Raw genomic sequence first — 57,671 nt, 5'->3', positions numbered from 1 at the left:
AGCCTTCTTTCTCTGGCCGTGGCCTTGGCGATAGCCATTGTCGTTGCGCGGAGTATCCATCTGCAACTGCAAGGAACGTTGAAAACGATTGGTGAAATGGAGGGTGATTTGACCCAACGCCTCAGCGTGCCGGGTAGTGATGAGTTGTCAGCACTGAATCATGCCTATAATCAATCCATTGAAAATATTCAGCATATTGTTAAAGAGATTAAATCCGGCTCAGAGATCCTTCACCATGCAAGCAGTGATATCGCCGCTGGTAATCAGGATTTGGCGCAACGTACTGATGAACAGGCGGCATCTATCGTTGAAACTGCGGCAAGTATGGAACAAATGTCCACGGCGATCTCCCAGACCGCAGATAACGCCCGCGAAGCGGAACAACTCACACTGGCAATGGAGCGCGATGTCATGCAGGCGAATCACGTGGCGAATGAAGCCAGCCAGAGCATGACGGAGATCCGTAATTCTAGCGAGCAGATTGCACGTATCGTGGCCTCTATTGACGACATTTCTTTTCAGACTAATTTATTGGCGCTCAATGCTGCGGTAGAAGCCGCTCGAGCTGGCGAGTCTGGAAGGGGATTTGCGGTGGTAGCGAGTGAGGTGCGTAACTTATCTCAACGTTGTGCTAAAGAGGCGAGCCAGATCCGGGAGCTGGTTAATCAAAATATGGAAAAAATTGCGGAAGGCGTCGCCCGGGTTTCGGCTTCTGGGGTCGCACTAAAGGCGGCAGCAGATAATTCAGGACTGATGAAACAATATGTTAGCGATATCGCTCAGGCCGCCAACGAACAATCATTAGGGGTGGGGCAGGTTCATCTGGCTTTGAATCAACTTGAACAAGTCACACAGCAAAATGCGGCTTTGGTTTCCCAAGCGGCCAGTGCCAGTCAGGTACTGGATAACCAAGCGGCAGCGATGACCAAATTAGTGAATCGGTTCATCGTATAATATTCTTGTTGCAAGGACGGTGGGAGTAATCCCGCCTCTTGCTCGATCATTCGTTTCGTAGCGTATTTTTATTATTCTTGATACGTCTCCGCTTTCCTGCATGCTGTTTACCGTATATTCCCTGATGTTTTTTCGTGTAAGCGGTATGTCGTTTTGTGCTGTGAGGGTGCATACTATCGCCCCTCCCAAAGGCGGTGGGCAAGGCTTTGGCGTTATCTGACAATAAAAAGGAACGGTGATGGAAAGGCGTAATTTTCTCAAGGGTGCTGCTGCGTTATCTTCTTTTGGGCTGATAAGCCCGGTCTGGTCTGAGTCGCGGAAAACGGATATCCCTGCGTCAACCTGCGTGGATAGCAGAAGGCGTTTTGTGATGACTCAAACGTATCAACTGAAAGCGCCAGCAGGCTCGGAAGGTAAGGCCAATCTGTGGATCCCGGTCCCCGTGGACACCGCCTTTCAGCAACTGAAGCACATTTCTTTTTCTGGCAACTATCAGCAGGCCTACCTCACGGCAAATAATACTTACGCAGCCAAAACGTTGTTTGCTTCCTGGCCGGACTCCAAAGGCCCGATGGAACTCAAGGTGGAAATGCTGATTGAAACCTTGGACTGGGAACCGCTGAAGAGCAACCAACTGGCCGAATGGCACCTCCCGCAAACCGATCTGGTGTTTCCCGCAGAGATACAACCTTATCTGAATGCGACCCCGCATATCCCGGTAGACGGTGTGGTGAAAGAAACGGCGTTGAAGATCGTCGGCGACGAGAAATCGCCTTTACAGCAGGCGCGGCTCATTCATGAATGGGTAAGAACCCATATGCATCGAGACGATGCGGTGATTGGCTGCGGGACCGGTGATGTGGGGCAAATCCTTAAGGCCGGTAAGCTGGGCGGCAAATGTACCGATATCAACTCCGTGTTCGTCGCGTTGTGCCGTGCCAGCGGGATCCCCGCGCGTGAGATGTTTGGTATTCGCCTCGGCGCATCCCGCAAGCTGGGGAACTATTCGAAGAAGGCATTTGGCAGCGCTGATCAACAAGGCGTGGCAATAGTCAGCGGTGGGCAGCATTGCCGGGCGATGTTCTGGCTGGCAGGTTTCGGCTGGTTGCCAGCCGATCCGGCCGACGTCACTAAAATGCGTCTGACCGAGAAAAAAGAAAACGGCGATGCCGCCGTTGAAGCCGTCAATGATTACCTGTTCGGCAACTGGGAAATGAACTGGGTTGGTTTCAACTACGCCCGTGATTTCGCGCTTTCGCCAGAGGCAGAGCAGGGTGACCTCAATAACTTTGGTTACCCCTATGCTGAAGTGGATGGCGACCCGTTAAACTTCTACGATCCGGCCGAATTCAGCTATGACTATGTCTCTGTCGAACAGCGTTAAGGGCAGCGTAGTGACGCTGCTGGCGGCTTTGCTTGCCGCCGCAGCATCGACACTCTGTTGTCTCGGGCCGTTGTTGTATCTGGTGTTTGGTATCTCGGCTGCCGGGCTGACGGGGATCCCGGCGCTATCCTGGCTACAGTGGCCCATGATTATTGTGGCTATCGGATTGATGCTGCGAGGATTTTGGCGGCTTTATCTGTCGCCACGCCCGGTCTGCGTGAACGTCGTCAGCCGTCGGGTACTGATTTGGCTTTACTGGCTGTCGGTACCGTTGCTGTTGGCGTTGATGAGCTACCCCTATGTATTACCTTGGATTTGGGAAATGATGGAATGAAAAAGCGCATTTTGCTGCTGCTGGCTCTGGTGTTGATTGCGCCGCGGTTATGGGCGGAGAACCAGAAAGTCACGATTGATATCAAAGCCATGACCTGCTCACTGTGCGTCATCTCCATCAATAAAGCGTTGCGCTCTACTGATGGGGTGATTAAGGCCAAAGCCTCACTGAAAACGCACCAGGCAGAAGTGATTGTGCCCGAGGGGTTTGATAATCAGCTATTGCTGACGGCGATTTCCCGTACCGGCTATAGCGGCGAAATCCAGGGCGTGGTGCCAGCTCCGTAGTTCACTCTGTGCTGATTTTTGTACTGTGTTGTTGCGGGGAAACTTGAGGTGCCAAGAAATTACGTTTGCTACTCCCAAAGTAACGTGCAATTTCAGGCGTGCATGCGCTCGACGGAGAACTTGGTCCAGTCGCTGAGCTGAAGACCTTTTTTTCATCGTGACAAAGCTGGGTATCATAGGCACCGTTCACAGCGACTGACCTGACTTTCCGGAGAGCTGCCTGATTATCCCAGGGAACGCCTCTGAGTCTGTGACGTTATTCAGTGACAGCTAAGCACAAGATAACCTCGTGAGTATCGGCGTCCACGTCGAGGTATAGTTTTCACCAGACGCGGCGCTTTACCTGGCGCTATTCGATGACGGTTCTACATTTTTTTCATACTTTCGTTACCCTGCATAAGACGTAAATAATAACGAATTATTTGGACTTTATTTTTTGTTTGAGATTTGTTTAAATTTCACACAAAAAAAACAAGTTTTTCATGCTTTACAATCCTACGAAACAGAGTTATATCATTAAATTCATTGTAATTAATCATTTAAATGAATTTAAAAACTTAACAATTGCCATTTGGTAGTTAATGATTCTTTTTTTAGATGCATAGGGTAAGCTTTTCTAGTCGACGGGTTGGTTGAGAATTTTCTAGCACGAATGGCCAATGACGTTATCCCTGGGGGCAATAGCGCCACTGACCAACAGGGAATGGATAAGCATCACAGGATGACTAGCAGCAAACCGATGACCGCAAACATCTCTGATGCCCCTTTCAGTAATGTGCTTAGTGAAAGGCATTTCTTACTATTGAATTGGAATCATTATGAAATTTTACAACACCAAAACTACCCTGCTGGCCGCCGTTATCGGTATGACTTTTGCCGGTTCTTCAATGGCCGCTGACGGCACTATTTCGATCTATGGAACCATTACCGACAATACTTGCGATATTTCAGTTGAAAACCAAGGCAAGAATGCGGTCGTAGTGTTGCCTACAATTTCCGCTGACTCACTATCGTCTGTTGGTGCTACGGCAGGTATAACACCGTTCTCGATTGCTCTTACTAACTGTACTTACAGTACACTATACAGTGCCGGTACTTTCTTTGAAGCAGGCGCTCTTGTTGAACAAAGTTCGGGCCGTCTTAACAATGCGAGTTATGGTACGGCAACTGGGGTACAGATTGAGTTGCTCAATGACGATATGAGCATTATCAAAGCTGGTAGCTCCTATTTGACTCAAAATTTAAACTACTCCGGAATTTATGACGGCGCAGTATTAAACTACTTTGCTCGTTACTATGCCAACGGAGCCGTCACGCCGGGGACGGTAAACACCCAGGTGGATTACACTATCATCTACCTGTAAGACAGCAATCCTAAAAAAATTTTGCCAAAACAGGTAGCTGAGATTATCGACCCCGAAGTGGAAGTCGTTATCTGCTGTGAAGCCGATGAACAGTGGTCTTACGTATGGTGTAATGGCAATGTGGCATTGGGTGTCGGTGAGCATAACGTATCCTTATATATTTCTTATACCGTTATCGTACTCACCTATGTACTCATTTTTTTCTGCGCTCCCATGAAATCACGTGAGACGCTATAAAAAGAAAAATCCACGCAACTGCGTGGATTTTATGGGGTTTGTCAGTCGTCATGAGGCTCACTGAAACCTCATGAGAAAACAGATTTTATTTAGACGTTAAACAAGAAGTTCATCACATCGCCATCTTTAACGACGTAGTCTTTCCCTTCGGAACGCATCTTGCCGGCCTCTTTGGCACCTTGCTCACCCTTATAGGTGATAAAGTCTTCAAAGGCGATGGTCTGGGCGCGGATAAAGCCTTTTTCAAAGTCGGTATGGATTTTACCGGCCGCTTGCGGTGCAGTAGCGCCAACCGGGATGGTCCAGGCACGCACTTCTTTTACGCCAGCGGTAAAGTAGGTTTGCAGATTGAGCAATTCGTAACCTGCGCGGATCACGCGGTTCAGACCGGGTTCTTCCAGCCCCAACTCTGCCATAAATTCGGCGCGGTCTTCATCTTCCAGCTCTGCGATGTCGGATTCAACAGCAGCGCAAACCGCAACCACCACGGAACCTTCTTCGGCAGCAATCTTGCGCACAACATCCAGATACGGGTTGTTCTCAAAACCGTCTTCGTTGACGTTGGCAATGTACATGGTCGGCTTCAGGGTCAGGAAGCTCAAGTAGCGGATCGCGGCTTTATCTTCAGCAGTCAGATCCAGTGCACGCAGCATACCGGCGTTTTCCAACTGTGGCAGGCATTTTTCCAGTGCGGCCAATTCGGCTTTTGCGTCTTTATCGCCGCCTTTGGCTTTCTTCTGCACACGGTGAATGGCGCGTTCGCAGGTATCAAGATCGGACAGCGCCAACTCGGTGTTGATGACGTCGATATCGTCAGCCGGATCCACTTTGTTATTCACGTGAATGATGTTGTCGTTCTCAAAGCAACGTACCACGTGGCCGATGGCTTCGGTTTCACGGATGTTGGTCAGGAACTGGTTACCCAGGCCTTCGCCTTTGGAAGCCCCTTTTACCAGGCCTGCGATATCAACGAATTCCATGGTGGTGGGCAGAATGCGTTGCGGCTTGACGATCTCGGCCAGTTGATCCAGACGTGCATCGGGCATCGGTACCACGCCGGTATTGGGTTCAATGGTGCAGAACGGGAAGTTAGCCGCTTCAATACCCGCTTTGGTCAACGCATTGAACAGGGTGGATTTGCCAACGTTAGGCAGACCGACGATACCGCATTTGAATCCCATGTTTATATCACCTTAAATATCTTGACTATCAACAGGTTAACATTAGCCTGCTGCATAAAGGACGAAATTATCCCCCTATTATACACGTAATGGGCAGTTATCTCGATCTGCCCGTTGCTGGCGCTATCACCCAAGGTGTTCCTTAACGGCTGCTAACGCCCGGGCCGGGTCAATTTAACGTCGATAGAGGTGTTCTGCAGGCAAGGTACAGATCTAACTTGAACACCTCTGGCAATAGGACATGGAACGCTAATATCGAAGATTATTCCGGGTATTTGTTATCAGATATTTAGTAATAAAAGTGAGTTAATATTTCATTTTAAATGTATGTTTTATCATAAAGGCACTTTTTGCATAGGGTTATTCTTGGGCTTTCCTCACCCAATGAAACAACATGGCAACATATCATAATAAAATCTGGCGGATTTCAGCGGATAAAGAGTTACCGAACGTTAAACCGTAAGATGTTACTTATCTTATGTTGGGCTATCTAGCCAGGCTAGGAAAAAATCATTAATTTTAAGCTGGTTTTTGCTTTAAATATGATGATTATTTAATCATGATTTCGTTTTTTAGGCATGACTATCAATGAGGTTTGTTTTCATTTATTTGTTTTTATTGATTTTTTTTTATTTAATGGGATTATTCTTTGCATTGAGTCTAAATGGTTAATTTATTTAATAAGTGATTGTGATTGCTTTTTGCTTTATAAGAATTATCTGTTATTCATTAATGGAAACATCCTGCAAATGGCATAGGATGTTTCTATGTAAATGTAAGTAATTTCTTAATTATATTGAGGTAGTTTAAGGAAGATAAAGATAAATTTATCTGCAAGTATTGTTGGGCGTATTTTTTTAAGATATTATCCGCGTCTTATTGGTTGTGCCATTTTAATTCAAGGAGGAATTTATTCCATGAATGGGATTGATGTGCTTTCTGCACCGATTTTATTATTACTTTCGGTTATTTCTTTTATTATTCATTTCCGCAACGAGCGGAGGAAGAGCCTGATTGAGCGGCCTTTTTTTGCTGCAAGTGTGGATTTGAAAAAGAAAAAGAAAACCACGTCAGAGGTCGTTGATGTTGTTGCGCAAAACAGCGTGCAGCCAAACTGTACTCGTAAACTGTGCCGCTATTGCCCGATAAGTAGCAGGCCAAGCAAGTGAAAATCACATCACTTGGCCTAACCGCTTAGCTAGTCGCTTTAAACGCATGCAAACGATTCATGGCTTTTGTCATACCTTCCTTCAGCAAGATCTCTGTGCAACGTAACGACTCATCGATGGCATCATCAATCAGCGTTTGCTCTGATGCTGGCGGCTTACCCAGCACAAAGCCTACCACCTTGTTTTTATCACCTGGGTGGCCGATGCCAATGCGCAAGCGATAAAAGTTCGGGTTATTGCCCAGCCTGCTCTGGATATCCTTCAGGCCATTGTGGCCACCGTTGCTGCCGCCTAATTTGAGTTTCGCCACTCCCGGTGGCAGATCCAACTCATCGTGGGCTACCAGGATCTCTTCCGGCAGAATGCGGTAGAAGGTAGCCAAAGCGCCAACGGCTTTACCACTCAGGTTCATAAAGGTGGTAGGAACCAGCAGCCGAACGTCGTTACCGGCCAGATTCAGGCGTGCGGTGTAACCGAAGAACTTACTCTCTTCCTTCAGCGGTTGGTTGTGGCGTTGCGCCAGTAGGTCAACATACCATGCGCCGGCATTGTGCCGTGTCTGGGCATACTCTGCGCCCGGGTTGGCGAGGCCAACAATCAGTTTGATACTGCTCACAAGAGATTCACTATGCTAGAAAAATGGAAAGGGCGTGCCCGTTGCCTTCCAGGTTGCGATCGCCTGAGGTTTCACAGCGGCACAGCTCGAAATTTATAGGCCGTTAGTGTACCTGCCTGAGTGCAGAATGACAAAAATCTGGTGTCCCCCGTTAATAGCTGAAAAATGAATAATACATTAGTAAAATAATTCAGTTATCTCGCTAACTTTTAACATAAAGTAAAGAATTGTCAGCCTTTAGTTGCCATTTGTGATCGGTCACGCAATACCCATGCTGAAATAATGACTATACTTAACTAATCAAAGTGGGATAACGAGTTAGGGTTTTCCCTCTATTGGCACATGGCACTCTGGAGGTGGCATATGAAACGTAAAAACGCTGAAGTCATTGGCAACGTTTTAATGGGAATGGGTATGGTGGTAATGGTTGGCGGGGTGGGATACTCTATCCTGGCTGAAGTATCACAGTTCAATTTGCCGCAGTTCTTTGCCCACGGCGCCATCATGAGTATCTTTATCGGCGCCTTGTTGTGGCTGGCCGGTGCACGTATTGGTGGGCGCGAGCGGGTAGCAGATCGTTATTGGTGGGCAAAACACTTTGATAAACGCTGCCAAAACAACCCGCGCCGCCCGTCACATTGATTAACCACAACCAAGGATTTGGCGAACAAAGGCAAGGGAGTCTGGCCGTATAAGGTTTAAGGTTATGTCCCACATCCCGTAAAAAACCCGTTGTTGCTCACGCTTCAACGGGTTTTTTATTTTCAGGGATGTTCACCCGAACAACCTGGCGCAGTGGAGATAAACCGCGCCAGAGAAGAGATTAATGTTCGAACATCGCGGAAATTGACTCTTCATTGCTGATACGGCGGATAGCTTCAGCCAACATACCGGACAAGGTCAGAGTACGCACGTTTTTCAACGCCTTGATTTCTGCTGACAGCGGAATAGTGTCACAAACGATCACTTCATCAATCACCGAGTTCCTGATGTTATCCACGGCGTTACCGGAGAAGATCGGGTGCGTGGCGTAGGCAAATACGCGCTTGGCACCGCGTTCTTTCAACGCTTCGGCTGCTTTACACAAGGTACCACCGGTATCGATCATGTCATCGACCAGTACGCAGTCACGGCCTGCCACGTCCCCGATAATATGCATCACCTGAGAAACGTTTGCGCGAGGGCGACGTTTATCAATGATGGCCATGTCGGTATCGTTAAGCAGTTTGGCGATCGCGCGGGCGCGCACGACACCACCGATATCTGGGGAAACCACGATCGGGTTTTCCAGGTTCTGTTGCAACATGTCTTCCAACAGGATCGGGCTACCGAATACGTTATCTACCGGGACATCGAAGAAACCTTGGATCTGCTCGGCATGCAGATCGACTGTCAATACGCGGTCAACCCCTACGCTGGAGAGGAAGTCGGCAACAACTTTGGCAGTGATTGGCACACGCGCAGAACGCACGCGGCGATCCTGGCGGGCATAGCCGAAGTAAGGAATTACAGCAGTAATACGACCTGCGGAGGCGCGACGCAGGGCATCAACCATAACAACCAGTTCCATCAGGTTGTCGTTGGTGGGTGCACAGGTGGACTGGATGATGAAAATATCACCGCCGCGTACATTTTCGTTGATTTGCACGCTCACTTCGCCGTCGCTAAAACGACCTACAGCGGCGTCACCAAGGCTGGTGTACAAACGGTTGGCAATACGTTGTGCTAGTTCCGGGGTGGCGTTACCAGCAAAAAGCTTCATATCAGGCACGAGAAGAACCTCAGCATGCGTCCAGAGAAGATATTGTCATACGGTCTTCGCCAAGGGGCAGTTGGCGACGCCGACGCAATATACATACGGGTGTGTAAAACTAACTTGAACTGCAGAGCAGCGCAGAGATGACAGGGCCAGGTAGACGACCCTGCGCAACGACACGTTGAGCTACGGCTCAAACTGCCCAGAACGGATGCGATGTAGTGGTGAGACGTTAACGCCACGCGCTACAAATCCACGCAACCAGGCCGGGGCTTGATTTAACACCTGAAGAGCGGCGGGCTCGGAGTCGAATTCTGCAAACACACAAGCACCTGTGCCAGTCAGGCGTGACGGCGCGTATTGTAACAGCCATGAAAGAAGCTGTTCAACCTCGCGAAAACGTTTTCTTGCGATCGGTTCGCAATCATTTGCGTAAGGTGCCTGTAATAGGGCGTTCAGCGGGCGAACCGGGGTGTCTCTTTTTAATTCGGCATCGGCAAAAATCACCGGTGTGGGGATGCTGACACCGGGATGAGCGACCAAATACCACTTTTCTGCCGGATTTGCCGGCTGTAGCTGCTCACCGATCCCTTCGGCAAATGCCGCATGGCCGCGCACAAATACCGGGACATCGGCACCGAGGGTTAGCCCCATATCTGCCAACTGGTCGTCGCTCAGGCCACATTGCCAAAGTTCATTCAGTGCGACCAGGACCGTCGCCGCGTTGGAAGATCCGCCGCCAAGGCCGCCACCCATCGGCAAACGCTTGTCGATGCTGATGTCTGCCCCACGGGGAGGGGTGGCAATGGAATGGGTAGTGCAATGTTGCTGTAACAGACGAGCGGCCCGGACAATCAGGTTCTGCTCATCTGGCACCCCTTCTACGGGCGTTAGCAGCTGGATCTGGTCATCCTGGCGGGGAACGATGGTGAGCGTATCGCCGTAATCCAGGAACTGGAACAGCGTTTGCAACTGATGGTAGCCGTCTGCACGACGGCCGGTGATATAGAGAAACAGGTTCAGCTTTGCCGGAGAGGGCCATTGGTGGATCATCACTTGAGCGTCCAGTTATCCATTTTCAGCTTGATGCGTTGATCGCCCTGTTGCAGTTCAAGGCGGCTCGGTAACGGGATTTTGAGATCGGTGTTGTAGTCCTGATAGGTGACGACCCAGGTCAGATCGCCCTGCTTGTAGGTCAGCTTGTTCAGGCGGTACTGGGAGTCCAGGCTGAAGTCGGTGGCTTGCCCTGGCAGGCCAAGCATCCACTGGCGCAGGTTATCCAGTGGGATCTGCATGCCGGTCAGCTTGCGGATCATCTCTTCCGGGTTGTCGCTGACATAGCGTTTGCCCTGGTTATCCGTGAGCTGCACCACGCTTTTTTGCACGTTCAGCTCCAGCTCGGTGCTGCCAAGCGGGTTGGTCAGCAGCAGGCGGTAGCGGTCGGGTGTGTATTGCTGCCAGAAGAAGCGAGCGTAGACTTTCTTCTGATCGGTCAGATAAGCAAAAGCGCCCCGGGTCTGATACTGCTCAAGCTGTTGCACCGCTTGCTCATGAGCGAGCCACTGCGGAGACGTCGGGCTGGTAGCCGGGCCAGGTTTGGTGAGGGTACAGGCCGTCAGCACCAGGCTGGCTAATGGGATCAGGCGAAGCAAACTAATTTTGCGGATAGGCATAACGTTTTGTTGTCCTTTTGTCCTTGCGGGGCAGTGCGGGTTAGCATTTCTGCCACCACGCTAACGGGCGAGTGGCGTAACGTCAATAATACAATGGCGCAAAAGCCTTGCAGCAAGGGTGGCGTCTGGCGTGGGGAGGATTGTAAACGATGGCGGAGCTTTTGGGGTCGGAAATCTGTGGGCACAGCCTTCAGAACGAGTCTGCCGTCTGAGCGCGCCGTATAAGGGCGCGCTTTGGTGGATCAGAAATCGTAACGCAAACGAACAACCGTCATATCGCCCAGATTATCGGTGCTGGACGTCAGCACGTGCTCAACGTCGGTGCGGAAACCGTAGTCGAACTGGAAGGAGACGCCCAAGCCATTATCAATACGCTGATAGTCGCGGCCTGTGGTGTACTGCAGGCGGTCGCCCATAAAGTAAGGCATGATGGATTTCACCGCGTATTCGCCTATCGGGAAGCTATAACCAGCGAAATATTCAATCCCCCAGGCATCCCCAGCGAAGTAGTCATTCACCTGCTTTTTCTTGGTAGTCAGGAAGTTCTCATACCAGCCGCCGCCAAAGCTGAGTGTCCAGTTGTCCGGTTTCCAGCTCAGTGCGGTACCTAAAATGTTTTGATTGTAGTCTTTACTGTCGTCGCTATTGGGGTTGCGCATCTCGGCGCTGGTGTAGTTCCAGGCGGTGCCCCAGGTCAGATCTTTACTCAGATGATAATCCACACCGAGTGAACCGCCGCCTTTACGTTTGTAGCGCAGGCCGTTACCAGGCAGGTATTCGTCATCGTTGAACAGGTAAGCGGCGTAGATATCGGCGTCGCCCACGGTTGTTTTATATTTCAGCATGCTGCGTGAACGGTAGGAGCCGTCATAGTCGCCGTTAATGCCGTTGCCTGGTGCCTGGGCCAGCATGTCGTAATCCCAGATGTCGGTTTTGGCCCCGACCACGTCGTAGTAAACGCTGTTTTGCTTACCGAAGGTCAGTTGACCCCAGGTTTTGCTTTTCAGGCCGGTATACAGCATACGGCGTGAGGTGTTGTTGGCCCCCTCGGCGTAGTGGTTATCCCAACTGAACAGCGCCGGGATGTTGACGCCTAACTCGTAATAGTTGATCCAGCTGATGTCATCGAACAGGTAGTAATCGGTGGCGAAGCGAAAACGCGTACCGCCGTCAAAACCGTTGCGTTTATAAGAACCTTTATCGCCATCGCCAGTCATCATGTTGAACTGCGGGCGAATACTGCCACCAACGGTAAAAGTGAGGCGGCTGAGGGGATCGCCCGCTTGCGGATCCTGCTTTAATAAGGTGATTTCACCGTGTGCGGCAAATGCGCTACAACCCGCTATCAGCCCTGCGGTAACCGCTTGGCTTAATCTACGTAATTTCATGGAACGTCCCTTTTTACGTGCTGCTCAAGATACGAAAACCCATCCATCGGCCAACCACGCCTGGGGCTTTCTGGTTTGCTCACTTTCCGGTGACAGAAAGTGAAATCCTGTAACGGTTTTTATGTAAATAATTCGCTAGCTAATTATTTGACCAAATTATGGGAACATGCCGAAAAAATTGCAATTAAAACAATGGAAACCGTAACTCATCGCGATTATCAGTCATGTGTAATGTTAAGCCGTGGGAATACGAAGGATGCCGCCAAACAGGCTGAAAGGGGGAGTTTGCAAGGGGTGACATTACATTTCAGCGTTTTTCCCTAGAGGTTTCTGATGAGTTTGAAACATACCTGGTTTTGTCGTGTTGACTGATTTGTCCCGCCAATACCAGCGATTGGCCGGAAGATGCGGTTGTCACTTTAATTGATGTCGCGCATCAAGTAGAATGCCGGACAACGAGAACCCGTACCAAGAGAAGTATTACTCGAAGCAATGACCCTTCTGGCGTTAGGTATTAATCACAAAACCGCTCCGGTTTCTCTGCGAGAACGGGTGACCTTCTCCCCAGAGTCGATCGACAAGGCGCTGAATAGCTTGCTGCAACAGCCATTGGTGCAGGGCGGCGTTGTGCTGTCTACCTGTAACCGTACCGAGCTGTACCTCAGCGTGGAGCAGCAGGATCATCTGCATGAACAACTGGTAGCCTGGTTATGTGATTATCACCATCTGCGTCCGGAAGACGTACGCAAGAGCCTGTATTGGCACCACGGCGACGAGGCCGTCAGCCACCTGATGCGCGTTGCCAGCGGGCTAGACTCTTTGGTACTGGGTGAACCCCAGATCCTCGGGCAGGTAAAGAAAGCCTTTGCCGAATCCCAGCGTGGCCAGTCACTTTCCGGTGAGCTGGAGCGCCTGTTCCAGAAATCCTTCTCCGTTGCCAAACGTGTACGTACTGAAACCGAAATCGGTGCCAGCGCGGTATCCGTTGCCTTCGCCGCCTGTGCGCTGGCGCGTCAAATCTTCGAATCCCTTGCCGAACTGAATGTGCTGTTGGTCGGTGCAGGGGAAACGATCGAGCTGGTTGCCCGCCATCTGCGTGAGCATAAAGTGCAGCATATGATCATCGCTAACCGCACCCGTGAACGCGCTCAGGTACTGGCGCAAGAGGTGGGGGCAGAGGTGATCTCATTGCCGGAGATTGACGCACGCCTGGCCGATGCCGATATCATTATCAGCTCCACCGCCAGCCCGTTGCCCATCATCGGCAAGGGCATGGTTGAGCGGGCACTGAAAGCGCGCCGCAATCAGCCGATGTTGCTGGTGGATATTGCCGTTCCGCGCGATATCGAGCCGGAAGTGGGCAAACTGGCGAACGCCTATCTCTACACCGTGGACGACCTGCAGGCCATTATTCAGAGCAATATGGCGCAACGGCAGGCGGCGGCCGTACAGGCCGAGACCATTGTGCAGCAGGAAAGCAGCAATTTCATGACCTGGCTGCGCTCACAGGGCGCGACAGATACCATCAGAGACTACCGTTCGCAGGCCGATCAAATCCGTGCGGAAATGGAGTCAAAAGCGCTGGCAGCGATTGCTCAAGGCGCTAACGTGGAGCAGGTGATCCATGAGCTGGCCCACAGATTAACCAATCGTCTTATTCATGCCCCTACCAAATCCCTCCAGCAGGCCGCCGGTGACGGCGACATGGAGCGGTTGCACATTTTACGCGACAGCCTCGGGCTGGATCAGCATTAGTTCTCTTTTATTAACAGGGTTTAAAACCACGCATGAAGCCTTCTATTGTTGCCAAACTGGAAGCGTTACAAGAGCGCCATGAAGAAGTTCAGGCGCTGCTCGGCGATGCCGGTGTCATTGCCGATCAAGATCGGTTCCGTGGCCTGTCGCGCGAATATGCGCAGTTGACCGACGTCAGCCGTTGTTTTCTGGAATGGCGTCAGGTGCAGGACGACCTCGCCACGGCAGAAATGATGCTGGACGATCCGGAAATGCGTGAAATGGCGCAGGAAGAGCTGAAACAGGCCAAAGCGGCGACGGAAGAGCTGGAGCAGCAGCTGCAGGTGTTACTGCTGCCGAAGGATCCTGACGATGAGCGCGACTGCTTCCTGGAAGTGCGCGCCGGAACCGGCGGCGACGAAGCGGCTATCTTTGCTGGCGATCTGTTCCGTATGTATAGCCGTTACGCTGAAACTCGCCGCTGGCGGGTTGAGATCATGAGCGAAAACGTCGGTGAGCACGGCGGTTACAAAGAGGTGATTGCCAAAGTGTCTGGCGACGGCGTTTACGGTCAACTGAAGTTTGAATCTGGCGGTCACCGCGTTCAGCGCGTGCCGGAAACCGAATCCCAAGGCCGTATCCATACCTCTGCCTGCACGGTGGCGGTGATGCCAGCGGTGCCAGAGGCGGAACTGCCAGAAATCAACGCGGGCGATCTGAAAATCGATACCTTCCGCTCTTCCGGGGCCGGTGGTCAGCACGTTAACACCACCGATTCGGCGATCCGTATTACCCACTTGCCGACCGGTATTGTGGTTGAATGCCAGGACGAACGTTCACAGCACAAGAACAAAGCCAAGGCGATGTCGGTGCTTGGGGCTCGTATCCGTGCGGCAGAGATGGCGAAACGCCAGTTGGCAGAGGCTTCTACCCGCCGCAACCTGTTGGGCACCGGCGATCGTTCCGATCGTAACCGCACCTATAACTTCCCGCAGGGGCGCGTGACCGACCACCGCATCAACCTGACACTGTATCGTTTGGATGAGGTGATGGAAGGCAAGCTGGATATGCTAATCCAGCCGATCGTGCAGGAATACCAGGCCGATCAGTTGGCCGCACTCTCTGCCGAGCCTGAGTAATGGATTATCAAACCTGGCTGAAAACCGCGACTTTACGCCTGACGCACAGTGACAGCGCCAAACGCGATGCGGAGATCCTGTTGGGTTTCGTGACCGGTCGGGCCAGAACCTACCTGTTGGCATTTGGCGAAACTCCGCTGACGGCGGAGCAGGCTCAGCAGTTAACGGTGCTGCTGGCTCGCCGTGAACGCGGGGAACCGGTGGCGTATCTGGTTGGCGAGCGTGAGTTCTGGTCGCTTCCGCTGTCGGTTTCGCCCGCTACGCTAATCCCACGCCCGGATACCGAATGTTTGGTGGAGTTGGCCCTGGAGCGTCTGCCCGCAGCGCCGTGCGCCATTCTGGATCTTGGCACTGGCACCGGCGCGATTGCCCTGGCGTTAGCCAGCGAACGGCCAGACTGCCAGCTCACCGGCATCGATCTGCAACCGGAAGCCGTGGCGCTGGCGCAGCATAACGCGCAAAAACTGGCGATTAACAATGCGAGCTTTTTGCAAGGGAGCTGGTTTACGCCGGTCGCCGGGCAAAAGTTTGCGCTGATCGCCAGTAATCCTCCCTATATTGATCAAGCCGATCCTCACCTTGGACAGGGCGATGTCCGTTTTGAACCCGGTACTGCGCTGGTGGCCGCCGATCAGGGGCTGGCCGATCTGGCAACGATCGTGCAGCAGGCCGCAGATTATTTAGAGCCGCAGGGTTGGCTGTTGCTTGAGCACGGTTGGCAACAGGGTGAAAGTGTACGTACCCTTTTGAATACTGAGGGATTTATCGCGGTGGCAACGCATCGCGACTATGGCGGCAACGATCGCGTGACTCTGGGCCAAAAACCACTATAAGAAACCAAGGAAACCACTATGGCCGCTTACATGGCGCTAAAACATCTGCATTTATTAACGGTAGCCATCAGCATTACGTTGTTTGTACTGCGTTTCTTCTGGAAGTGGCGTGCATCGCCGATGATCAACAAGCGCTGGGTAAAGATCACGCCGCATATCAATGATACGGTGCTGTTTGCCACCGGTATTGCCCTGGTGGTGATGTTTAAGCTTTACCCGCTGCTTGGCATGGACTCGTGGCTGACCGAGAAGTTGTTTGGCGTTATTATCTATATCCTGTTGGGTTATGTCGCATTGGGCAAGAAGACGCAAAGCTGGAATATCCGCACCTTGGCATTCGTTCTGGCACTGGGCTGTCTGTATCTGATCGTTAAACTAGCCACGACAAAAATACCGTTCTTGATGGGATACCTATGAGTAGCATTGCCGATTTCGAATTTAACACTTCCTCATTGAGTGAGGGAGTGATCCTGGTGTCGAAGGTTATCCGGCGGGACTTCCCGGTGGCGGAGGTAGAGCGCAAGTTACAGCAGTTGACTGAAGAAGCGCGCGCAATCATCCCGGACGATCTCAACCAGGATCAGCAGTTGGAAGCGCTCATCGAATTATTCTTTAAAACCTGGGGATTCGGCGGTGCCAGCGGTGTTTATCGGCTTTCTGACGCCATCTGGCTGGATAAGGTGTTGGAAGCTCGCCAAGGTACGCCAGTCTCTCTGGGAACCATTTTCCTGCATATTGCCCACCAGTTGGATCTGCCGCTGATGCCGGTGATTTTCCCCACTCAGTTGATCATGCGTGCTGACTGGCTGGATGAGGAGATGTGGCTGGTTAACCCGTTGAACGGAGAAACGCTTAACGAACATCAGTTGCAGGTTTGGCTCAAGGGTAATCTGGGGCTGGGGGCTGAACTGGAAGATGACGATCTGGACGAATCGGAAAACATTCTGGTGGTGCGTAAGATGCTCGATACGCTGAAAGCCGCGCTGATGGAAGAAAAACAGATGGAAATTGCGTTGCGGGCCAGCGAGGTGGTACTGAGTTTTGACCCGGACGATCCCTACGAGATCCGCGACCGTGGTTTGATTTATGCCCAGCTGGAATGCAACCATATCGCCATTTCCGATCTCAACTATTTTGTCGAGCAGTGCCCTGAAGACCCGGTGAGTGAAGTGATAAAAATTCAAATCCACTCTATCGAGCTCAAGCAGGTCACGCTGCATTAATTCACTGATTCCGATTTATTAATCAATAAGGTGCAAGCATGGAACAGAAAGTAGTCAGCATTGGCGACATCAAGGTAGCGAACGATCTACCGTTTGTACTGTTCGGCGGTATGAACGTACTGGAATCTCGCGATTTGGCGATGCGCATCTGCGAACACTACGTCACCGTGACGCAAAAACTGGGCATCCCTTACGTTTTCAAAGCCTCTTTTGATAAAGCCAACCGTTCATCTATCCATTCTTACCGTGGCCCAGGCCTGGAAGAAGGGATGAAGATTTTCCAGGAAATCAAAAGCACCTTCGGCGTGAAAATTATCACCGATGTGCATGAAGCCGCACAGGCGCAGCCAGTTTCCGAAGTGGTTGATGTGATCCAGTTGCCAGCCTTCCTGGCACGCCAGACCGACCTGGTTGAAGCCATGGCGAAAACCGGCGCGGTGATCAACGTCAAGAAACCGCAGTTCGTCAGCCCGGGCCAGATGGGCAATATCGTCGATAAGTTCAAAGAAGGTGGCAACGATCAGGTTATTCTGTGCGATCGCGGCAGCAACTTTGGCTATGACAACCTGGTGGTCGACATGTTGGGTATCAACGTGATGAAGAATGTGACCGGTGGCCATCCGGTGATCTTTGACGTGACCCACGCCCTGCAAACTCGCGATCCGTTTGGTGCGGCTTCTGGTGGCCGTCGCGCGCAGGTTGCAGAGCTGGCTCGTGCCGGTATGGCTGTAGGTTTGGCTGGCCTGTTTATCGAGGCGCACCCAGATCCAAGCAATGCTAAATGCGATGGTCCTTCGGCGTTGCCGTTGGATAAGCTGGAACCGTTCCTGGTACAGATGAAAGCCATCGACGATCTGGTGAAAAGCTTCGCTGAGCTGGATACCAGCAACTAACGGCTGCTGACAAATAGCGCTGTGGGGGCGCCGCATGCTGCGCTCGCCAATCTGAAGGCCCGACATGAATCTGTCGGGCCTTTTGCTTTATTGGGCGTTTAGCGCGGTCAGCGCTTCTGGCAGGGTGGGGTAGAAATGCAGCTTGCCATCGATTGGCTTCATGCGCGCACGAGCCAGGGTTTTTAGCGGCTGGAACGGAATATCGGTGATCACCAGCTGTTTTTCGGCGGGCAGGGCGTCGATATAACGTTGCAACGCGTTGAGTCCCCCGGCATCCAGCACCGGCACGGCATCCCATTGAAGAACGATGGTGTGGTAGTTTTCACCGCGTACCAGCAGATCGTTGAACACGCGTTCGGCAGCGGCGAAGAACAGCGGTCCGTTGACGCGCAGCACCAGTCGGCCATCCTCGGCGCTCAACTCGCTCAGGCGGGTCATGCGTGCGATTCGGCGCATAAACAGCAGTGAGGCCAGCACGATGCCAACGGTAATGGCAATCACCATATCAAACAGCACCGTCAACGACATACACAGCAGCATCACCAAAATGTCGTCTTTCGGCGCCCGGCGCAGCAGATAAACCACTTTATGCGCCTCGCTCATGTTCCAGGCAACCAACAGCAGCAGCGAGGCCATCGCCGCCAGCGGTAAGTAGGACAGCCATGGTGCCAGTACCAGTAAGGACAGCAGTACCATTAACGAGTGGATGATGGCTGAAACAGGTGAGGTTGCCCCTGCCCGCACGTTGGCTGCCGAGCGGGCAATAGCGGCCGTCGCGGTGATGCCGCCGAAGAACGGAGCGATGATGTTACCTGCGCCCTGGCCAATCAGTTCGGCGTTGGAGTGATGCTTTTTGCCCGTCATACCGTCCAACACTACCGCGCACAGCAGCGATTCGATCGCCCCAAGCATCGCCATGGAAAAGGCTGCCGGTAATAGGGCGGAAAGCAGGTGCCAGCTCAGTTCCGTCGGTTTACCATCGCCAGCAGGCAGATGCCAAGGCAATAGCCACTGTGGCAGGATCGGCGGGATACCTTGGCCCTGGCTGCCGTCGGCCAGTTCGAAACTGAAGCGGGAGCCAATGGTCGCAACCTGATGATCGAACTGAGCCAGGATAGCCATCACCGCGGTGCCAGCCAACAGGGCGGGCAGGTGGCCGGGAATACGCAGCCCCAGCTTCGGCCACAGCAGCAGAACCACCAAAGTGACCGCGCCAATCAGCGTATCGCCATAGTCCAGAGTGGGTAAAGCATGCAACAGCGCGTTGACCTTGCCGATGTAGTTTTCCGGCACTTCCGCCAGCCGTAAGCCAAAGAAATCCTTCACCTGCATGGTGGCGATGGTGATGGCGATCCCGGAGGTAAACCCAAGCGTGACTGAAAGTGGAATATATTCGATCAGGCGGCCAAGCCGCGCTAACCCCATAATCAGCAGGAATACGCCAGACAGCATGGTGGCAATCAATAAGCCAGAGAGCCCAAACTGCTGTGAAACGGGGAACAGGATCACCACAAACGCTGCAGTGGGGCCGGAAACGCTGTAGCGTGAACCGCCGCTGACGGCGATCACGATGCCAGCAATGGCGGCGGTATACAACCCATACTGGGGGGGAACGCCGCTGGCAATGGCCAGCGCCATCGCCAGAGGTATGGCAATGATGCCGACGGTGACCCCGGCAATGGCATCTTTCAGCAGACGTTGAAGGGAATAGGGTTCACGCCAGCAGGCATCTATCAGGGCGCTAAAAGGGCGGATACCGTTGATTTCGTGCGTTTTCATCTAAGTTGCAAACCAAGTCTATAAAAGAGAACGGAATGGCGGGCCATGGAGGTCCGTCTCGGAATAGCTGGTAGATACCATACCCCTTTCTGCCCGCCGATACCTAGATTTGTATCAAAGCATCAGGATTGTGATTAATTTATATTTGTTCAGCGGATCATTTGCGCCAAGCGCCAGCCTGTGCAGATCGTCCGCTGTTGATTGGGGGAAAAGCGCAGCTTTTATCGCTTAGTGTACTGAGGGCAAGGGTAAGCCTAGAAACTGAGCAAGAGTGCTGACCAGTAGATGATGGTCTTCGAGCTGAGGGGAGCCAGAAAGAGAGATGGAACCGACGCAACCCACATTGAGCAGGTTGATGGGGAATGCGCCGCCGTGGGCGGCATAGTCACGTACGCTGAGGCCATATCTCTCTTCCAGCGTGACTTGCCGTTGTTGCAGGCGTAATCCCACGGCATAAGAGCTTTTATGGAAATGGTTGACCACGTTACGCTTGCGCCGCACCCAGTCGGCAATGTCTGGCGTTGCCCCTGGCATGGCGTAATAAAACAGCGTTTGTCCGCTTAGCTGAATTTCTATAGCGATGGGTAATTGGCGATGTTCTGCGGCATTTTTTAGCGCCAGGCCCAGCTCCCACGCGGTGGCATGGTCGAAATGGTGGAAGGTAAGGTCCGTTTCTTGTGTCGCCAGCGCTTGCAATTCATCATCGATATTCATCAGATTTTCCCCGTGGTGTGATGGATAACAGACTATCCTGAACTGAGGATAGGACATAGATTGCCTGGCAATAACATATACCCGCCTGGTCATTGTCATTTTTAGTATGGTGAGTGCTGTCGGAAGCGGTATTACAGGGGGCCGTTGCCAAAAATAACCCGAAAAACAACATTGCCGCATCCTGGAGTATGCCGAATAGTTATGACATATATTGCGTCGATCTCGTCTTTTTACAGTGACGCGTGCATCACCTATGCCACGCTGTCGGTAGCCTACTTTGCACTTAGCAGAAACGCCCCTTTTTCCTACCAGTCCGCCGTGTGGAAACGGGTGTTATTTGGTGTGCTGGCGGGGCTGGCGGTGCTGTATCTGAATCAGTCTCGGCTGTTGCTCACCGGTAATATTTATTACAGCTTTGCCATGATCCCGATGATTCTGGTGCTGTTTTTCGGTGGTGCAGTCAGTGGGGTGGTGTGCTATCTGGTGAACTTTAGCTTTAACGGCGGCTTTACGCTGGATAATCTGTTTATCGGTTCGATCGTCTTGCCGCTGCTGCTAACGGGAGTCTGGCGGAAAAAATCGAACCGGGTGTTTTACCTTACCATTGGTATCATTGCGCTCTACCGCATTGCCGTGGTCTGCTCGTTGGTCAACTTCCGTGAATTGTGGCTGGATATTCTGTTGTATCAGGCCGCATCGGCGCTGTGCCTGGCGATTTGCTACCACGCCCTGAGCTTTAAAGAGCGCCATATTAACGCCTTTTTCTCCATGCGCAGCAAGGCGACGACCGACAGCCTGACCCATATCAACAACCGCGCCAGCGTGGATTACAAAATGATGCTGCAGCATGCCCAGCGGGAGTCTTGTGGCCTGATGTTGCTGGATTTAGACAATTTCAAACAGGTCAATGATACCTATGGCCATTTGGCTGGTGACGGCGTGTTGGCCAGCGTGGGGGGCATTCTGAAAGATTGTGTACGTGATGAGGACTTTGTCGGACGTTACGGCGGTGAGGAATTTATGGTCATCACGTCCAGTTATGAACCGCAGCATATTGCGGCCGTGGCGGAACGCATTCGCAGCCGGGTGGAAGGATTTGATTTTATTACCGAGAGTGGGGAGGCGATGCGGTTGACCATCTCTATTGGCACCTCGCTCTACCTGGCCGGTATGTCGGTGGAGAAAGCGATAGAGATGACGGATGAAGCGCTGTATGACGCTAAACGCGAGGGTAAAAATCGCGTGGTCAGCAGCCGTTTGATGTCGCTATCACAGTTGGGGAAGAGGTATAGCCCTATGGCGGCTAAGAAGTCTTAGCCTGGCCCGGGAGCAAACTATGCTTTCTTTGACGCTTTTACTTTTTCCCCTCCAGCGTTGTTGCGTCGGTTTTATCGACGACAGCAACATTGTTTTCGGCATAATCCAACTCTTTAGATAAAAAGTAATTAAGGAATGTACGTATCACGGCAATGATTACCAGTTTAATCAACTCTTCCATGCTAGGGTTGATTGTCGTTGCCAGGATATCAGCCGCTAATTGAAACTCTAACGCTAAAGCAAGCCAGGTTCCAAAGCGCGCCCTTATCAAATAGAGAATGGACTGACTTTTAACTTTGGTTATTGTGGTATAAAGTGCCTTTACCAGCCCGACAAAAACGCAAATAACGGAGAGAAACTCTAAAAAAACCTGTAGCATTAGAGAGAAATAGATAATTATTTCTTTGATACTTTCCAATTAGTTAGCTCCGTTTTCCATGTTTCTTAGCCTCTCACAGACAAACCGTGCTTAGTTGCTGGCTTGGAATAGGGCGTTTTCGCACAGGCCCGTAAAGGATTTTACTTTTCGCTACGCTTGTTGTTTAAGTGGAGTGAGAAACACTTATTGAAATAAGCTTTGACGTGATCTTCCATCGCGTGAACTTTTTCATCAATGCGCTGGCAAAGGAACTCATCACTATTCATTGCCTGGACTCGTTGTAATGCTATTAAGTCAATTTCTCTTTTTTGTTCTTCAGTCAATTCGCCGTTAGTATGCTGATTAGTCATGATGATACCTGTGTCGTGAGTAAAGTAACTAAATTATAGCGCTATGAGTATAGTAGCAAATACTTTCTAACTTTTGCTTAAACAGAGTATGGTGATAAATTGTCCGATTGTATCGTCGAGAGGCTTACAGCTACCTTGACGCCGTCCCCTCACCCTCAAGGGGACCGAACGTGCCACAATTTGTCTACTGTATCTGACAGCACCTCTGGACCCGCTCCTTCCCCCAATGCACTGTTAATGTGGCACTCGATCTATATTGTGGGTAAGGGGAAATGAGTAGTATGAACTGAAAGCCAATAGCTCAGTCTTTCTTGTTTGATAGCGGAGAGAGAGGGCTTGATTCGCAAGCTCACCCTGTGGGCGGCCCGTCGGCCGTCCAAAATGTCTCTGCGCTGCGAGCCATTTTGTCGAACCCTGTCGAGGTTTCTCACCCCTCTCTGACTGTGTTACATGCAAAAAAAAGCCTGAACGTGAATTCAGACTTTCTCTTGGAATATGGCGGTGAGAGAGGGCTTGATTCGCAAGCTCACCCTGCGGGCGGCCCGTCGGCCGTCCAAAATGTCTCTGCGCTGCGAGCCATTTTGTCGAACCCTGTCGAGGATTCTCACCCCTCTCTGACTGTGTTACATGCAAAAAAAAGTCTGAACGTTAGTTCAGACTTTCTCTTAAAATATGGCGGTGAGAGAGGGGTTCGAACCCTCGATACACTTACGCGTATACACACTTTCCAGGCGTGCTCCTTCAGCCACTCAGACACCTCACCGTACGTTGCGCGTTACTCAGTGCAACGGGGCGCTACTATAGGGAGAGTCGGTTAACCGGTCAAGAATATTTTTACGGTTTTAGCTCAGGTGGTTAAGCCGTCGCCGCTTTACCGTAAATCAAGGCCGGAATACCGCGTTTGTTTAGCCCAGCAGCTGTTGACAGGTGCTGTTCAAAAACGAACTTCATTGCTCGCCCCAGCGGCAAGGTGGGGCAAGCCTTCAGGGCATCAAACCAACAAAGACCGTCTTTTTACGTGGACCCGTCATCAGCGACTCCAACTCTTCGACACAGGCTTGGTAGTGCGGGGTCGTTTTGTGGAAGGCAACCGCTTGTTCATCGGCGTAGGCCTCATAGATATAAAAGCGCGTGGGGATGTCCGGGTCCTGTAACACATCGAAGCGCAGGTTGCCCTTTTCCTGGATCGCGCCCAGATGGTTTTGCCGAAACACCTCGATAAACCGTTCAACCTTGTCGTCATGAACGTTAATTTCGACCAGGGTAACGTGCATAATCAGCCTCCTTGATTGGGGCGGGCCTGGAAAACCGGCCCGCATTTCAGCCGTATCAGCCTTTTTCGCTGAGGAAAAGTTCGTAGGCGTGTTCTACAGTTTCGTTCTGATGAACGATGGCGTGCACCGCCTTGATCATGGCAACCGGGCTTTCTGACTGGAAAATATTCCGCCCCATATCTACCCCGGACGCCCCTTGATCGATGGCCTGAAAGCACATCTCCAGCGCTTCCCGTTCTGGCAGTTTCTTCCCACCGGCGATGACGATGGGAACTGGGCAGCCAGCCACAATGCGTTCGAATCCTTTATCCACGTAGTAAGTCTTGATGATTTGCGCCCCCATCTCGGCGGCGATACGCGTGGCCAGTGAAAAATAACGCTGATCGCGCGCCATATCTTTCCCGACGCCAGTCACCGCCATAGTGGGCATGCCGACTTTCAGACCCGCATCGATCAGTTGGATGATGTTTTTAATCGACTGGTGTTCATGTTCCGTACCGATATAAACCTGTGCGGCGACGGCACAGCTATTCAGACGCACCGCGTCGTCCATGGCGACAGCCACCGCCTCATTGCTCAATTCGGTCAGAATGGAGTTCGCTCCGGAAGCGCGCAGGACGATGGGTTTGTTGGTGGCTGGCGGGATCACGCTGCGCAGAATACCCCGAGTGCACATCAACACGTCTGCATGCGCAAACAGCGGCGCAATGTTGATATCAATCCGCTCCAACCCGGTCGTCGGTCCTTGGAAATACCCGTGGTCGAAGGCCAGCATCACGGTTCGGTTAGTGCGGGGGTTAAAAATGCGTGCCAGGCGGGACTGCATGCCCCAATCCAACGCACCGCACCCTTTTAAACTAAACAGGGCATTTTGCTGCGGTTGGTCAATATGGAAGTCTTTACCATCTTTGATGTCATCTAAATCAGCCATTGTATTACTCCCTTCAAATAGTCGGGGCGATAGGTTAGAAGTTGTATTTGTCGATATTGTCTTTATTGAACACCACGCGCTCAGGTAGCAGCACGATGCCATTGCCTTTTGCCTGGTAGTCGTAGCCTTGTACGCTGTTTGGTGAAACCTCTACCTGGCCCACACCAGGGATGTCGAGCTTGTCGCCAACCTTCAATTCACCGTTTTTCAGTAGGGCGTTGGCCACGTAAACCGAAATTTTCCCCTGTTCGACCACGTCCCACAGGCCGAACTCTTTAACCGTGCCGCGCTGAATATAAGGGCGCATGACGTTTGGGGTGCTGAACCCCACAATCGCCACGTTGTCACGCTTGAGGTTTTCTGCCGCCTGGGCCGCTGCGGGCAGGGCATTGGCATCCGGGGCGATGATGGCGTCCAGATCGCCATAGGCTTTCAGGATCCCTTCGGCGGTTTGCAGTGACTTGGTGGCATCGTTGTAACCAAACTGCGTGGTGACCACCTCCCAGCCCGGATGGTCTTTTTCGATTTTACGCTTGGCTTCATTCACCCATTGGTTTTGGTCGGTAACCGTCGGGCTGGAATAGAAAAAGGCGACCTTGGCCTTTTCTTTCTTCACCTGATTGGCTGCCATATCGACCAACATGCCTCCGAGTTGGGCTGGCGTACCCTGATTGATGTAATAAGAGCGGCATTCGGGCTTGGTGTCTGAGTCCCAGGTCAAGACCTTCACGCCACGCTGCATGGCACGTTTTAATGCCGGGCACAGCCCTTCCGGGGAGACGGCAGAGACGATAATGGCGTTATAGCCCTGGTTAACGAAGTTGTTGATCAACTGCACCTGGCCGGAAACGCTGGGTTCGGTTGGGCCATCGTAGGTTACGTCAACGCCCAGCTCTTTCCCCGCTTCTAATGCTCCATTACCTCCGCTGGTGAAAAAGCCGACACCCACCAGTTTGGGAATAAAGGCAATGCGCTCTGCCGCCTGTACGCCAATGCTTAGCGAAGCCATGCCGAGTACGCTTAAAAGTGCGATTTTTTTGATACGTTGTAGGGTCATGTTGTTCTCCGTATATCGCGTTGTCAGAAGATGTGTCCTGGCTCAAACCTGATGTGTGCTGCGTTGTCGTTGGAGCCACTCTCGGATTTGATGCCGATGCAGGCTGATGGAGCGGCCCACGACGACAATAATCAGTAGCGCCCCGGAAAGTGCGCTGGAGATTTGATTAGGCACGCCAGCCATTTGTAATCCTTGTTGCAGATAACCGACCAGCAAGACGGCTACGGCGGTACCGAGAATGGAACCTGAGCCGCCGTAAATATTTGCCCCGCCAAGTACTACCGCCGTGATGGCTGGCATCAGGAAGGAGGTGCCGAGGTCGGAACGTGCCGAGCCAAAGTAGGAAACCAGCAGCACCGCAGCAATGGCTGAAGCAAATCCAGTCATCGCATACAGGGCGCACAGCGTTCGGTTAACCGGGATCGCACTGTATTGCGCCACGCGCTGGCTTTGGCCAATCAGGAAAATGTTGCGCCCGGCGTGTGTCCGGTGCATTAGCAGCCAGCACAGCAGGACACAAACCATAAAGAAGGTCAGCGGAATTGGCAGGCCGAACACCGTCAGGTTGGCGAAATCGGTAAAGGCCATCGGGAATCCGCCGATGCCTTCATAGCCGGTGGCACCAGAAATGCCCGAAAGCAGCAGGGCGCTACCGCCAAACAGGTACATGGTGCCGAGGGTGATCACTAAAGGATTGATACCGGTGTAGATGATCAATCCAGCGTTGATCAAACCGCACAGGGCGCCCAAGGCCAGCGTTATCGCTATTGCCAACGGCAAGGGTAGACCCGCCTGGAACATCACCCCTAGCGCAATGGTGCACAGACCAATGGTGGAACCAAATGAAATATCAATGCCGCCACTGACGATCACCATGGTTAACGGCAGTGCCACAATGCCAATACAGATAAAATCGCTGGTGCTGAACAGCAGGACATTAATATCCAGCATGCGTGGATTAACGACCCCGAATGCCAGGATCTCAATCAGCAGCAGGGCGGCCAGCGCCAGTTCCCAGCCGAAACGTCGCCATTGTGCCATCATGCGATCTCCCGTTTTTTTCCCTGGGTAGGGAGTTGGGTGGTGTGAGGGGATGTGGGGGGCGAGGGAGGGGGATCGATAAACCGGGCATATTTCTGGCGGCGGATATTCTTTTGCAGGGCGCAGCGTAGGCGGCCATCAAATACCAGAACCCCCAACAAAACCAGGCCAGCGATAAAGTCGTTCCACCAGGCAGGAATGCGCAGCAGTACCAGCACGCTGTCGATCTGCGTCAGGAAATAGGCACCCAGAATGGCCCCCACCACCGTGCCAGAACCACCAAGCAGGCTGATACCTCCCAGCACGCAGGCGGCAATGGCCTTCATTTCCAGGCCGGTGCCGGTCTGGTTGGGAATAAAGCCAATCTGTGCAGCAAACACGATCCCGGCGAGCGCCGCCATTAGCCCATTAAGCGAGAAGGCGATGATGCGGATAGCCTCGGTGCGGATCCCGAGTTGACGAGCACCCTGCAGGTTGTCACCGGTCGCATAGAAGCTGCGGCCAAATGAGGTTTTCAACAGTAACCAGGCGATTAACGCCACCAGCAGTAAGGTTAGCCAGCCAATCGGTGAGATGCCCAGCAGCACCGCTGAAGAAAGTTGCTTGAGCGAACTTGGCAACCCCTCAATCCATTTACCTCCGGTCCATAGCAGCATGATGCCTCGATAAAGACCAAGGGTGCCCAGGGTGGCGACTATGGCAGGAATTTTAAACCAGGCGACCAGCACCCCATTAAAAAAGCCCGCCAGTAAACCGAGTAACAGCGTGACGCTAAAGGCAACGGGCAAGCTGTATCCGGCATTGAGCGTTATCCCAAGCAGCACCGCACACATCCCGGTGATGGAACCGACCGAGACATCAATGTTACGGGTCAGCATGACCAGCGCTGCACCGATGGCCAGCAACATCAGGATTTGCGAACTGCTGAAGATCATGGTCAGCGTCTGAAAACTGAAATAGCTGCTATCAATACTCCCCAGTAGCGCAAACAGAGCGATGATGGCCAGCAATGCCGTCAGCTCTCGGTTGTTTTGTATCATCTTTAGCATGAGGTCTCCCCGTTGGTATGAGGTTGATAGGAGGAGGGAGATGCAACGTGTTGTTCGCCAAAGGCCATATGCATAATGGTATCCACAGTAATCTCTTTGCCACACAGTGCGCTGCTTGCCACCTCGCCCTGATGCATGATGCAGACGCGGTCGGACATCATGGCTATCTCTTCGAGATCGGATGAGATGAACAGGATCGCGACATGCTGCTGGGCAATGCTCCGAATGAGCTGATAGATATCGTTGCGTGCACCGACGTCGACGCCACGGGTCGGTTCATCGACAATCAGCAGCTGTGGCGCTGCTTCCAGGCATTTGGCGATCAGTATTTTTTGTTGATTACCGCCGGACAGGGTGCGTGCCGGTTGTTCCGGGTGGTTGAATTTGATATTCAGCGCCCGGCGATAACGTTCAAGCGTGGCGTTATCACGCTGTGGATGGGCCCAGAACCCGCCGGTATTGTGGGTCAGGGCACAGACGTTCCAAGATAACGATGAATCCAGGTACAGCCCGGAAGACTGCCGGTCTTCTGGTAAATAGATCAGCCCACGTTGCAACCGCTGGCGAGTGCTCAGTTCAGCGATCTCTTCACCATTGAGCATGATGCTGCCCGCACTGGCTGGGCGCAATCCATACAGCGTTTCAGCCAACTCGGTACGCCCGGAGCCGACCAGGCCAGCCAGACCCAGGATTTCTCCTGCGTGGACGTTGAGTGTTACCTGCCGGAAGCCTTCACCAGTGAGCTCCCTCAACTGCAATACGGCTTTGCCCTGAGGGTTGGCTGGCCGATTGCCAGGCAACTCGAACCACAGTTTCTGGCTGGCGGAGAGATCCGCATTACGGGCTGCAGGGGTGATTGCCTGAATAATCTCATCCGTGGTCAGCGAGGCGGTTTTCCCCGTTAGGGCGATTTTGCCGTCACGCATTACGCTAACGCGGTCAGCAATCTGGCGTATTTCCGGCAGCTTATGGGAAATAAAGACGATACCGACACCTTTGCCAAGCAGTTCATGCAGGCGGGCAAATAATCGGTCCGTCTCGGCAGGCGTCAGCGACGCCGTGGGTTCATCCAGGATCAGGATCTGGGAATCACGCATTAATCCCCGCATGATCTCAACGATTTGGCGGTCAGCCACATCCAGCGAACCTGCCATGCTGTTGGGTTCAAGTTTGCATCCCAACAGTTCGAGTAACTGCTGCATTTTTTCAACCGCAGCCCGCTTGGCAGGCAGGCCAAACAGAATATTCTCTTTAACCGACAGGCTGGGGAACAGCAGCGGTTCCTGCGGCACCAGATAGATCCCCAGTTGATGCGCTTTTACCGGGGTCAGGCTGGCACAACGCTGGCCATTGATCTCGATAGCGCCGCCATCCGGTGGTACTACGCCAGCAATGATCTTCATCAGCGTGGACTTCCCTGCGCCATTACCGCCGAGTAGGGCATGTACCTCCCCGGCATGCAGGGTAAAGTCGATGCCTTTCAGCACCTCAACACCGGAATAGTGCTTATTGATATTTTGTACACAGAGCAGAGGTGGATCTGAGTATTCACCGGTTTGCATCTTGCCTCCGTTCACTCGAAGACGAGTGACTGAGTTGAACAAATATTTTTTAGAAAACTAATTGTTCATAACCTTAGTCATGGTTTGGCGATAAAACCATCACTGCGATCACGTTTTTTGAATAATTGTGTGCTAATAAAACCGATGTTCAAATTTGGTGTATATTTGTGGCATGACTCACAGCTATTGTTGAGCGATAGCGGAACAATTGTGTTCAAGTTTTAAAAATGTTCAAAGAGAAGCGGATTTATGACGATAAATGACAGTGCATTGATAACCGAACATGGCATGTGTGAGGAGGAGCAGGTGGCCCGCATCGCCTGGTTTTACTATCACGATGGGCTGACGCAAAGCGAGATCAGCGCCCGGCTTGGGCTGACGCGCCTTAAAGTTTCGCGTTTGCTGGAGAAAGGGCATCAGTCTGGGATCATTCGGGTGCAGATTAACTCCCGCTTTGAAGGTTGCCTACAGTATGAAGATGCATTGAAAAAACACTTTGACCTGAAAAACATTCGCGTATTGCCCGCGTTGGCCGAGGCTGATGACAGCGCGAGGTTGGGGATTGGTGCGGCACACATGCTGATGGAGTCCCTGGAGACACAACAGTTGCTGGCGGCGGGGTTTGGCGAAGCGACCATGAGCACCCTGAAAAGACTGAGTGGCTTCATTTCTTCGCAGCAAATTCGCCTGGTCACGCTTTCCGGTGGCGTAGGGCCTTATATGACCGGGATTGGTCAGTTGGATGCCGCCTGCAGCGTCAGCATGATCCCAGCTCCGTTGCGCGCTTCCTCTGCCGATATTGCCCGTACCCTGCGGGATGAAAATAGTGTCAGGGACGTGCTGCTGGCAGCCCAGGCTGCCGATGTCGCCGTAGTAGGGATCGGGGCGGTGAATCAAAAAGATGCCGCCACCATTTTACGCGCTGGCTATATCACCGAAGGCGAGCAACTGATGATTGGCCGCAAAGGCGCCGTTGGCGATATTCTCGGTTACTTTTTTGATGCCAGCGGCGCAATCATTCCCGACATGCAAATTCATCAAGAATTGATAGGGCTGAGCTTGAGCGCGCTTGCCACCATACCTACCGTTGTCGGGGTTGCGGGGGGAGTACCAAAAGCCGAAGCGATCGTGGCGGCATTGAAGGGCGGCTATATCAACGCGTTAGTTACCGATCAGGACACGGCGGCAGAAATGCTCAAGCTTATTGGAAAGTAAAGGTTAATAGCGATGTAACAGACTGTCTCAAACACCAGCCGAGGACAAACTCATGGCTCGACTCTGTACTCCTGCCACATCAGGCCAATACCTGATGGCTCTGGATGCCGGTACCGGCAGCATCAGAGCGGTAATTTTTGATTTGGAAGGCAATCAAGTCTCAGTAGGGCAAGCCGAATGGCAACATTTGGCGGTCCCTGATGTACCGGGCTCCATGGAATTCGATCTTGCCAAAAACTGGCACCTCACCTGCCAATGCATCCATCAGGCGTTAAAGATGGCGGCCATTGCGCCGGAGGCGATTGCGTCCGTGGCTGCGTGTTCGATGCGTGAAGGGATTGTGATCTATGATGCGGAGGGGCAGCCGATCTGGGCCTGCGCCAACGTAGATGCACGCGCAACGCGTGAGGTCAGCGAGTTAAAAGAGATCCACCACCATACTTTTGAAGATGAGGTATACCGTTGTTCAGGGCAGACGCTGGCGCTGAGCGCCATGCCCCGGCTGCTGTGGTTGGCGCACTACCGTCCTGACATCTATCGCCAGGCCGCCGCGGTCACCATGATCAGTGACTGGCTGGCTTATATGCTCAGCGGTGAACTTGCAGTTGACCCATCAAATGCCGGGACTACCGGGTTGCTTGACCTGGTCACGCGAGACTGGAGAAAAGGCCTGTTGGAAATGGCGGGCCTGCGTTCGGACATTCTTTCACCGGTAAAAGAGACGGGAACACCACTGGGGGCGGTGACGGACAACGCTGACGCACTGTCAGGTTTGCGGGCTGGTACACCGGTGATTGTCGGGGGCGGTGATGTTCAATTGGGATGCGTGGGTCTAGGTATCGTCAGATCAGCGCAGACCGCCGTATTAGGGGGAACGTTCTGGCAGCAGGTGGTGAACCTCCCTGAGCCTGTCACCGATCCCAATATGAATGTGCGCATTAACCCGCATGTGATCCCGGGCATGGTTCAGGCTGAATCCATCAGCTTTTTTACCGGGCTGACGATGCGCTGGTTCCGTGATGCCTTCTGCGCCGAGGAAAAGCTGATTGGTGAACGTCTGGGCGTGGATACCTATGCCTTGCTGGAAGATATGGCCAGGCGGGTCCCATCAGGTGCTCATGGCGTTATGCCCATCTTCTCCGATGTCATGCGCTTTAAGAACTGGTATCACGCCGCTCCCTCATTTATCAACCTGTCGATCGATCCGGAAAAGTGCAATAAAGCTACGTTGTTCCGCGCCCTTGAAGAGAACGCGGCCATAGTGTCGGCCTGTAATCTACAACAAATCGCCGAGTTTTCAGGTGTCAAAGCCGATTCGCTGGTGTTTGCCGGCGGTGGTTCAAAAGGCACGCTCTGGAGCCAGATCCTGGCCGATGTCACAGGACTGACCGTACGAGTCCCGGTGGTTAAGGAAGCGACCGCGCTGGGATGTGCTATTGCGGCTGGCGTGGGGGTAGGGGTCTATTCGTCGTTGGCGGATGCGGGGGAGAGCTTGGTGCGTTGGGATAGGGAACATATCCCGAATCCAGAAAACAGTGAAGTTTATCAACAGGCACGTCAAAAATGGCTGGAGGTGTATCTGGATCAACTTGGTTTGGTTGATCACGGATTAACGACGTCAATGTGGAAGGCTCCTGGCCTTTAAAGGAGGGTATCATGATCAAGACCAATGAAATGGCGCATGACTATCGCTTCGGCGACAATGGCCCAAAATATCTGATCCGTGGGCCGATGTGCGATATGGGCGTCGTGGTGTTGCAGCCAGGCCAGTCATTCAGAAATCACCGCCACAAGGAGGTTTGCGAAGTCTTTTATACTCTCAGTGGAGAGGTGTGTCTGTATCTGGAAGGCGAGATGCAGATACTGCGTGAAGGAGATGTGTTGCAGTGTGATCCGGGCGAGGCACATTTTCTGGTCAATACTGGCTCGGTACCGTGGAAAGGGGTATTCGTGAAATCGCCGCATATTTTAGGGGATAGCCATCCCGCAGAGCCTGAGAGCTATTAGGGAGCAAGCCTGAGCTCTCGCCTTGAAGCCAGGTGATTTAAGTTGTCGTGTTCTGTTTGGCATGTTAAATAAAACATAATACTAAAACAGGTACTTAAAAATCTTATCCTCTCAAGGACAAGCGAGTAACAATGCAGATAATGAATGTTAAACAGGCCAGGATAATCAGTTTCATCTTTGTGATGGGGGGGATCCTGCTGCTGTTGCCGTTGCATCTTCTTACCTGCTTTATGGCGGGTTTTCTGGTTTACGAGATCGTGAATATCCTTACGCCACATTTTCAGAAGGTGATTGGCGGCCATCGGGCCAGATGGCTGGTTGTAGCGGTGATCAGTACCTTGGTGGTCGGCCTGTTGATCACCATTGTGGGGAGTCTCGTCGGCTATCTGATGCAGGATATGAAGAATATCTCTGGCATCAACACCCGTATTGCGTTCATCCTGCAGGATGTCCAGCAAGAGGTGGCAAAATATCTGCCGGGCTATCTGCCGTTGAGTGTAGAAGAGCTGAAGAACGAGATCCTGAGCCGACTGCAACAGCACATCGCTTTGTTACAGACGATGGGCAAGAGCGTACTGCATGGCCTGGTGACCATGCTGATTGGGATGGTGCTCGGTGCCATAGTCTCACTGTATAACATTGATAGCAGCGAGGAGCGGCCATTACTGAAAAGTGAGTTGATGAAAAGGATTTCGCTGCTATCACAGGCGTTCCGCAATATTGTGTTTGCGCAAGTTAAAATATCGGCAATCAATACCTTCTTCTCGGCTATCTTTATCCTTGGTGTGCTACCGCTATGTGGGATCCATATCCCGTTGGCGAAAACGCTGGTGGTGTTTACCTTTATCTTTGGCCTGCTGCCGGTGATCGGCAATCTGATCTCCAATACCATTGTTTTCATCTCTGGCCTGTCGGTTTCACTCGGAGTGGCGCTGATTGCGCTGCTCTACCTGATCGTCATCCACAAGTTTGAGTATTTCCTCAATGCCCGTATTGTTGGCACTAAAATCAGGGCTAACTCTTGGGAGATCTTGCTGGCGATGTTGGTCTTTGAGGCGGCATTCGGTCTGGCTGGTGTGGTTGCCGCTCCTATCTATTATGCTTATCTGAAAAGTGAACTTAGAGAAGCTAAGCTGATTTGAGGACGTGCCATTTTTTCGAACCTTGCTGAGGCTTCTCACCCCTCTCTGTTTGGGGGGATATGTAATAAAAATCCTGAACATGAGTTCAGGCTTTTTTTATTTTAATGCATGGTTACACAAAAACGGCGTAACGCCGGTTTAGGAATATCTACCCCCAAGTCAGTATCGTGGATGCTGCTCGTCTGGCACAAACCATTCGCGAACAGTTGGCCAATCACACTGACCCACTGTAAGTCTGGCTAAACTGCTGGCAGAGTTAAACAGCCTATCCATGCTGTGATGCAGTGGGGAGGCCCATGGCTACTTACTTCAACGCCAACTTGGTTGATGTGGTCACTGGTACGACATCAGACGGGAGAGCGTATAAAAATATTTGCAATGGTCGATCATGTTGGAGGGGCAGTCCAGTTTCTTGTCTACAGATAGTACGGCGGCTTAATCTTGGCTGAATTAAGTTCATGTTCGTGAACATGGAAGCCAATTGAGTGCATAAAAGCGCCTTGATTCATATAACAATCCGACTATGCTTCAGCTATTGCTGGTTATAGGGATAGTGAGTTTACATGGCATATCCGCAGAGAAATGAAAGTAAACGTACTCAAAAGTCATCATTTTATTGGTATAAGTGTCAGATACAAAAAGCTAATTTCTTACCGGTATTACTATTTTTTGTCGGCGTGATTTTCTCAGGTGTTGCGGCCCGGTGGCTTTATAGCGAAGTTGAACTCAGTGCCAAGGCCGAGTTTCAACGTAACGTTGAAAGGATTTCCGGTGAGATTATCAGACGCTTTTATCAACCGGTAAATGGCCTGAATGGTGCGAAAGGCGCTTATGCTACCAATAACCACTTGAATCGTGAGCAGTTCCGTGCCTATGTTGCATCTCGTGATCTACCCGTTGAGTTCCCTGGCGTGCGTGGGTTTGGTTTTATCCAACGTGTTCAGCGTAATAATCTGGATGCGTTTCTTGCCGACGTCAGAGCTGATGGTGCGCCAAAGTTTTCTGTTCGCCAACTCGATGACAAGCAACGCGACGTGCTGTATCTGATTAAGTTTATTGAGCCCGCTGAAAATAATCATGGTGCCGAAGGGCTCGATGTTGGTTCGCAAACTACTCGGCGGGAGGCCGCTCTGTTAGCGATTAACACCGGTAAAGCGACCTTGTCTGGCACCATTAACTTGGTGCAGGATAATCGTAAAACGCCGGGGGTATTACTTTTTGTGCCTGTTTATGCCCATGGAACAAGTCCAATGACGCCTGTTGAACGGCAGGCATCATTGGTGGGGTTGCTCTATTCGCCTATCGTGATTGCCGATCTGTTACGTGATATTCCAGAATTTGTGAATGGACGAGTGGATATTGAGCTGTTTGATAGTACGCAGGATTTGTCCTTACAACATTTGATTTTCGATGCTGATGCCAGTAAAGATCCCAATTATATTCCTCCAGAGGAACACTCCGGGCAGGTTATAAATACACGAATATTTCACAATATAAGTACATTGCGTTTGCCAGGGAGAGAGATGACTTTGCGAGTGAGTAGCACTCCCGCCTTTGAAGCATTGACGGAGCGTTATGCTCCGTGGTTGCTGTTTACTTTTGGTTTTTTGCTCAGTTCCGCACTGGCACTACTGCTTCGTCAGCAAATGAACGGGCGATATCGTGCAGAAATACTGGCTCGCAACATGACGGCAGACCTTGAGCGCCTGGCGTTGGTGGCCAAAAACACCTCCAATGCCGTGATTATTACGGATGTAAACCGCCTGATCGTTTGGGTTAACGAGGGCTTTGAGCGCATTACGGGTTACAGTAAAACCGAAGTGCTCGGTCAGTCTCCTGGGCAATTGCTGCAATGTTCCAATACTGACAAAGAGGTGGCTGCGGCAATGAAGGCCGCATTGGATGCGGGGGAAGCATTTACGGGCGAAATAGTCAATCGCTCTAAATTAGGCCAGGAGTACTGGATTGAATTAGAAATTCAACCCCGTTATAACGAGCAAAACGAACTCATCGGGTTTATGGCTATTGAGTCCGATATCAGTGAACGTAAAGCGACTTACCAGCGGCTTGAGGCGGCATTGCGCGAGAATGATGCGTTGCTCAGTACCCTTGATTTACACGGTATCATTTCCTCCTCTGATAACAATGGGTTAGTGACGGAAGTTAATGACGCATTCTGCAATATCAGTGGTTATCAGCGGGAAGAGCTGATAGGCCAGAATTATCGGTTATTAGACTCGCATACCCATTCGGCCGATTTTTGGCAATCAATGTGGCAAGATATCTCCAGCGGGATTTCGTGGCGGGGGGAGATCTGCAATAGGGCGAAGGATGGACGTATTTATTGGGTTGATACCACGATTGCCCCGTTTAAAAACAGGGCTGGAGAGATTGAGCGATATATCTCCATCCAAATTGATATCACAACCAGCAAGAATCAGCAGGTCAACCTGATCATTGCCCGTAACCAGCTTGCCAGGGCAACTGATGTCGCGGAGCTAGGGATCTGGTCCTGGAGTCTTCCGGATGGCACGCTCTCTTTTGATGAGCGGATGAATGATATCTATGCGCTGCCCGCGACACTACGTAATGCTCCTATCCCTCAGAGCTATTGGTATGATTTGCTGCACCCGGAAGATCGCCCAGGAGTTGAACAGGCCGTGAATTTAGCGCTGGAGAGGGAAGATGTTTACCGCCAGAACTTCCGGGTCATTATCAATAATCAAATACGTTTTATTCAATCGACCGGGATGGTTGAGCGGGATGAAAATGGCCACCCTATTCTGATGATGGGTATCAATCGTGACATTACTCAGCAACGTGAGGACGAAAATGCACTCCGGGCAGCCAGGCTGGCCGCAGAGGAATCCAATAACGCCAAGTCTGCTTTTCTGGCGACTATGAGTCACGAATTGCGTACGCCAATGAATGCCGTTCTAGGCATGATGACACTATTAAGAAGGACGGGGCTGAATCATAAACAGGCCGATTATGCCATCAAAATTGAAGCGGCTGCCCGCACGTTATTACAGCTGCTAAATGACATATTAGACTTTTCGAAAATTGAATCGCAAAAAATGCTGCTGGAATGCATTCCATTTGATATTCATGTGATGCTGCGCGATCTGTCTGTTATTTTATCCAGTAACCTGAGAGTCAAAAGCGTTGAAGTCCTGTTTGATATTGATCCGCAATTACCCTTGCTTGTTGAAGGTGACAGCATGCGATTGCAACAGATATTAATCAACCTTGGGGGCAATGCTCTGAAATTTACCGAGCAGGGCGAGGTGATACTGTTTATTAAGGTCGTTAAACAGGACCGTCGACATGTGACCTTGCAGTTTGGTGTACGCGATACAGGGATTGGGATCGCTCCTGAGCATCAGGAACGTATTTTCAGTGGCTTTACACAAGCGGAAGCCTCTATCAGCCGTCGCTTTGGTGGTTCAGGATTGGGGCTGGTCATCAGCCAGCGCTTTGTGGCCTTGATGGGGGGCACTCTGGAGCTAGAAAGCCAGCTTGGCCATGGAAGCCTGTTCCATTTCACGATCACGCTGTCTCTTCCTGCCCGTACAGCTATTGAGCATGAAGTGCCTGAATCAATTGCAGTCAGAGCACAAGCATTAAATCATTTACGCGTTTTGGTCGTTGATGATAACCCGACCGCCTGCGATCTGATCAAGCGTATGGGCGAGTCGTTGAAATGGACTGTTGATGTAGCCACCAGTGGCAACGAAGCATTGCAGTTGATGAAGCAGCAATGCGAACAAGGTATTACCTACGGCGCATTATTCATTGACTGGCAGATGCCGGGTTTGGATGGCTGGCAGACCAGCAAATCAGTGCGCGAACTCATGCCGGAAGGCCTTGCCCCGATGATCGTGATGATCACCGCCCATGATCGCGAAATGTTGTTACAGAGAAGCGAAGAAGATCAGGCATTGCTTGATGGGTATCTGGTAAAACCTATTACGGTTTCTATGCTGCTGGATTCAGTCATCGATGCTTTAAGCGAAGGAAAACAACCCGATCATTCCCAATCTAGACCGGTGACCTCTTCGCACCAATTATCTGGTATCAGGCTTTTGATCGTCGAAGATAATGTGAATAACCAGCAGATTGCTCGCGAGTTATTGGAGGACGAAGGCGCTATTATTCAGATCGCTAATCATGGCCAGGAAGCCATTGATATGCTGATGACCAGTCGATCTTCCGTCGACTTAGTGTTGATGGACTTGCAAATGCCCGTCATGGATGGTTTAAGCGCAACGCAGTATATTCGTAGCACGCTGGGGTTATTGGATTTACCTATTATTGCCATGACCGCCAACGCGATGACTGCCGATCGCGATGCCTGCTTGGCTGCTGGGATGAATGATCATATTGGCAAACCCTTCGATCTGAAGGATCTGATCCGTGTGATACGGAAATATAGCGAACAACCCGGTATACAGATAACCACCAGTGAAGGGACTCTTCCTGTGCTATCAGCGCAGTGGGAAGAGGCTGCTGCTGCTGCCGGTATTGAATTGGCGTCGTCGCTTAATCGATTAGGGGGCGATATTTCGCTATACCAGAAAATGATATTGCTGTTTGAGTCAGAACTGGCAGATTTCCCTGAACAATTAGATGCTTTGTTCACCCAGGGGGACTGGCGATCCGCATCGCGTCTGTTGCACACCATCAAGGGGCTTGCGGCCCAGTTTGGCGCAACTCAGTTGTCGCAGAAAGCCGGCCAGGTGGAAACTTTATTGAATAGTGTGCCACTTCCCACTGCGCAAGCGTTAGATTGCTTGTTGAGCGAAGTAAAAGCGCAGGCTCGGTCGGTGCAATCCGGGATGACTGCATTGAGTCAGATGTTGCAGGGTGAGGGGGTTGAAACCGGATCAATTGGGGATAAGTACGCACAATCTCTTGTTGCGGAGCTAAGCGAACTGATGGTGCTGCTACAAAATTCAGATATGGCAGCATTGGAAGCGATGGGTCAATTACAGGCGACTTTTGGCCACCAGTTTGGTGAGGTATTATCCCCGTTGAGTCAAGCGATCAATCAGCTAGATTTCGCTCTGGCGAGCCAGATAGCTCAAGCGTTTTTGGACCAGGCTTTCATTCAAAGAGATAAAAACGATGACGATCAATAATTTTCCCGACCAGGATCCCACTGTGCTTTTACCAAGGCTGGCGAAGCCAAAGCTGCTTATTGTCGATGACCATCCGATAAATATTCAGATGCTCTACCAGGCATTTTCTGCAGATCACAATGTGTGCATGGCGACCAATGGAAAACAGGCGCTGGATGTCTGCCTTAAACAGAAACCGGATCTGATTTTATTGGATATCGAAATGCCTGATATCAGCGGTTATGAGGTATGTGCTCAGCTCAAGGCGCTCACAGAGACCAAGGATATTCCTGTCATCTTTGTCACGGCTCATATTGATGAAGAGACAGAAACTCGCTGTTTTAATGAAGGCGGGGTCGATTTTATCAGCAAGCCGATCAATAGGAATACGGTCAGAGCGCGTGTGCGAACACATCTGTTACTGAAGGCTCAATCTGATTTGTTACGCCAGTTAGTCTATTTGGATGGACTCACCGAGGTCCATAATCGGCGCTATTTTGATGAGCGGTTGAACCAGGAATGGGCGTTGGCTTACCGCCATCAAACTTCGCTTAGCCTGATTATTGTTGACATCGATTTTTTCAAGAAATATAACGACCTGTATGGCCATCTGGCTGGGGATAACTGTTTGCGTCGTGTTGCAAAAGCTATCCACCATGCCCTTAAGCGCCCAACCGATCTGGTTGCACGTTATGGTGGCGAAGAATTTGCTTGCCTGCTGCCTGATACTGGGTTTATCGGTGCGATGGCTGTGGCGGAGTCTATAAGATTACAGATTATGGAATTGGCGATCCCCCACGCCGACTCCTCGACCTCCCCCTTTATCAGTATCAGCCTGGGGGTTTGTTGCCGAAGTGCTGAAAGCCCTGGTGTGCTTACCGATTTCCTATTGCAGGCAGATGCACAGCTCTATCAGGCGAAGAAAAATGGTAAAAATCAGACCTGCGGCACATTTTTAGAAAACGCTGAGCGTGGATCAATATGATGATTGTGTGACAAGTGTCGAAAATATTTCACAAGGGAAATTTGCATGAGCATCCTCATGATCGAGTGTGTACCCGTAAGCTTCACCTTGGCGTGATTTACGCCTCAGTTCTTTTCTGGGGGGGGGGGCGTAAGAGCTTTGTGCAGGCATGTCCGTTCAGGTATAGGGGATGAGCGCAACAACTTGTTCCCATCGGGAATATGGGGTGAAAGTGAGCGTTTATCGGCAAAATTGTAGCAATTGCAATAAGTAAGTGTAGGAATATTCGTCATTAACAATACTCACTCAATAGTAAAAGACCGTCTATACTTATCGAACATTTTTTGCTTTTCTGATTTTAATCAGAATAACTCAAATTTAGGAACGCATTAGGAGTTAAAATGAGGACGGATTCAACCAACGTCAAGATGCCAAATGTTGAAGAAATAAAGAAAAGCGTCATCAGAAAACTGAAGTATAGTCTGTGTCTGGAGGTCGATAATGCAACGAATGCCGACATTTTTAACGCACTGGCATTAACTATACGGGATTATCAACTTGATGGTTTCTTTAGTACCAGGAAGTTACAAGAAAAAGCAAAATCCAAACGTCTCTATTATCTATCTATGGAGTTCCTGCTTGGCCAATCTCTGCGTAATAACCTGATGAACATAGGCCTGCTGCAACAGGCCGAACAGGCGGTCACTGAATTGGGGTTTGATTTCGAACACATCACGGCAGAAGAACCGGATGCTGCATTAGGTAATGGTGGGCTGGGTCGGTTGGCGGCGTGTTTTATCGATTCTATGGCAACACTGGATATCGCGGCCTCAGGACATGGTATCAAATATGAATACGGTTTGTTTAAACAATCCATTCAGCACAGCCAGCAGGTTGAGCAACCGGATGATTGGCACTCAATGCACTCCCCCTGGTTGATTGAGCACCACTCGCAGTTGATGTTAATTCCCCTCGGCGGTCATATAGAAGAGAGTTATGATATTGAGGGAAATTACAATCCTATGTGGATGGATTGGAAGGTTATTGTCGGTATCCCTCATGATTACCTGGTGACTGGCTACGGCGGGAAAACGGTGAATACGCTGCGGTTATACAGTGCGGGTGCATCCGATTCGTTTGATGTCCATATCTTTAATCGCGGCGACTATTTGCGGGCAGTCGGCCAGAAAATCGCTTCCGAGAATATCTCGAAAATACTTTACCCGGCTGATGAGATCCAATCAGGTAAAGAGTTACGGCTGACGCAAGAGTATTTTCTCGTGGCCTGTACATTGCGCGACATTTTTCATGACTATGCTCAGCATTCGTCAGATATTACGGCGCTACCTGATGCCGTTGCCATTCAGCTTAACGACACGCACCCGGCGCTTGCCATTGTCGAAATGATGCGGATCCTGGTGGATGAACATCGCCTGGACTGGTCTGCTGCCTGGGAGATTACGCAAAAGACCTGTGCCTTCACCAACCATACCTTAATGCCCGAAGCGCTGGAAACCTGGTCAGTGGCGCTATTTGAGAAATTGCTGCCACGTCATTTGCAAATTATTTATGAAATTAACCATCGATTACTTGGCGAGGTGGCGGAAAAATGGCCCGATAAGCCACATTTGCTGGCTTCACTGTCACTGTTTGAAGAAGGGGCAGAGAAAAAAATCCGCATGGCAAATCTGGCAATCGTGGGTAGCCATAAGGTCAATGGGGTTGCCAAGTTACATTCTGAATTGATCACACAAACGCTGGTGCCCGATTTTTATTTTATTACACCTGAAAAGTTCACCAACCAAACCAATGGGGTGACGCCTAGGCGCTGGATCCAGCAGGCTAACCCTGGTTTGGCGATGTTTTTAACCCGTCATTTGGGTAATGGTTGGGTCACCGATCTCGATCGGCTACAGCAATTGAAAAAATTCGCCAATGAAAAGGGGATAGTGGAAGAAGTTCAGGCGTTAAAGCTCAAGAACAAGCAAGCGCTTTGTCGGCAGATTGCCTTTCAACAGGGAGTTCAGCTTGATCCATTGGCCATGTTTGACTGCCAGGTGAAGCGTATCCATGAGTACAAACGGCAATTACTGAATATTTTGCATGTCATACATCTGTACTTGGAAATTATCGAGTCTGGTCATACACCCACACCGAAAGTGCATTTGTTTGCCGGGAAGGCCGCTCCGGGCTACGCAATGGCGAAGCTTATCATCCAACTGATCAATGAGGTTGCGAAAACAATCAATGGTGACCCGCGAGTAAAAGGTCAGCTTAGTGTGCTGTTCCTTGAGGATTATAAAGTCTCACTGGCTGAACACATTATCCCTGCCACCGACCTTTCTGAACAGATATCCACGGCGGGTACTGAGGCTTCCGGTACCAGCAATATGAAATTTGCCATGAACGGGGCATTGACCATCGGAACGCTGGACGGTGCCAATATTGAGATCCGTGACGCCGTCGGAAAAGAGAACTTTTACCTGTTTGGTGCCAATGCGGATGAAATCACTGCCCATCGACAGGTTGGTTCACACAATCGTATTGATCACAACCGTGACCCCATCGTCAGCGCCGTGCTGGAGGCACTTATCTCTGGCCGGTTTAATGCGGACAAGGCCGTTTTCCTGCCGATTTATCATATGCTCACCGCAGCCGATCACTATTGCCATTTGCTGGACTTTGACAGTTATCGCCTGGCTCAACATCAGGCACAGACAGATTTCTTACAACAGCAGCAATGGCACCAGCGGGCACTGTTGAACATTGCCAATATGGGCAGTTTCTCCAGCGATCGCACAATCAGAGGCTATGCCACGGAAATTTGGGGGATAGGTTCTTGATATGAATCAGCGTTTTTTTGCAGGGCTTGGAATAGTGGCTGCTAGTACAATAACGGCCTCAATGGCGTGGAGTGCAGAGAGTATACCGCCACCGGTGAAAATCTTTACAACACCGTGGTCACGCCTTTTCTCCGGCAGTGAGTCAAAGATTTCGACGGCATTGACTTACAGCTCGCCTCTGTCAAGGCAACCGATTTATGTTCCAACCGGCCCGAACAGCACAGAGTTGCAGGAGAAGTATAATCAGCGGCTATTGTTCAGTCTGCAATATACGCCGATGAGCTATTTCTTTGCCAACATGACAACGCGCGTGCCGTTGCAGGACACCAACAGATACAGCACGGATTATGTCTACAGTTTTGGCTATGATGACTGGCATCCGGGCACTTTTAGCCTGGTTTATGGCAACTATGGTGAAAATAATCACTTTTATCCGGCAGATGGGCAACGACACACCTATTTTGAGCAAGGTGCATGGACCTTGGCGTACAAATTTTCGCTTCCTGAAAACGTCGAAAAACATCTACTGATCAACCAAGACGACAGCATGACTTGCCAAGTTGGGTATACCTATGTCGCACGCTACTATTCGGTGAAAAGCTCGTCGTTGGAGCAGAACAAACGCAGTCTGTTGACCAGTTGTGGTTATACCTTGAAACAGCACTATTTCTTGCGAGTGTCTGGTTTTTATTATCCGCAAAAAGAACAGCAGCAACCATTTGATTATGATTACACCTATAGTTTTGGTTATGTCTCCAGCTATCAACCTGGTGCGATAACGATCCAATACAGTAATTATACAGGGACCCGTTACCCCTGGCGCGGTAATGCGAATAGTAACTTTCGCCAGGGTAGCATCAACCTGAGCTGGACACTGCCTTTATGAGGCAAAGGGGGTTTATGCAACCGTTTACCGATAACCATTCCTCCAATGCGATGGATGTGATGGTATTGATTGTCGATGACTCGAAAAGCTATCGTCATCTGATGGCATCCATGTTGGCCAAATGGGGGTTCCGCACTTGCGAGGCGGAAGATGGAGAGTGTGCACTGCGTCAGATGGCGTTGCAGCCGGTACATATCCTGATCAGCGATTGGGAAATGCCGGTAATGGATGGCGTCGCTCTATGCCGGTCGATCCGCAGTCACGATTTTGGTCATTATATCTATGCCATTCTGGTGACCGCCCGGCAGTCATTGGACGATCTGCTCACGGGGATGGAAGCCGGGGCCGACGATTTTTTGTCCAAACCGGTCAATCAGAATCAACTCCGCGCCCGATTGCACGCGGCAGAGCGGGTATTATTACTTGAGAACACCTTGGCCGCTCGCAATGAGAAAATCTCCTCTGCTTATCGGCAAATCGAATCCGATCTACAGGCTGCAGCCAAGCTGCAGCACAGCGTTCTGCCCGCTCATAACCTGTCACTGGCCGGGTTTGAGGCCGATTGGATGTTTCTGCCCTCGGCTTATGTTTCTGGGGACCTACTGAATTACTTCTCACTGGATGAACGGCATATCGCATTTTTCAGTGTGGACGTTGCTGGCCATGGCGTCAGCGCGGCCATGCTCTGTCTGGCCGTCGCAAGGGAATTCATGACCGGGCGCATCAGTAGCCAACTGTTAATCAGCCAAAATGCCGCAGGGGAAAGTTTCCCGGTTGCTCCACATGAGGTGGTGGGGGAGTTGAACCAGCGTTTCTGCTTGGATAATGACGAAGTATTCAGTTATTACACGCTGATTTATGGCGTGATAGATACCACGAATGGGCAGGGTACGCTTTGCCAGGCAGGACATCCGACGCCGCTCATTATTCGTGCCAACGGTGAACTGCTGTCGGTGGGCCAGGGGGGAATGCCCGTAGGGCTGTTTCCTGATGCCGATTATCAGGATAACCACTTCACGCTGGATATTGGCGATCGCCTGTATCTGTATAGCGACGGGATCACTGAATGTGAAAATGGCCAGCAGGAGCTCTATGGTGAGGAACGCTTGCAACAACTGCTGTGTGAATATCGTATGTTACCCAAAAATCAGGTGTTTGAATGTGTGGAGAAGGCGTTGAATACCTGGCGCAGTAGTGAACCGGAAAATCAGCAGAAACAGCATACCAGGCAGCTGCGGTCTTTTGCCGACGATATTTCGCTAATGGCCATTGAACGTATCGGTTTATCAATCAATTAAGGAATCATTATGAATTTTGACATTCAGTCTGAGGATGGGGTCGACATTATTGTTCCGCTGGTACGTCGCCTTGATGCCTCGGTGGCAGTGGTCTTCAAGCAGGAGATCCTCTCTTTCATCGAGCAAGGCAAGCACGTTATCTTACTGGATTTTAGCCACGTCGACTTTATTGACAGTAGTTGCCTCGGGGCTCTGGTGTCGATACTCAAGGCGCTCAATGGCCGTGGCGAACTGGTACTTTGTTCATTGAACAGCAATATCCAGAATATGTTCAAATTGACCCGGATGGATAGGATCTTCACTATTGGTCAGGATCGCGCATCGATGCTGAAAACCATGGTCCGCTGAAACCGTTTCAAGCCGTTAGAGAGGTCGTATGGCAAGTGTCAGCACCACACTCAGTTTATCAGCATCGCTGAGTCGCTTGGCTGAGTTGAGCAACGCGCTGTATGACTTTGTTGCTCCCTTGGCGCTTGATCCTGCGCTGGTTTATCAGGTTGATCTGGCCTCTTGTGAAGCATTTACCAACATCGTCAAGCACGCGGTGAACTACGATGATAGCCAGCATGTCATTATTACTTTGAGCCATGACAATCATTGTTTGACGTTGACGCTGTCTGATGCCGGTACGGCGATCCCTGATGAGGTTTTGCGTGATCTGGGACGCTCATCGGGCTTGTCGCCGGATCCATTGATTCAGTCTAGCTGGCCAGAGGGGGGAATGGGGCTGATATTGATCCGGTCCATGATGGATGATGTCAGCTATTTCACGAAAAATGGCCGTAATATCATGACGTTAATTAAATTTTTCCCCAGTGAATAGCCATAATTGCTTTATACACAGAATTTTTCTCGAGGCACAACGGGATACCCTATTGGCATCCCGTATTTGCTGCGGCTTGACGCAACGTTTATTTCTTTGAGATCTCAAAACGCAGACTGTTTTTACCGAGTGATGAACCGTTACGATCGCTGATTTCGGTGATCAACTGCATTGGGCTGTTTGAACGTGGTATCACTATAATTTCATTGACCTTACGCCCGCTATCTGCCGGCAGGTCGAGTTGCAGACTACCCGCCGCCAACTGCTGTTGCCCTTGCAGCAAGCGCCATGTCAACCGGGTATTGCCGTAGTTCAACCAGCGGTCGTTAATCACCCACAGGCCGATTTTCCCTGGTTTTCCCACCTGCCAATCGAGCGTGATCGGTTCGATTGAAGGTAATACCGGTTGGTAAGCCTGTTGCAGCGCAAAATAGCCTTTTTTAGGTTTACGGGTGTAGTCAATCACCCCCCAGTTTATTGAGGGCCAGGTTTCGCTGAACATAAACTGAAAGAGTGAGGTGACTGGCTGATAACGTTGACGTCTGTAGCTCTCTGCCGCCATTTGTATCAGCTCAGCCTGATAGTTTTGTGTATTGGTGATGAACTCTTCTATATCGGCGCCACGGTCAATTTTAGCCAGACCGAATGCTTGTGCTGGCTGGAAATTATGATATTCCCAATGTTGCCAACCAGAATCCTTAGGATCGGTTGTCTTTGGCCAGAACTGGCTCTCCGGGAGGATGGTGCGAAGTGTTACCAGCTCGGGCAGAGCTTGTGCACCAAACTCGGTAATAGTGGCGCTCTTCGCCGGTTTGAGGAAATCGGTCATCACGCCGAAATACCAACCCTGCCAGTAATGCTCGGTTACAGAAGACCAAGAGTGCACAATACGGCTGTGATCCGTACGCAAGGCATCGGCAACAGTTTTTGCCAGACTGCGATTCAAATCTGGCCGCCAGTCTGAAAACAGGTCCTTCATCCAGGGAGAGTCAAAGGGGGGCTCATTCTGCCCCCCCCAAACCACGATCGACGGATGGCTGCCAAATTGCACCAACATGTCCGTTGCCTGGCGGGCTGCTTCATAGGCAAAGGCCGCGCTGTCGTCATATCCCCATTGCAGTGGCATATCCTGCCAGAGCAACAGCCCCAATTCGTCAGCCTGTTCGTAGAGCGCCTGGCCTGCAATATGTCCGTGGACACGCACGGCATTGATGTTTGCCTGCAACATCATTTGTAAATCACGGCGATAAAGATTGGCGGTCATACTGCCCAGCCAGGGCGAACCAATGTAGTTAGTTCCGCGAATAAACAGCCGTTTGCCATTGAAATACCAGGTACTGTCTGTGGCATCACGCGTTATCTGGCGTAAACCGGTACGGAGGGTTTTCTGGTCCATCGTTCCTTCGGTGTCCGTCAGGCTGACAGTGATCCGATAAAGGTGCTGTTTACCATAGCCAGCTGGCCACCAAAGCTTCGGATGAAGCAGTGGCAGGGATACTATAAGATTCTGACGGTCGCTCTCTGCAGCACCTAGCATCACCGGTTGTTCAAGATAATAGTCCCGGCCGTTGAAATTATCGGGCGTCAGTCTGATCCGCAGCTTGGCTAGCCGGGGTTTGGTTGCCCGGTAGCTCACCTGTACCTTCAAGAGCGGATTTTCCAACCCCTTATCCCAAGACGGGGTAGCCAGAAGGTTATCAATGGTTGCTCCACGGCTGAGGTGGATCGCCACCGGCTGCCAGATCCCGCCGGAGTTGGCATCTTGCCCATGCGGTGACCAAGCTCCACCAGGGCGGGTATCATGCTGTGAAAGTATCCCTTTTATCGCCTGTTTGTGCAGTGGCCAGACTTTGCCCGGTGTTTCAAAGGGGCTGTCTACCCGGACCAGCAGTTGGTTGTCCTGTTGCAAGGCTTGGGTAATATCAAATTGAAAACGTTGGAAATACCCTTGATGAGCGCCCAGGCGAGTCTGATTTAACCAGGCATCTGTGCGATAATCCACCGCGTTAAATACCAGCGTGGCCATCTGGTCGGCTTTCAGGTCTGGCAGTTGAAACCGAGTGCGGTACCACAGCGCCCCCTGATGGTCAAGGCCAGCGATGTACCAGTTGGCAGGCACTTTCAATGGCTGCCAATGTAAAGTGTCCAGTATCCTCTTATCGGGGGATTTGGGCGTTGAGTTAGCATCGCTGACCTGCCATGTGTCGTCCAGATCGATATCGTTGAACGTTGTTGGTTGCGAACGATATTGGCTGCAGCCGAAGACGAGAAGTGCTAACAGCAGATAACCTTGCTTCATGGTGCCTCTCTGGCTGCGGCAAGCGCAGTCTGTAACTGTTGGCACAATCCATCCAGACCAATGTTTTGAACCAGGATCTCAGGCAGGTTGCCTGCTGTTGCCGCCTGTTCCATCTGGCTGAGTCGGTTTTCCAGCGGCGCGCAAACAAAGTGGAGACATTCGCCTTTCAACTGATGGGCACTACGCCGGATAGCGTCAAAATCCTGTTTCGCTAACGCGCCATGTAGCTTGGCTAACAGCACGGGTAATTCCTCGATAAAGATGGCCGCCAATTCGTTAAACAGCGTCTTATCGTCGCTCAACTGAGCCAGGGCCTGCGGGTAATCGAAGATAGGCGCTTCTTGCTCCACCTGTTTGAGATGGTAGACACGCTGTATTTCCGCCCCCAGGTTTTCAAGCAGGATAGGTTTGCTGATATAACCGTCAAATCCGTGGGCTAAACACATTTCCCGGTCGCCTTTCATCGCGTGTGCGGTCATGGCAATGATCGGCTGATGTTTTCCTGGCTGCTGCTTTTCCTGGACACGAATATGTTGTACGGCTTCAATTCCATCCATTTCCGGCATTTGCAGGTCCATCAGAACCACATCGTATTGACCTTGTTCCAATTTCTGTAATGCCAGCTTGCCGTTATCTACCACTTCAGCGGTGTGGCCCAGCTTACGGATGAAGTTGATCGCCAACTGTTGATTGATCAGATTATCTTCAGCCACCAAAAGCCGGTAACCGTTACTGACTCCCTGCACCGGTTCGTTCACCTCCACGGGTAAGGGCTTGCAGGTCGCATCTTCGGGGTTCAGCGTGCGGATGATGGTCTCTTGCAGTTCAGCTGCGTCAATCGGTTTGGTCAGAAAGCCCGATACACCGATTTTTTTCAGTACGGCGGTGTCTACCCGGTTACCCATGGAACTGAGCATGATCAACTTGCACAGGCGCAGGCTGGGCGTAGACATAATCTCCAGCGCCAACGCCATACCATCCATTTCCGGCATTTGTGAATCCAGCAGGATCAACGGAAAGCGCTGGCCGGTGCTCAATATCTCCAGCGCCGCCTTGCCGGAATTCACGCAATATGGTTTGAACCCCATATTGCGCAGCATATCGAACAGTAATCGCAGGTTGGTTTTATTGTCGTCCACCACCAAAACTGCCATACCCACAAGCGCTTTAGGCAACACGGTGATCATGCGAGCCGGGCTCATACCCGCATCGGCGTGAGCGGGCAGGGAAAAGTAGAAGCAACTGCCGTGCCCAAGTTGGCTGGAAACCTGCAGTTTGCCGCCCATCATCGCGACCAACCGGGCCGAAATGGTCAACCCCAGTCCGGTTCCGCCGTATTTGCGCGTTGTTGAACTGTCTGCCTGGCTGAAGGATTCAAAAATAATGGCCTGTTTGTCTTCACTGATACCAATACCGGTGTCGGTAATACTGAAAGTCAGCATGCCCGCGAGCGACGGTGAGGGGGCGATGCGTAGCACCACCTCGCCGTCTTGCGTGAACTTAAGTGCGTTGCCAATCAGGTTGGTGAGGATTTGCCGTAGGCGCAGCGCATCGCAGTAGAGCGTGGTGGAGACATGCGGATGGATATCCACGATCAGCTCAGGACCTTTTTCGGCGAATTTGGTCATCAGCGGCCGGGTGATTTCATGGATCAACGTCCGCAGTGTGACGTTCTCCAGTTCCAGAACGATTTTGCCTGCCTCGATTTTTGAGAAATCCAGGATGTCATCAATGATCTTCAACAAAGCCCGTGCGGATGAGTACACCATATTGATGTAGTCCCGCTGTTCTTTGTTGAGGCTGGTTTCCAGGCACAATTGAGTCATGCCCAGAATGCCATTCATCGGCGTGCGGATCTCATGGCTCATATTGGCCAGAAACTCGCTCTTGGCCTGATTGGCAGCGCGGGCAAGCTCGACGGATTGCCGGGATGATACTTCGGCCTCTTTGCGTTCTGTAACATCTTGCAGCGTGCCAATGGCCCGTTGCACTTCACCTTGCAGGCCGAGACTGATGATTTGCCCTTGGATTAATATCCAACGGTAGTCACCTGTTTGATGCTTAACTCGCACCTCACAGTCAAACACCGGCAGCACCGTGTTATTGGCCTGATGCAGACTATTGAGTAACAGCGGTAAATCGTCATGATGCAGCACCTGTCGCCATAGGGCTGAGGTAAATTGATGGCTTTCACGGCCGATCCCCAGCAGTAATAACAACGCATCGTTAACCTGCAACCGATCGTGACTACATTCCCAATCCCAAATCCCGATATGGGAGGTTTCAGCCGCTAGAATGAAATCGTTATGTAACACCTGCCCGGAATGGACGATATCGGCATAATGGGTAATATCGGTGTGCAAGCTGATTATGCCACCACCGGGTATCCGGCTATGTTGCACGTACAGCGTGCGTTCCGGCAGGTTACGGATCTCGTAATGTTCCTCCTGCCGGTAGTTTTTGAGCATGGCTTCGGCCAGCTGTGACTTTTTCTGTCGATATGAAGAGGCATAGCTGGCATTGATAACGTTATCGATAACCGCTTTCAGCGGCATACCCGGCTGAAGCAGTTGCCGTAATCCAGGGTAATATTCCACTACTTTACGATTCCAGTAGCTCAGGCGTTCCTCCCTGTCATAAACCAGCAGACCAGCCGGGATAACATCCAATGCGGTTAACAAAGCATTATTTTTCATCGCGACCCTCGGTGCCAACATCATGACGCAGTTCTGCCTGACGCCGCATGAATTCCAACCCAGGAGCCATAAAAATTGCCCAGGCGGTTAGCACCTCTTCATCACACAGGGGATCCAAATCGCGCACGGTTTGCAACACGGCTCTACGCCAGTAGGCAAATACTGCGGCGGGCAAATTGAGACCTTGATCGCTCTGTTCCCGGGCAACATGCTTCAGATAGTCGGAAACAACGTAGGTGGAGGCGACTGACAGCATATAGAAAAAGGATTTATAGATTATTTTTTGCTGTGCCTGATGGGCTTGCGGGGTCGGCAAGATATTAAGTGCTTGAGTGCTGTCGATGAACAACGCATAGAAATGGGAGAAAAAGGCATCCCCATGATCCGCTGCGGTGATCCGGTCATAGCTGTCGTTGAACAGCACATCATAATTTGTGCTCATGTTATTGCCCTCCTGCTTTGGGGAGGTGGGCTCTTTCCTGCGGTAGACAATGATTCGGCCAGTTAAAGACATCTTTCATCTGCGCATCCAGATAACCCGTCTCAGGTGATTTTCGGATCAGTGCCCCATAGTTACTCTTGTAAAACAGGGACTCAAGCACCATCGCGTTGGTGGTTAATGAAAAAGCCCGGTTATGACCGCCACCGTTTTCATATCGCCCCTCGAACCAACCCCTTTGTTCATCGTTATGCCAGCGGCCAAGCTGCATCAGGGCGTCGGTAAATGGCGTATCCCATAGTACCCACAGTCCGAATATTGCCCTGGTGGACAGTAGCGCCAGGTCTGGACGATAGGTGCCGTCGTCGGCAAGCGTATTCCAAGGATAGCCGTTGGCAAAAATGCTGCCATGAACCAGCCACGGTGCCTCGGTGCGAGCAAAGTCGGCGCGGGCGGTCAGTAGCTTATCCAACTGCCAGCGGCTCTCTTGCACCTGATAAATGGCCTGAGCACGTTGATATTGCAGGCTTACTGTTGCACCGGTAGGGGCGGGGAATTTCCAGCTGAATTCCAAGCCATCCAGTAAATAGGGCGTGCTTTCAACCACTACCGGAACGCCTGAAACGCGCGGATCCTCAGCGCTGAAAGCGATTTGGATCCCACTAATGATGGCGTTTTTGAAAGGAATCTTCTCCATTGGCGCAGGGCGAAATCCCCAGAGCTCAAAGACGCTGGTGCTGTAGCTGCCGAAACCGACGTCTGATTCAACCTGTTTACGCCATTGCTTTTGCTGCGCATGGGCATTCTGCAACTGGCCATCAGGCGTAACGATAGAGCAAAAATTCCAGCGCAAGATAACCTTTTCTATAAAACTGGCGTATTCCGGTGAGTAACTTGCCGCCATGTGTAAGCCCAGCATCAACCGGGCGATATCCCGTACGGCCCAGCCGGTAGGATAGGGCTGGTGGTCTGGTGTGATCGGTGTTCCTTTGACGGTATCGTACAACAGGTTTGGTACGCCTGGCGGTGTGAGCGGGAGTCGGTTCAGCGTGGTGAGTATTTTGGACAGACGCTGATCAAACTCTTGCTGTTCCATTAACCCTAACTGTCTGGCCGCCGTGAGAGCCACTAGCGTATCGCCAATCTGCCACGGTGAAGTGTTCGGGTAGTTATCCTGAGCATTCACCAAGCCGGTGGAAGGCTGAGTGTTGTTCTGGAAATAACGCCAGGCGATTTTTGCCCAGCGCAACTCCTCATCATTCAGCGGGCCGAGACGCCCGGGATAATTCAGACCGCCATGAATGAGATAGCGCCAGCCATTTTGTACGGGGGTGAGCAGCGTGACGATCAGCACCACAATTACGGCAGCCGCGACGGTATACGCCAAAAACTTCAGGGTTTTAAGCATGATGTTGAAACCGGGGGTAATTTTATAGGTTCATCGGTCTGACATTGCGGGCATTTACAGGCCTTACAGGCCGGTGCGTTACGTACGGCTACGCCAGTTTGTTCGCACCAGTTCTTCAGCCCCGGCGTTGGGTTGATAAACGGTCGGTTCAGCGGCGTATTTTTAGGTTCAAACACGTTCACCAGCGTTTTATCCCATAGGGATGGAGCATAGTTTTTGTCTGACTGAGCGAGGGTGTTAAGCTTCAGCAAGCGGCCTTCTTTCTTGAACAGCAATGCTTCCAGCATGATGCCATTATTATTGGCGGTGAATTCACGAATTGGCCCGCTACCGTTCTCATAAAGACCCTCATAAAATCCTTTGCCTGGCTCCGCTGCATTCTCAATGGCATCAAGCAGCCGGTCAGTGTAAGGCGATTGCCACAGGCTCCACATACCCAACGCCGCTTTCAGTGAGATTGCCGCCATCTGCGGGACGAAATCCCCTTTGTCCGTGATGGTGTTCCAGTCAAACCCATCGGAATAGACCGTGTCATAAACAAAATAGGGGGCCTTGTCGAGCTGGTGTTCCGAGCGGGCTGTAAGCCGTCCGGTAATCAGATAACGGTTCTCCTGAACCTGATAAACGCGGTTGGCGAAATCCTGCATCCAAGGGTGGGTATGTTTACCGAGTTCGTTGCCTGAGTCCTCGCTTTTATCCCAGTCCATCTCTAGACCATGCAGTACATAAGGTTCTGATGCCACATAGTTATGCTGGCTGGTCGTGCGCGGATCTCGTGAGTCATAAGGCACCAAGACGCAGTAAATATCGGCAAGTTGGTAGGGTTCTGCCCGGGACGCCTGACAGGTGGAAAATCCCCAAAGCTGGAAACCGGTGGCAGAATACTCCTCGTAGCCCAAGCGTCCCTCCTGCACGTAGACTGGCTGTTTGTTGGCGTCCAGATTGGCACCGTATAGTGTGCCACAATCGTCAATTACATGGCTGAAATCCCAGCGTAACACCACGTTGTCAATATCATTGCCGTATTCTGGATAGCGCTCTTTAATGATCTTCAGCCAGATCAACATGCGTCCGAGGTCAATAGCAGAAAAGCCGATTTCGCCGGGTTTGTTAAGATAATCCACTTTCTGTGCTGTAATGGTGTTATAGGCTTTGTTGGGGATCTGGTTCTGAAACAGCGGGATGGTATTCAGGGTTGCCAAAAACTTGATCAGGCGCAGGTCAAACTGCTCTTTATTAATCAGGCCCAGTTCACGCGCGGCCGTCAAGGCGGCCAGATAAGAGGCGCTGTCCCACATGGTAGTAGAAGGGTAATTATTGACGGCATTCACCAGCCCTGTCGCGGGTTGATAGTTTGAAACGAAGTACTCCCATGCTTTGACGGCAATGGCGTGTTCACGTGGCGTAAGTTCCCCATGTCGTTGAGGGTAACTGGCGGCTGGCAGGCCTCCTTCTGCGGCAGCGGCAAGAGTAAACAACCCGCAGAGTAATAAAGTAGCAACCGCCAGGAGATACTTTAACAAGCGGATAACGTGAAACGGTTTACCAAGACCTTGCGAATGCATAATGGCTCCTTAATTGCTGCCGTTGTTCTTTGGGATATCTGCGGGTGAGCCGGACTGGCAAGATGGGCACAATAAGGGCCCCTGAGTCAGATATAACAAGCTTTCCAAAACCATAGCGTTGGTATTTGCACTGATAGTGGTACTGATTTTTTGGTCTTGCGCACGAATACCGTCATACCAGCCTTTGCCCGGTGCCAATAGCGGGGCTGCACGTCGACGCATACTTTCGCTCCAGGGGGAGCGGAAGAGGGCATACCAACCAAAAGCGGATTTGGTCGATAGTTGCAACGCGGTGCGATTGAGTTCACCACGCGAGGTATCAATCGCTAAAGGCAAATGGTTTGCCTGCTTCTTGTCGCCGGAGTCAGGTTTCTGTTCTTCGTAGTCGTTACTGATGTAAGTAAAATCTTCAGTGCTCTTGTAACGACTTTCTTGCACCTTCACGATACGCCAGGCCATTTCCGCCGAATTGACGTCAAAACCGGCCTCAAGACCCGTCAGAATATAGGGCATGCTTACCACGATAGGGTGATCCTCCTTACCGACTTTAATCAACCCGTCATAAGGGATCTCAACGCCTTCGATGGTTATATAGCGTTGCTTTGGTAGCGGCTGACTCAGCACGATCCCCGCGGCCGCATTGGCGTTTTGCAAGCCCTGGGCGGCATAAAGCCGGTAGCCGTAACCTGGACGGTTATCCCGCGTTATCAGTTGCCACTTTGGTACATCTCGCAAACTGAAGGGGCTTTGTGGTAACTGCTGTGCGAACAGTACATCCAACTGCCAATTCGTCAGCAACTGATTGATAGCTGGAGTTTGCTCTGGATAAAGCCATACGCTGATGTTTAATGACATCAGCAGGCGGCTGATATCGACTGCCGACCAACCGGGATCGGGGCTTTGCAGTGACGGGCTATCCATAATGCCAAGCTGTAACGTGTCATAGTAGACGGCGGGTAATTTCCCTTGATATAACGGTAGCTTGATCAGTGCGCTCAATGCGTTACTCATGCGGCTATTTAATTCAGCACGGCTGATAATACCGAGGCGCTGGGCGCTCATCATGGCCATCAGATAACTGCCGCTGTCCCACATGCTGGTATAGGGCTGATTGTCGATCGCATTAACCAACCCCGAGGGCTGGGTATTATTGATAAAATATTGCCAGGCTACGCGGGCCCAGATCGCCTCTTCAAAGGTCAGTGCCCGTGGCGCGGGCAATGGAGGGAAATCATGGCTAAGCTTCAGTGCGGCGCTTTCCACCGGGGGCGGAGGCATGTGGGTTTCAATGTACAGCACCACACTGAAGGCAATCAGGAAACCCAGGATAATTGCAATATGGCTGCGAGCCTGCAGGAGGTTGTGCCTTAATGACATGACGATGGTTCCTCTAGCGCTTCGTCAGTTTCCGGACGCCAGATTGCGGCCAGCACCATAGGGAGCATGGCCATGATATTCACCCCACCCCAAAAGATATTGATCACGTAGCCAGCAGGATCTGCGATATTCCCCAAAGCCAACTGAATGCCACCCCATAGCAGACCTGACAGCGTCAGCAGGATGATCGCCAGTTGTGGCCTGACCAATCCCAGGAAATTTCCTTGCTGTCTTTCTTTCGGCGTCACGTGGAATTTGATTTTTTCCCCTCGAAGCACCGTATCTAATGCTCGCAAGTTCATGGAAAATAACGCCAGATAGGATGACTTGCCGTCCCATGCAGAAATTCCCCATGTACCAAACATAAATGCCAGCTCCGAAATCAGAAAGAAAGGTAAAAAATGCAGATAGAACGGGGTCGAATAGGCTGACACGGGTGGGATGCCTGTAAACAGATAGATCAGAGGGGAAATCAAGAACACCGTATTCCACAGGCAGGCCAGATAAGACCAGAATGTGGTGCCGTACATTAATTTCTGTGCCGGGCTGAGTTTCAGATTCCGGTTGTTGAAGATCTTGTCGTGTAGGAAGATATCCAGGGAGCCGGCTGCGTATTTGAATCGCTGGATCATCCAGGTCAGTAAATCCTGCGGCGACAGCATTTTGGATTCAACATCAGGATGCATCACTGAGCGCCAGCGTTTTTCCGGATCGCCGTGTAACATAATAGACGTATAGATATCTTCGGACACATGGAACTTATAAGGTGTCAGTTCCATATCGAATACCACATGTGGCCGCATAGCTTGGCCTAAGGTAGTGCGGAGTTCATGATCGGTAATATCTGAAGTGTGCAGGGCGATTTCCCTTTCGACATTTTCCGCATAATTGCGCAACGCGCTCTGCATGATGGCTTCACGGCGATGCACAGAAGCTGCGCCGCAGCAGAAGGCCGCATTGGCACGATTACGTCGACGCAGGATCACATCATAAAACATTTTTGGGTCGTTGAAGAAGGGATCATGGCCGATGGTCAATGGGCCCAGCAATGCCTCTAGCGTTTTGCCGATAGCTTTCCCCGGTGCGCCCATTTTTTGCTGTAGCAACAATGGTAAACGTTTTCCTTCAGGTAGATCGTAAAACCACTGCGGAGTCTGTACCCAGGCCACCAGAGGATCACGGAAATAACCTAGGGTATTACTCAGGATTGTCGGAAATACGCGTGTATCTGCATCACAGATAACGATAAAATCACCATCGGTATTCTCCATTCCATTGCGCAGATTTCCCGCTTTGTAACCAATGTTGTTTGCGCGGCAAAGATAATAAACCCCTTCCTCCTGCGCCACCTGCTTCATTTCCGGGCGGCGTCCATCGTCAAGCACATAGATTTTGTAATCTATCGGGCAAGGATAAACGACACGTTTTGCATCCTTGATCGACAAACGGACAAGTTCGGTTTCTTCTGAATAGGTGGCAATAAACAGATCGACTTTGACTGGACGATCGTCAGACAAGTTTTCAACATCCAGACATTCATTTATGCAGCCAGGAGGCGTTTGCATGGGGACGTCACGCACCAACCAGAGATTGAGGGTAAATAACACTGAGCCGATGTAAGCCAATGTTTCTGCCACGGCGAGTGGAACGGCATACCATAAGGCATCATAATTCAGTGAGTCCATCCATCGCCAGCGAATGTAATTGGCACCAATAATCAAGGCAGCCACCGCCAAAATCTGCCAAACAAACTCAATAGTTAGGCTGTTTTTTAGTGGGCTTGGTGGCTTTCTGTTCTCAAACGAGGAAAAATAAAAACGCACCTTGCATTCCTTTTACGGGCGGAAAGAGTAGTATTTTTCTTTACAATCTTAGTTAACAATAGAGGATATGCCTGTCTCTTATACACATCTAAAAAAGGGGGGGGGGGGGGGGGGGGGGGGGGGGGGGGGGGGGGGGGGGGGGGGGGGG

The 57,671-nt window shown here is 51.2% G+C and carries 49 protein-coding genes, 1 tRNA gene and 3 pseudogenes (1 of these 53 running past the window's edge); 27 read left to right on the top strand and 26 right to left on the bottom strand.

The features are described from left to right. The 4 genes from JHD74_RS14450 to JHD74_RS14435 all read left to right on the top strand — a co-directional run. A protein-coding gene (locus JHD74_RS14450) for a methyl-accepting chemotaxis protein (RefSeq protein ID WP_199062948.1) crosses the window boundary here: on the top strand, positions 1 to 954 show its 3' portion. 951 nt of this gene lie to the left of the window's left edge; the window shows 954 of its 1,905 coding nt (coding positions 952-1,905); its start codon lies off the left edge, out of view; it ends in the stop codon at positions 952 to 954. A gap of 238 nt (positions 955 to 1,192) precedes the next feature. Next, complete coding sequence (locus tag JHD74_RS14445; protein WP_199062947.1) at positions 1,193 to 2,338, top strand: transglutaminase family protein; 1,146 nt, start codon at positions 1,193 to 1,195, stop codon at positions 2,336 to 2,338. Further along, positions 2,310 to 2,672: a mercuric transporter MerT family protein gene (locus JHD74_RS14440; RefSeq protein ID WP_143182194.1), complete on the top strand. Its 363-nt coding sequence runs from the start codon at positions 2,310 to 2,312 to the stop codon at positions 2,670 to 2,672. Before JHD74_RS14445 ends, JHD74_RS14440 begins: the two co-directional genes overlap by 29 nt. Then, positions 2,669 to 2,959 (top strand): heavy-metal-associated domain-containing protein, encoded by a 291-nt coding sequence (locus JHD74_RS14435; RefSeq protein ID WP_024528838.1) that lies wholly within the window; start codon positions 2,669 to 2,671, stop codon positions 2,957 to 2,959. Before JHD74_RS14440 ends, JHD74_RS14435 begins: the two co-directional genes overlap by 4 nt. A 94-nt stretch (positions 2,960 to 3,053) precedes the next feature. Here the strand turns inward: JHD74_RS14435 and JHD74_RS26640 are convergent. Then, positions 3,054 to 3,299: pseudogene (locus tag JHD74_RS26640) on the bottom strand (IS5/IS1182 family transposase); the annotation flags it as partial. A 478-nt stretch (positions 3,300 to 3,777) separates the two neighbouring features. Between JHD74_RS26640 and JHD74_RS14430 the strand changes: the two are divergent. Continuing rightward, entirely contained in the window at positions 3,778 to 4,323 is a 546-nt protein-coding gene (locus JHD74_RS14430; RefSeq protein ID WP_024528839.1) for a fimbrial protein, read from the top strand. 12 nt (positions 4,324 to 4,335) lie between these two features. After that, positions 4,336 to 4,443: pseudogene (locus tag JHD74_RS26635) on the top strand (IS1 family transposase); the annotation flags it as partial. 206 nt (positions 4,444 to 4,649) lie between these two features. Here the strand turns inward: JHD74_RS26635 and ychF are convergent. Continuing rightward, positions 4,650 to 5,741, bottom strand: coding sequence for a redox-regulated ATPase YchF (gene ychF / locus JHD74_RS14425; RefSeq protein ID WP_021181096.1), 1,092 nt, complete (start codon positions 5,739 to 5,741; stop codon positions 4,650 to 4,652). A 917-nt stretch (positions 5,742 to 6,658) separates the two neighbouring features. Between ychF and JHD74_RS14420 the strand changes: the two genes are divergently transcribed. Then, on the top strand, positions 6,659 to 6,910 hold the full coding sequence (locus JHD74_RS14420) for a hypothetical protein (RefSeq protein WP_074028652.1): 252 nt from the start codon (positions 6,659 to 6,661) through the stop codon (positions 6,908 to 6,910). A 25-nt stretch (positions 6,911 to 6,935) separates the two neighbouring features. Here JHD74_RS14420 and pth read toward each other — a convergent pair whose 3' ends face one another. After that, positions 6,936 to 7,526 (bottom strand): aminoacyl-tRNA hydrolase, encoded by a 591-nt coding sequence (gene pth / locus JHD74_RS14415; protein WP_024528841.1) that lies wholly within the window; start codon positions 7,524 to 7,526, stop codon positions 6,936 to 6,938. A 363-nt stretch (positions 7,527 to 7,889) separates the two neighbouring features. Here pth and ychH point away from each other — a divergent pair, with 363 nt between their 5' ends. Beyond that, the gene (ychH, locus tag JHD74_RS14410) at positions 7,890 to 8,168 is read left to right on the top strand and encodes a stress-induced protein YchH (protein WP_074028659.1); all 279 of its coding nucleotides are present in this window, start codon (positions 7,890 to 7,892) and stop codon (positions 8,166 to 8,168) included. Positions 8,169 to 8,349: 181 nt separating this feature from the next. Here ychH and prs read toward each other — a convergent pair whose 3' ends face one another. The 4 genes from prs to JHD74_RS14390 all read right to left on the bottom strand — a co-directional run bounded on the left by prs (position 8,350) and on the right by JHD74_RS14390 (position 12,343). Next, entirely contained in the window at positions 8,350 to 9,297 is a 948-nt protein-coding gene (prs, locus tag JHD74_RS14405; RefSeq protein ID WP_002211240.1) for a ribose-phosphate diphosphokinase, read from the bottom strand. Positions 9,298 to 9,468: 171 nt separating this feature from the next. Continuing rightward, positions 9,469 to 10,335, bottom strand: a complete 867-nt coding sequence (gene ispE / locus JHD74_RS14400) for a 4-(cytidine 5'-diphospho)-2-C-methyl-D-erythritol kinase (RefSeq protein ID WP_199062946.1) — start codon at positions 10,333 to 10,335, stop codon at positions 9,469 to 9,471. Next, positions 10,335 to 10,955 (bottom strand): lipoprotein insertase outer membrane protein LolB, encoded by a 621-nt coding sequence (gene lolB, locus JHD74_RS14395; protein ID WP_199062945.1) that lies wholly within the window; start codon positions 10,953 to 10,955, stop codon positions 10,335 to 10,337. Before lolB ends, ispE begins: the two co-directional genes overlap by 1 nt. 242 nt (positions 10,956 to 11,197) lie before the next feature. Beyond that, a complete protein-coding gene (locus tag JHD74_RS14390) occupies positions 11,198 to 12,343 on the bottom strand; it encodes a porin (protein WP_199062944.1) in 1,146 nt (381 codons plus the stop codon). A gap of 492 nt (positions 12,344 to 12,835) precedes the next feature. Here JHD74_RS14390 and hemA point away from each other — a divergent pair, with 492 nt between their 5' ends. Genes hemA through kdsA form a run of 6 tightly spaced genes read left to right on the top strand, consistent with a single transcriptional unit; the run spans position 12,836 to position 18,165 of the window. Beyond that, positions 12,836 to 14,098 (top strand): glutamyl-tRNA reductase, encoded by a 1,263-nt coding sequence (gene hemA / locus JHD74_RS14385; RefSeq protein ID WP_024528845.1) that lies wholly within the window; start codon positions 12,836 to 12,838, stop codon positions 14,096 to 14,098. A gap of 32 nt (positions 14,099 to 14,130) precedes the next feature. Further along, the gene (gene prfA / locus JHD74_RS14380) at positions 14,131 to 15,216 is read left to right on the top strand and encodes a peptide chain release factor 1 (RefSeq protein WP_024528846.1); all 1,086 of its coding nucleotides are present in this window, start codon (positions 14,131 to 14,133) and stop codon (positions 15,214 to 15,216) included. Further along, positions 15,216 to 16,049: a peptide chain release factor N(5)-glutamine methyltransferase gene (gene prmC, locus JHD74_RS14375; protein ID WP_199062943.1), complete on the top strand. Its 834-nt coding sequence runs from the start codon at positions 15,216 to 15,218 to the stop codon at positions 16,047 to 16,049. The genes prfA and prmC overlap by 1 nt, the downstream gene beginning before the upstream one ends. Positions 16,050 to 16,067: 18 nt before the next feature. Beyond that, positions 16,068 to 16,466: a SirB2 family protein gene (locus tag JHD74_RS14370; protein WP_024485432.1), complete on the top strand. Its 399-nt coding sequence runs from the start codon at positions 16,068 to 16,070 to the stop codon at positions 16,464 to 16,466. After that, a complete protein-coding gene (gene sirB1 / locus JHD74_RS14365; RefSeq protein WP_024528848.1) occupies positions 16,463 to 17,272 on the top strand; it encodes an invasion regulator SirB1 in 810 nt (269 codons plus the stop codon). Before JHD74_RS14370 ends, sirB1 begins: the two co-directional genes overlap by 4 nt. A gap of 38 nt (positions 17,273 to 17,310) precedes the next feature. After that, entirely contained in the window at positions 17,311 to 18,165 is an 855-nt protein-coding gene (kdsA, locus tag JHD74_RS14360; protein ID WP_021181107.1) for a 3-deoxy-8-phosphooctulonate synthase, read from the top strand. 87 nt (positions 18,166 to 18,252) lie between these two features. On the opposite strand, the gene dauA is transcribed toward kdsA, so the two are convergent. Further along, on the bottom strand, positions 18,253 to 19,944 hold the full coding sequence (gene dauA / locus JHD74_RS14355; RefSeq protein WP_199062942.1) for a C4-dicarboxylic acid transporter DauA: 1,692 nt from the start codon (positions 19,942 to 19,944) through the stop codon (positions 18,253 to 18,255). Positions 19,945 to 20,172: 228 nt separating this feature from the next. Next, positions 20,173 to 20,658 (bottom strand): heme-degrading domain-containing protein, encoded by a 486-nt coding sequence (locus tag JHD74_RS14350; protein WP_024528850.1) that lies wholly within the window; start codon positions 20,656 to 20,658, stop codon positions 20,173 to 20,175. A 201-nt stretch (positions 20,659 to 20,859) separates the two neighbouring features. Here JHD74_RS14350 and JHD74_RS14345 point away from each other — a divergent pair, with 201 nt between their 5' ends. Further along, entirely contained in the window at positions 20,860 to 21,975 is a 1,116-nt protein-coding gene (locus JHD74_RS14345; RefSeq protein ID WP_199062941.1) for a GGDEF domain-containing protein, read from the top strand. A gap of 37 nt (positions 21,976 to 22,012) precedes the next feature. Here the strand turns inward: JHD74_RS14345 and JHD74_RS14340 are convergent, their stop codons facing one another. The 9 genes from JHD74_RS14340 to lsrA form a co-directional block, all read right to left on the bottom strand. Next, positions 22,013 to 22,393: a DUF1622 domain-containing protein gene (locus JHD74_RS14340; protein ID WP_024528852.1), complete on the bottom strand. Its 381-nt coding sequence runs from the start codon at positions 22,391 to 22,393 to the stop codon at positions 22,013 to 22,015. A gap of 101 nt (positions 22,394 to 22,494) precedes the next feature. Further along, positions 22,495 to 22,704 carry a hypothetical protein gene (locus JHD74_RS14335; protein ID WP_024528853.1) on the bottom strand — a complete coding sequence of 70 codons (210 nt, stop codon included), beginning with the start codon at positions 22,702 to 22,704 and terminating at the stop codon, positions 22,495 to 22,497. Positions 22,705 to 23,377: 673 nt separating this feature from the next. After that, positions 23,378 to 23,467 (bottom strand) — tRNA-Ser (locus tag JHD74_RS14330). A gap of 220 nt (positions 23,468 to 23,687) precedes the next feature. Beyond that, complete coding sequence (gene lsrG, locus JHD74_RS14325; RefSeq protein WP_024528854.1) at positions 23,688 to 23,978, bottom strand: (4S)-4-hydroxy-5-phosphonooxypentane-2,3-dione isomerase; 291 nt, start codon at positions 23,976 to 23,978, stop codon at positions 23,688 to 23,690. A 55-nt stretch (positions 23,979 to 24,033) separates the two neighbouring features. Beyond that, positions 24,034 to 24,909 carry a 3-hydroxy-5-phosphonooxypentane-2,4-dione thiolase gene (lsrF, locus tag JHD74_RS14320; RefSeq protein WP_024528855.1) on the bottom strand — a complete coding sequence of 292 codons (876 nt, stop codon included), beginning with the start codon at positions 24,907 to 24,909 and terminating at the stop codon, positions 24,034 to 24,036. Positions 24,910 to 24,943: 34 nt separating this feature from the next. Then, a complete protein-coding gene (gene lsrB, locus JHD74_RS14315; RefSeq protein WP_024528856.1) occupies positions 24,944 to 25,966 on the bottom strand; it encodes an autoinducer 2 ABC transporter substrate-binding protein LsrB in 1,023 nt (340 codons plus the stop codon). 42 nt (positions 25,967 to 26,008) lie between these two features. Further along, positions 26,009 to 27,010, bottom strand: a complete 1,002-nt coding sequence (lsrD, locus tag JHD74_RS14310) for an autoinducer 2 ABC transporter permease LsrD (RefSeq protein WP_199062940.1) — start codon at positions 27,008 to 27,010, stop codon at positions 26,009 to 26,011. After that, positions 27,007 to 28,056 (bottom strand): autoinducer 2 ABC transporter permease LsrC, encoded by a 1,050-nt coding sequence (gene lsrC / locus JHD74_RS14305; RefSeq protein ID WP_024528858.1) that lies wholly within the window; start codon positions 28,054 to 28,056, stop codon positions 27,007 to 27,009. The genes lsrD and lsrC overlap by 4 nt, the downstream gene beginning before the upstream one ends. Then, positions 28,050 to 29,618: an autoinducer 2 ABC transporter ATP-binding protein LsrA gene (gene lsrA, locus JHD74_RS14300; protein ID WP_199062939.1), complete on the bottom strand. Its 1,569-nt coding sequence runs from the start codon at positions 29,616 to 29,618 to the stop codon at positions 28,050 to 28,052. The genes lsrC and lsrA overlap by 7 nt, the downstream gene beginning before the upstream one ends. Before the next feature lie 249 nt (positions 29,619 to 29,867). Between lsrA and lsrR the strand changes: the two genes are divergently transcribed. The 12 genes and pseudogenes from lsrR (at position 29,868) to JHD74_RS14245 (ending at position 45,916) form a co-directional block, all read left to right on the top strand. Further along, entirely contained in the window at positions 29,868 to 30,833 is a 966-nt protein-coding gene (gene lsrR / locus JHD74_RS14295; RefSeq protein ID WP_161629484.1) for a transcriptional regulator LsrR, read from the top strand. A 52-nt stretch (positions 30,834 to 30,885) separates the two neighbouring features. Next, positions 30,886 to 32,478: an autoinducer-2 kinase gene (lsrK, locus tag JHD74_RS14290; RefSeq protein ID WP_199062938.1), complete on the top strand. Its 1,593-nt coding sequence runs from the start codon at positions 30,886 to 30,888 to the stop codon at positions 32,476 to 32,478. Positions 32,479 to 32,489: 11 nt separating this feature from the next. After that, positions 32,490 to 32,840 carry a cupin domain-containing protein gene (locus JHD74_RS14285; RefSeq protein ID WP_024528862.1) on the top strand — a complete coding sequence of 117 codons (351 nt, stop codon included), beginning with the start codon at positions 32,490 to 32,492 and terminating at the stop codon, positions 32,838 to 32,840. A 131-nt stretch (positions 32,841 to 32,971) separates the two neighbouring features. Then, a complete protein-coding gene (locus tag JHD74_RS14280) occupies positions 32,972 to 33,982 on the top strand; it encodes an AI-2E family transporter (protein ID WP_024528863.1) in 1,011 nt (336 codons plus the stop codon). 111 nt (positions 33,983 to 34,093) lie between these two features. Then, positions 34,094 to 34,212: pseudogene (locus JHD74_RS26630) on the top strand (integrase); the annotation flags it as partial. Positions 34,213 to 34,545: 333 nt separating this feature from the next. Then, entirely contained in the window at positions 34,546 to 39,123 is a 4,578-nt protein-coding gene (locus JHD74_RS14275; RefSeq protein ID WP_199062937.1) for a CHASE domain-containing protein, read from the top strand. Continuing rightward, entirely contained in the window at positions 39,110 to 40,087 is a 978-nt protein-coding gene (locus JHD74_RS14270) for a diguanylate cyclase (RefSeq protein WP_024528865.1), read from the top strand. Before JHD74_RS14275 ends, JHD74_RS14270 begins: the two co-directional genes overlap by 14 nt. Before the next feature lie 380 nt (positions 40,088 to 40,467). After that, complete coding sequence (locus JHD74_RS14265) at positions 40,468 to 42,909, top strand: glycogen/starch/alpha-glucan phosphorylase (protein ID WP_233169541.1); 2,442 nt, start codon at positions 40,468 to 40,470, stop codon at positions 42,907 to 42,909. 61 nt (positions 42,910 to 42,970) lie between these two features. Continuing rightward, complete coding sequence (locus JHD74_RS14260) at positions 42,971 to 43,795, top strand: hypothetical protein (protein ID WP_178380887.1); 825 nt, start codon at positions 42,971 to 42,973, stop codon at positions 43,793 to 43,795. A gap of 14 nt (positions 43,796 to 43,809) precedes the next feature. Further along, the gene (locus JHD74_RS14255) at positions 43,810 to 45,093 is read left to right on the top strand and encodes a PP2C family protein-serine/threonine phosphatase (protein WP_233169540.1); all 1,284 of its coding nucleotides are present in this window, start codon (positions 43,810 to 43,812) and stop codon (positions 45,091 to 45,093) included. Between the two features lie 9 nt (positions 45,094 to 45,102). Next, the gene (locus JHD74_RS14250) at positions 45,103 to 45,441 is read left to right on the top strand and encodes an STAS domain-containing protein (protein WP_024528869.1); all 339 of its coding nucleotides are present in this window, start codon (positions 45,103 to 45,105) and stop codon (positions 45,439 to 45,441) included. Between the two features lie 28 nt (positions 45,442 to 45,469). Continuing rightward, a complete protein-coding gene (locus JHD74_RS14245; protein ID WP_024528870.1) occupies positions 45,470 to 45,916 on the top strand; it encodes an ATP-binding protein in 447 nt (148 codons plus the stop codon). An 88-nt stretch (positions 45,917 to 46,004) separates the two neighbouring features. On the opposite strand, the gene JHD74_RS14240 is transcribed toward JHD74_RS14245, so the two are convergent. From JHD74_RS14240 to JHD74_RS14205, 8 genes are all read right to left on the bottom strand, one after another. After that, entirely contained in the window at positions 46,005 to 48,215 is a 2,211-nt protein-coding gene (locus JHD74_RS14240) for a glycoside hydrolase family 2 protein (protein WP_199062936.1), read from the bottom strand. Beyond that, positions 48,212 to 50,911, bottom strand: a complete 2,700-nt coding sequence (locus tag JHD74_RS14235) for a response regulator (RefSeq protein ID WP_199062935.1) — start codon at positions 50,909 to 50,911, stop codon at positions 48,212 to 48,214. Before JHD74_RS14235 ends, JHD74_RS14240 begins: the two co-directional genes overlap by 4 nt. Continuing rightward, complete coding sequence (locus tag JHD74_RS14230) at positions 50,901 to 51,353, bottom strand: hypothetical protein (RefSeq protein ID WP_024528873.1); 453 nt, start codon at positions 51,351 to 51,353, stop codon at positions 50,901 to 50,903. The genes JHD74_RS14235 and JHD74_RS14230 overlap by 11 nt, the downstream gene beginning before the upstream one ends. Before the next feature lies 1 nt (position 51,354). After that, positions 51,355 to 52,758 (bottom strand): DUF3131 domain-containing protein, encoded by a 1,404-nt coding sequence (locus JHD74_RS14225; RefSeq protein ID WP_024528874.1) that lies wholly within the window; start codon positions 52,756 to 52,758, stop codon positions 51,355 to 51,357. Continuing rightward, entirely contained in the window at positions 52,743 to 54,323 is a 1,581-nt protein-coding gene (locus JHD74_RS14220) for a DUF3131 domain-containing protein (protein ID WP_199062934.1), read from the bottom strand. Before JHD74_RS14220 ends, JHD74_RS14225 begins: the two co-directional genes overlap by 16 nt. Positions 54,324 to 54,332: 9 nt before the next feature. Then, positions 54,333 to 55,700: a DUF3131 domain-containing protein gene (locus JHD74_RS14215; protein ID WP_024528876.1), complete on the bottom strand. Its 1,368-nt coding sequence runs from the start codon at positions 55,698 to 55,700 to the stop codon at positions 54,333 to 54,335. Further along, positions 55,691 to 57,523 carry a glycosyltransferase gene (locus tag JHD74_RS14210; RefSeq protein WP_199062933.1) on the bottom strand — a complete coding sequence of 611 codons (1,833 nt, stop codon included), beginning with the start codon at positions 57,521 to 57,523 and terminating at the stop codon, positions 55,691 to 55,693. The genes JHD74_RS14215 and JHD74_RS14210 overlap by 10 nt, the downstream gene beginning before the upstream one ends. After that, on the bottom strand, positions 57,472 to 57,671 hold a 200-nt coding region (locus JHD74_RS14205; RefSeq protein WP_199062932.1), incomplete at its 5' end, for a hypothetical protein. The genes JHD74_RS14210 and JHD74_RS14205, both read right to left, overlap by 52 nt.

Source organism: Serratia sp. ASV30 (assembly GCF_016428815.1).
Classification (GTDB): Bacteria; Pseudomonadota; Gammaproteobacteria; order Enterobacterales; family Enterobacteriaceae; genus Chania; species Chania fonticola_C.
The sequence above is the reverse complement of the archived record's forward strand: the minus strand, read 5'-3'. Positions and strand labels throughout refer to the sequence as shown.

Excerpts from the sequence above, each read along its gene's own strand:
- prfA (WP_024528846.1), top strand. The coding sequence starts at position 14,131 with ATGAAGCCTTCTATTGTTGCCAAACTGGAAGCGTTACAAGAGCGCCAT.
- JHD74_RS14265 (WP_233169541.1), top strand. The coding sequence starts at position 40,468 with ATGAGGACGGATTCAACCAACGTCAAGATGCCAAATGTTGAAGAAATA.
- JHD74_RS14285 (WP_024528862.1), top strand. The coding sequence starts at position 32,490 with ATGATCAAGACCAATGAAATGGCGCATGACTATCGCTTCGGCGACAAT.
- lsrC (WP_024528858.1), bottom strand. The coding sequence starts at position 28,056 with ATGCTAAAGATGATACAAAACAACCGAGAGCTGACGGCATTGCTGGCC.
- JHD74_RS14280 (WP_024528863.1), top strand. The coding sequence starts at position 32,972 with ATGCAGATAATGAATGTTAAACAGGCCAGGATAATCAGTTTCATCTTT.
- JHD74_RS14275 (WP_199062937.1), top strand. The coding sequence starts at position 34,546 with ATGGCATATCCGCAGAGAAATGAAAGTAAACGTACTCAAAAGTCATCA.
- kdsA (WP_021181107.1), top strand. The coding sequence starts at position 17,311 with ATGGAACAGAAAGTAGTCAGCATTGGCGACATCAAGGTAGCGAACGAT.
- JHD74_RS14225 (WP_024528874.1), bottom strand. The coding sequence starts at position 52,758 with ATGCTTAAAACCCTGAAGTTTTTGGCGTATACCGTCGCGGCTGCCGTA.
- JHD74_RS14245 (WP_024528870.1), top strand. The coding sequence starts at position 45,470 with ATGGCAAGTGTCAGCACCACACTCAGTTTATCAGCATCGCTGAGTCGC.
- JHD74_RS14260 (WP_178380887.1), top strand. The coding sequence starts at position 42,971 with ATGGCGTGGAGTGCAGAGAGTATACCGCCACCGGTGAAAATCTTTACA.
- JHD74_RS14420 (WP_074028652.1), top strand. The coding sequence starts at position 6,659 with ATGAATGGGATTGATGTGCTTTCTGCACCGATTTTATTATTACTTTCG.
- JHD74_RS14370 (WP_024485432.1), top strand. The coding sequence starts at position 16,068 with ATGGCCGCTTACATGGCGCTAAAACATCTGCATTTATTAACGGTAGCC.
- lsrD (WP_199062940.1), bottom strand. The coding sequence starts at position 27,010 with ATGATGGCACAATGGCGACGTTTCGGCTGGGAACTGGCGCTGGCCGCC.
- lsrB (WP_024528856.1), bottom strand. The coding sequence starts at position 25,966 with ATGACCCTACAACGTATCAAAAAAATCGCACTTTTAAGCGTACTCGGC.
- JHD74_RS14235 (WP_199062935.1), bottom strand. The coding sequence starts at position 50,911 with ATGAAAAATAATGCTTTGTTAACCGCATTGGATGTTATCCCGGCTGGT.
- JHD74_RS14270 (WP_024528865.1), top strand. The coding sequence starts at position 39,110 with ATGACGATCAATAATTTTCCCGACCAGGATCCCACTGTGCTTTTACCA.
- lolB (WP_199062945.1), bottom strand. The coding sequence starts at position 10,955 with ATGCCTATCCGCAAAATTAGTTTGCTTCGCCTGATCCCATTAGCCAGC.
- JHD74_RS14250 (WP_024528869.1), top strand. The coding sequence starts at position 45,103 with ATGAATTTTGACATTCAGTCTGAGGATGGGGTCGACATTATTGTTCCG.
- JHD74_RS14215 (WP_024528876.1), bottom strand. The coding sequence starts at position 55,700 with ATGTCATTAAGGCACAACCTCCTGCAGGCTCGCAGCCATATTGCAATT.
- lsrR (WP_161629484.1), top strand. The coding sequence starts at position 29,868 with ATGACGATAAATGACAGTGCATTGATAACCGAACATGGCATGTGTGAG.
- JHD74_RS14335 (WP_024528853.1), bottom strand. The coding sequence starts at position 22,704 with ATGACTAATCAGCATACTAACGGCGAATTGACTGAAGAACAAAAAAGA.
- JHD74_RS14220 (WP_199062934.1), bottom strand. The coding sequence starts at position 54,323 with ATGCATTCGCAAGGTCTTGGTAAACCGTTTCACGTTATCCGCTTGTTA.
- JHD74_RS14390 (WP_199062944.1), bottom strand. The coding sequence starts at position 12,343 with ATGAAATTACGTAGATTAAGCCAAGCGGTTACCGCAGGGCTGATAGCG.
- JHD74_RS14430 (WP_024528839.1), top strand. The coding sequence starts at position 3,778 with ATGAAATTTTACAACACCAAAACTACCCTGCTGGCCGCCGTTATCGGT.
- JHD74_RS14350 (WP_024528850.1), bottom strand. The coding sequence starts at position 20,658 with ATGAATATCGATGATGAATTGCAAGCGCTGGCGACACAAGAAACGGAC.
- JHD74_RS14255 (WP_233169540.1), top strand. The coding sequence starts at position 43,810 with ATGCAACCGTTTACCGATAACCATTCCTCCAATGCGATGGATGTGATG.
- lsrK (WP_199062938.1), top strand. The coding sequence starts at position 30,886 with ATGGCTCGACTCTGTACTCCTGCCACATCAGGCCAATACCTGATGGCT.
- ychF (WP_021181096.1), bottom strand. The coding sequence starts at position 5,741 with ATGGGATTCAAATGCGGTATCGTCGGTCTGCCTAACGTTGGCAAATCC.
- dauA (WP_199062942.1), bottom strand. The coding sequence starts at position 19,944 with ATGAAAACGCACGAAATCAACGGTATCCGCCCTTTTAGCGCCCTGATA.
- JHD74_RS14435 (WP_024528838.1), top strand. The coding sequence starts at position 2,669 with ATGAAAAAGCGCATTTTGCTGCTGCTGGCTCTGGTGTTGATTGCGCCG.
- ychH (WP_074028659.1), top strand. The coding sequence starts at position 7,890 with ATGAAACGTAAAAACGCTGAAGTCATTGGCAACGTTTTAATGGGAATG.
- JHD74_RS14230 (WP_024528873.1), bottom strand. The coding sequence starts at position 51,353 with ATGAGCACAAATTATGATGTGCTGTTCAACGACAGCTATGACCGGATC.
- sirB1 (WP_024528848.1), top strand. The coding sequence starts at position 16,463 with ATGAGTAGCATTGCCGATTTCGAATTTAACACTTCCTCATTGAGTGAG.
- ispE (WP_199062946.1), bottom strand. The coding sequence starts at position 10,335 with ATGATCCACCAATGGCCCTCTCCGGCAAAGCTGAACCTGTTTCTCTAT.
- JHD74_RS14440 (WP_143182194.1), top strand. The coding sequence starts at position 2,310 with ATGACTATGTCTCTGTCGAACAGCGTTAAGGGCAGCGTAGTGACGCTG.
- JHD74_RS14445 (WP_199062947.1), top strand. The coding sequence starts at position 1,193 with ATGGAAAGGCGTAATTTTCTCAAGGGTGCTGCTGCGTTATCTTCTTTT.
- lsrA (WP_199062939.1), bottom strand. The coding sequence starts at position 29,618 with ATGCAAACCGGTGAATACTCAGATCCACCTCTGCTCTGTGTACAAAAT.
- hemA (WP_024528845.1), top strand. The coding sequence starts at position 12,836 with ATGACCCTTCTGGCGTTAGGTATTAATCACAAAACCGCTCCGGTTTCT.
- JHD74_RS14240 (WP_199062936.1), bottom strand. The coding sequence starts at position 48,215 with ATGAAGCAAGGTTATCTGCTGTTAGCACTTCTCGTCTTCGGCTGCAGC.
- lsrG (WP_024528854.1), bottom strand. The coding sequence starts at position 23,978 with ATGCACGTTACCCTGGTCGAAATTAACGTTCATGACGACAAGGTTGAA.
- JHD74_RS14345 (WP_199062941.1), top strand. The coding sequence starts at position 20,860 with ATGACATATATTGCGTCGATCTCGTCTTTTTACAGTGACGCGTGCATC.
- prmC (WP_199062943.1), top strand. The coding sequence starts at position 15,216 with ATGGATTATCAAACCTGGCTGAAAACCGCGACTTTACGCCTGACGCAC.
- lsrF (WP_024528855.1), bottom strand. The coding sequence starts at position 24,909 with ATGGCTGATTTAGATGACATCAAAGATGGTAAAGACTTCCATATTGAC.